We start from the raw sequence: 57,483 nt of genomic DNA on the forward strand, positions 1-57,483 counted from the left end.
ACCCCGCGGCTTTTGAGAGGATGTGGCACAGGACGGTCACGCAGGAGCAACGGGGGCGGATGCTGCGCCTCCCGGAGGGATGCCCTCCGGGAACCCCCGGCAGACACCCCAGGGGGTTCCAGGTCCGTGAAACGCATCGGAGTGACCGGTCACCGCAGCATTCCGCAGGAAGTCCACGCCCATGTGCTGGCGTCGATGCGAGCGGCGTTCCGCGGATGCGACGGCGCGGTGGAGGCGCTGTCCAGCCTGGCCGTCGGCGCCGACCAGCTCTTCGCCGACCTCGCACTCGCCCACGGCGCCGAGCTGACCGTGGTCATCCCCAGCGGCGACTACGAGGCGTGCTTCGCCGACGGGACCGAACTCGCCCGCTACCGGGCGCTCAAGGCACGCGCCGTGCGTGAGGTCAGGCTGGACTTCCCGCACTCCACCGACGAGGCGTACTACGCCGCCGGCGCGTACATCGCCGACCACTGCGACCGGCTGATCGCCGTGTGGGACGGCCGCCCCGCCCGCGGCCTCGGAGGCACGGGGGACATCGTCAGGTACGCACGCGGGCTCGGCCGGCCGGTGACGGTGATCTGGCGTGAGGGGGTCGAACGGAGCTGACGGGCCGTCGCCGGTCCCGGCACGCCGTGCGCCCCCTCACATCTGGTGCCGGGCGAGCCAGTCGGTGTGCTGGGGCGAGACGATGCGCTCGGTCTCGAACACCGCCCGCGGCCACTGGCGCTCGTTCAGGGTGGTCTCCATCGCTATCTGCATCGACTCCAGGTCCTTCTCCACCAGGGAGTGGGCCGATATCAGCGGATGGTGGCGGCGCATCTCGGCCCAGGCGAGACAGGCGGCGGCCGCTGCGGAGAGCACTCCGGTGAGCGCGAAGGACTGGCCGACCGAGAAGGACCTGAGCACGGCGAGGAGCAGGGCGAGCGCCGTCAGCGCGGCGATGGTGGTCGACCAGACCAGGGTGGCCCGCCGGGACACCTCCTGGCGCCTGCGGTACCAGCTGCGCTGCTCGATCAGCCGGTCCCGCACATAGGTCTCCTTGCGTACGGTGAATGCCTTGTCCCGTAATGCGCGCATGGAATCGGTGATCAGTCCGCCGGAATCGGCCGTCCGGTCCCGGGGGTCGGTCCAGCCCACCTTGCGGAGCTCCTGAAGGCCCTCTTCGAGCCGGTTGGCGAACACCGCTTCGGGGTGCTGCGTGCCGGTGTCGAAAGGTGAGCCGTGCACCGAGTAACGCCAGCACATCGATTTGATGAACTCTGCCGCGGACCGATTGAGTTGCCAATGCGACTTTGCTTTCCGCCGGGAGGTGAGGTAGGTGGTGACCAGGACGCCGAGGTAGGCCAACACGGCCGCGCAATCGGTGAGTTGCAGCGAGCCCGCGAGCTCCGCGCGCCAGGGCAGCGCGGCCGGTACGGTGCCCGCGACCAGCAGGATGAGCTGCCACCGGGTCGTATTCACCGCCTCCCGCTGGCGGGCGACCGCAATGGCGTCCGTGTGGTGAAAGAGCTCCGGCAGATCAGCGTTCCTGAAGACCATGCTCTGCAGTGGTCCGGGAATCGCCGTCATGTTCACTCCCGTCTGCGGTTATGTGGTCACCCGGATGGCGGAATCTTTCGTTCCGCTCGAACCGGGCCGGTCCCGTGTGACGCTCGTGTTCCAAGTGGGCGTCCTCAGTTGCCAACCGAGGCCATGAGAGTAAAGTCGTGCCGCCGGACACTGCAATGGTGCAGGTACCAACGCTGGTTTCCTGTCCGGAACCATTCCATCGGAACGAATCCCCTAAAGGACGGCCGTGAAGACCACTGAATCCTCCCTCTCCTTCGCCGTTGCGAAGAAGAGCCGTGTGCCCCTCGCGGCGATCGACGCGCGTGGCGGCGAAGCAGCCAGGAAGCTCGGTCGAGTGCATGTCGCCTCCGCCGGTCGCCCCACCCAGGCATCCACCTTCAACTCGTCCCTCTGACCCCCTTTCACGGATCACTCCTCCGGGGCGGCCGGTCTGCCGGATCACCCTTCCGGGCTGGCTAGACTGGTGGAATGACAGGACCCCTGGTCCCATTCCGTGAAGTAGTCCTCAAGGTTCACAGCAGGTGTGATCTTGCCTGTGACCATTGCTATGTCTACGAACATGCCGATCAGAGCTGGCGAACCCGTCCGAAAACAATCTCTGACGAAGTCATTTTCCGGACTGCTCAGCGCCTGGCTGAGCATGCCAAGACACACGCACTGCCCTCCGTGTCAGTAATCCTGCACGGAGGGGAGCCTCTGCTGGCCGGCCCCGCCCGGCTGCGGCGCATCTGCGAAGAGCTGACCTCCGCCTTCGACGGCATCGCCGCCCTCGATCTCCGGATCCACACCAACGGTCTGCAGCTCAGCCCGCGCTATCTCGACCTCTTCAGCGAGTACGACGTCAAGGTGGGCATCTCCCTCGACGGCGATCGCGCGGCCAACGACCGGCACCGCCGCTTCGCCGACGGGCGCAGCAGTCACCCCCTCGTACTCAAGGCCGTCGAGCTGCTCCGGCAGGAGCGCTACCGCCATCTCAACCTCGGCCTCCTGTGCACCATCGACATCGAGAACGACCCCGTCGCGGTCCTCGACGCGCTCACGGAGCTCGAACCGCCGCTCATCGACTTCCTGCTTCCCCACGCCACGTGGGACGACCCGCCGCCGCGGCCGGACGGATCGCCCACCGCCTACGCCGACTGGCTCCTCGCGGTCTTCGACCGCTGGCAGGAGCAGGGGCGCCCGGTGCCCGTGCGGATCTTCTCCTCGGTGGCCTCCACGCTGGGCGGCGGTCCCAGCCTCACCGAGTCGCTCGGCCTCGCGCCGACCGACCTCGTCGTCGTCGAGACCGACGGACGGCTGGAGCAGGTCGATTCGCTGAAGAGCGCCTACGAGGGTGCGGCGGACACCGGATTCGACGTCTTCGCGCACACCTTCGACGAAGTCGCGGCGCATCCGGGCGTACGGGCCAGACAGCTCGGCCTGGACGGCGTCAGCGAGACGTGCCGCCGCTGCCCCGTCGTACGTTCGTGCGGGGGAGGTCTGTACACCCACCGCTACCGCTCCTCGCCCGACGGCGAGGGGTTCGACAACCCGTCCGTGTACTGCCACGACCTCGCCGCCCTGGTGCACGGCATCGAGGCCCGGACGCCCGCGGACACCGTGGCGCCCGCGGTGGCCGGCCCGGCCGAACTGCTCGCGGCCCAGGAGGACCTCACCCGCACCCTGCTGGCGCGGCTGCACGCGGACCTGGACGGCGGGGGCGGTGAGCGGTGGGCGCGGGCGTGGGAGCTGGCGGCCGTCCTGGAGGGATCGGAGGAAGGGGCCCGGGGGCTGGACGGCGTACTCGCCCATCCGTACACGCGCACCTGGCTGCTCGACGCGCTGGCCGCCCTGCACGAGGACCGCCCGCAGGCGGCTTCCCTGGCCGCGGACGGGCTGCAGACCCTGCTCGCCGCGGCCGCCGTGCGGGCCGGCCTCGACCTGCGTGTGCCGGCGCCCTACCGGGACGGCGGGCTCGTCCTTCCGACGCTGGGCCGCCTGACGGTCGCCGGGCCGGGGGAACGCGGCACCGTGCTAGTGCGCGCGGCCGGGGAGGGATTCCTGGCGGGGCCCGCCGGCGGGGCCGAGCGGAAGATCCGGCGGTCCGCCGCGGCCGAGCCCGGCTGGCTGCCGGTGCGCGCCTTCCCGCTGCCGGGCAGCCCGTTCCCGGGCCACGGCTTCGTGATCGACGACCTCGACCCGCACCGGGACTGCTTCGCCGCGCCCGCCGCGGCCACGCTCGCCCCGGCGGCCGCCGGCCGTCTGGGCGACGCGCTCACCGAGGCCTGGGCGCTGATCGGGGAGCGGGCTCCCGCCCACGGCGCGGAGTCCCTGGACGGCCCGCTCACCTTCACCCCGCTCACCGGCGGGGCGCCGGGCGAGCCGTGGGTGGGGCGGCACGGCTACGGCGCGCTCGGCATCGGGGCGGACCAGGACGCCGGCACGCTGGCGCTCACGCTGTTGCGCGGCGTGCGGCGGGCGAGATTCAGGGCACTCGTGGACGTCACGGATCTTTACGCGGCGGACGGCGCCTGGGAACATCGAATGCCCTGGAAGGAAGAATTGGTTCCGTTTTCCCGGCTGCTGGAAGCTGCCTATGAACGGCTGGCGCTCGCGGCATTCGATCCCCGGTACCGGGATGGTCTGCCACAGGCGCTCGACACGCTGGAAGGGGCCGCCGAACTCACCATCGGCGGGAAACGTCTTCTGACCCGGATGCGAAAAGAATTCTGAATACCGGATTCCGGTTCGACGGACGGGGCGCGGGGCCCGGGACAACCGGGGAGGAACACCCGCAGACCGCATGCGCGCAGGAGTGTGATCGACGGGGCCTGGGAACAGATGACTGAAAAGCGGCGTTGATTGACCGAACGTCATGGGGGTGGAGCAAGGTCCGCTCCGGAATGATGAATTCGCTCGCATTCTCTTCACTCATCGAGTGCGGGTGCTCACACAGGACGGGGGTCGTGTGCACGCGACGACGCAGCAGCGAGCGGCGGACCATCGGCCGTACTTCTTCTTGAGTTACGCCCACACACCGGGGTACGGCGGTGGCACGGACCCCGACATGTGGGTCGAGCGGCTCTTCCAGGATCTCTGCGGCCACGTGATGGCCATGACCGATCTCCCCGCGGGCGCGCCCGCCGGGTTCATCGACCGCGAGATACGTTCCGGCGAGGGCTGGTCGGAACGGCTCGGTGAAGTGCTCGCCACCTGCCGGGTGTTCGTACCGCTGTTCTCGCCGCGTTACTTCGCCAGCGAGATGTGCGGGAAGGAGTGGTACGCCTTCGCCCAGCGGGCCATCCACCACCGGGCCCGCTCCAACCAGCCGGCCGAGGCGATCGTCCCGGCCCTCTGGGTGCCGGTCCCACCCAGCCAACTACCCGGACCGGCCGAGCGATTACAGTTCAACCACCGTGATTTCGGGGACCGTTACGTCAGTGACGGCCTGTACGGACTGATCAAGCTCAAACTCTTCAACGAGGAGTACGAGCGTGCGGTGTACGAACTCGCCAAACGCATCGTCAGCGTCGCCGACACCGTACGGATCGGCACCGGACGCCCCGTCGACTACCGGCTGGCCCCCAGCGCCTTCGGCTCGGCGGGCAGCGGAACGGGCGGCCCCCGCCCCATGCAGGTGACCATCGCCGCCGCCACCCGCCACGACCTGCCCGAAGGGCGCAACGCCGACTACTACGGCGACAACCCGCAGGACTGGAACCCCTACCACCCCGACGCCGCACGGCCCCTGGCCTATGTCGCCGAGGACCTGGTGCGCTCCCTCAACTACCAGGCCACCATCGCCTCCTTCGACGAGGACGCGGGTCTACCCGCCGGCAAACAGGGCCCGACCACGCCGGAGATCCTGCTCGTCGACCGCTGGGCGCTCCGGGACGAGGACCGGTGCCGGCGGCTCGCCGCCTTCGACGCGGAGAACCGCCCCTGGGTGACCCTGGTCGTGCCGTGGAACCGGGACGACCACGAGAGCAGAGCCGCGGAGGCCGAACTGACCGCCAAGCTGGAGCGGACCATGCCGACCAAGATGCGCCAGGGCCGCGCCTACTGCCGCGCCGCCGCCAAGGGCGTGCCCAGCATGGAGGCCTTCGGGCAGATCCTGCCCCAGGTGGTCGAGGTGGCCGCCCAGCAGTACCTGAGACACGCGGCCGTCTATCTGCCCGCCACCGGCGGCGGAGGACCCGGCGAACGGACTCGCCTGATGGGACCGATGGCGCAGACCCAGTACATCCCCGAGACACATGACGCTGCGACGGATGCGGAGGACACGGATGACGGCCAGTCGTGACGGGCGCATCGTCACCTTCTACTCGTACAAGGGCGGTACCGGGCGCACCATGGCCCTGGCCAACACCGCCTGGATTCTCGCCGCCAACGGCAAACGGGTACTGGCCGTCGACTGGGACCTGGAGGCCCCCGGACTGCACCGGTTCTTCCATCCGTTCCTCGACCCCTCGACGCTCGGCGCCACCACCGGTGTCATCGACCTGATCACCGAGTACGCCTGGGCCGCGACCAGTCCGGTGCAGCGGGCCGACGACTGGCACCGGGACTACGCGCGGATCCAGCCGCACGCCGTCTCGCTCACGCCCGAGGCCCTCGGCTGGGAGTTCCCGCACGGCGGAACGCTCGACTTCGTCTCCGCCGGCCGGCAGAACCGCGAATACTCCGCGACCGTCTCGACCTTCGACTGGGACAACTTCTACGACCGGCTCGGCGGCGGCCACTTCTTCGACGCGCTGCGCGACGACATGAAGGCCAACTACGACTACGTCCTCATCGACAGCCGTACCGGCCTCAGCGACATCGCCGACATCTGCACGGTCCACCTGCCCGACGTGCTCGTCGACTGCTTCACCCTCAGCGACCAGTCCATCGACGGCGCCGCCTCGGTCGCCCGGCAGATCTCCGAGCGCTACACCGGCCGTCCCATCTCCATCTTCCCCGTCCCGATGCGGATCGACGAGGGCGAGAAGGAGAAGGCGGACGCCGGACGGGCGCTGGCCCGGCTGAAGTTCGACCGGCTGCCCCGCGACCTGTCGGGGGACGAACTCACCGCCTACTGGGGTGCGGTGGAGATCCCGTACCGCCCCTACTACGCGTACGAGGAGACGCTGGCCACCTTCGGCGACGAGGCGGGGCTCACCAACTCCCTCCTCTCCGCCTTCGAACGGCTCACCTCCGTCATCACCGACCAGCAGATCACCTCGATGCCACCCGTCGGGGAAGAGGTGCGGCTGCGCATCCGGGACGCGTTCACGCGGCGCAGGCCCGCGCTGCCCGCGGATCTCTTCCTCAGTTATGTGGCGGAGAACCGGATGTGGGCCGACTGGATCGAGTCCGTGCTCACCCGGGCAGGCTTCCGCGTCGTGCCCCGCGACGTGTCCGCTGAGCGCGGGCCCCAGGACGCCGCGCCCGGCACTTCCGAGAACGCGGTCCGGACCGTGGTCCTGCTCTCCAGCGCGTACCTCAAGTCGCAGCGCGCGGTGAACCTCTGGGACCGGGCCGTCGCCGAGGACCCGGGCGGCGGGCGGCGCCATCTGCTGCCGCTCAGGGTCGGTGACGTACGGCTGTCCGCGGCCTTCATCGACCGCAACCCCGTCGACCTGTTCCGGCTCGACGAGGTGCACGCCACCGCCGCCCTGTTACGCGCCCTGGACCGGCCCGTGCAGCTCACCGACGCCGTCTCGCCCGGCCCGCGCTTCCCCGGCACCGTCCCCCGGATCTGGAACGCGCCGCCCCGCAACCCCGGCTTCACCGGCCGCTCCCTCGTCCTGGAGCGGATGCGCGACCAGCTCGGCGGCGGCATGGCCGTCGTCCTGCCGCAGCCGCAGACCCTGTACGGCCTCGGCGGCGTGGGCAAGACACAGGTCGCCCTCGAGTACGTGCACCGGTTCATGGCCGACTACGACCTGGTCTGGTGGATATCGTCCGAGCAGACCGACGACGTGGTCGCGGGGCTCGCCGAACTCGCCGTCCGGCTCGGCGCCCAGGGCGGCGACGACATGGCCGCCGCCTCACAGGAGGCCGTCGACCTGCTGCGCCGCGGTGTGCCGTCGGACCGCTGGCTGCTGGTCTTCGACAACGCCGACGACCCCGAACGGCTCCGGCGCTACTTCCCGCAGGGGGGCTCCGGCCACATCCTGGTCACCTCCCGCAACCAGGCATGGTCCCAGCACGGCGACGCGCTGCCCGTCGACGTCTTCCTGCGCGAGGAGTCCATCGAGCACCTCCAGCGCCGCGCGCCGGGGCTGAGCGACGAGGACGCCGCCCAGGTGGCCACCGCGGTCGGCGACCTGCCGCTCGCCGTCGAACAGGCGGCGGCCTGGATCGCGGAGACCGCCACCCCGATCGACACCTACCTGGAACAACTGGCCCAGCAGGCCCCGGAGGTCCTGGCCCTCAACCAGCCGGCCGGCTATCCGGAACCGGTCGCCGCCACCTGGAACATCTCCATCCAGCGGCTCAAGGAGCGCTCGCCCGCCGCGGTGCGCCTCCTCCAGCTCTGCGCCTTCTTCGCCCCCGAGCCGATCTCGGGGAACCTGCTGTACAGCAAGGAGATGATCGAGGCGCTGAAGCCGTACGACGCCTCGCTCCAGGAGAAGCTCGTGCTGGGCCGCGTCATCCGGGAGATCGGCCGGTTCGCCCTCGCCAAGGTCGACCAGGTCTCCAACTCCATCCAGGTGCACCGGCTCGTCCAGGCGGTCATCCGCGCCCAGCTCACCGAGGAGGAGCAGCGGGACGCCCGGCACGCCGTCCACCGCATCCTGGCGGGCGCCCGGCCCGATGACGACGAGCCGATCGACAACCCGGCCAACTGGGCCCAGTTCGCCACGATATGGCCGCACCTGGGCCCGTCCGACGCCCGCAACTGCAAGGAGCCCGAGGCCCGCAGGCTCCTGATCGACCGGGTCCGCTACCTCTGGAAGCGCGGTGACTTCAGGACGGCCACGACGCTCTGCGAGGAGCTGCGCGAGATCTGGCGCGAGACGCTGGGGGAGCGGGACATCCAGTACCTCTACCTCTGCTTCCACCTGTCCAACATCTACCGCTCGCGCGGCCGGTACGTGGAGGCGAAGGACCTCGACGAGATCACCCTGGCCACCCAGCGGGAGGTGCTGGGCCCGGAGCACCCGCACACGTACATGAGCACCAGCAGCCTGGCCACGGACCTGGGCACGCTCGGGGAGTACACCAGGGCGATCGAGCTGGCGACCGAGGCCACCGACGGGTTCAACCAGATCTTCCACGACTCGCACCCCAGGGCCCTGGCCGCGGCCAACAACCTGGCGTTCACCCTGCGGTCCATCGGCCAGTACGCCAAGGCCCGCGAGATCGACCAGGACGTCTTCGACCGGCGCCGCGAGGTGCTCGGCGAGGAACACCCGTACAGCCTCTCCTCCGCCATGAACCTCGCCCGCGACCTGCGGGACGTCGGGCGGTACGAGGACTCGGTCGGCATCCTCAGCCGTACGTACGACAGCTACAAGGCCACGCTCGGCCGGTCCTTCCCCGGCACGCTCAGCGCGGCCAAGAGCCTCGCGGTCTCGCTGCGCCGGGCGGGCAGGCTGGAGGACGCCCGCCGGCTCACGGTGGCGACCCGGGCCCGGTACCGGGCCAAGTACACCTCCGCCAACCCGGAGTCGCTGGCCTGCGACCTCAACATGGCGGCCGACCTGTTCGCGGCAGGCGAGGCGGCGGAGGCCCGGAGCACCGCGCAGGAAGTGGTCGACCAGTACATGAAGGTGCCGGGCGAGAAACACCCGTACACGCTGGCGGCGCTGAACAACCTGGGCGTCTACCTCTGGGGGACCGGCGCGTCCGAGGAGGCGGAGCAGGTGCTGACGAGGGTGGTCGCCTCGATGCGCGAGGTGTACGGGCGGGAGCACCCCAACACGCTGTTCAGCGTGATGAACCTGGCCAACGCCACGGCGGAGCGGGGTGATCTCGATCTGGTGCTGAAGACCGAGCGGACCCTGGCGGTGCAGTTCCGGGAGGTCCTGGGCGCCCACCATCCGGAGACGCTGGCCATGAAGTCGAACATGGCGGTCACCCTCGGAGCGATGGGGCGCGACAGCGAGGCGCTCCAGGTCAGGGCGGAGACGGTCGACGAGCTGTCGCGGCAGCTCGGTGAGGAGCATCCGCTCACCCGGATCGCCCGGGACGACCGCCGGTTCCAGCGAGAACTGGAGCCCCAGGCGGTGTGAGGCGCGCGGGAGAGGCGGGAGCGGCCGGTGGCCGGACGCTCCCGCCGCTCCCGCGGTTCAGTCGCCCCTCCCGCGGTTCAGTCTTCGGACGTGTCCAGCAGCCAGTTGAGGATGCGGGGGAGTGCGTGCAACGCGTCGAAGTGCGCGGCCGCAGGCTCCACCACCACGGTGGCGCCGGGGATGCGGCTGGCCAGCCAGCGGGTGTGCCCGACCGGTGAGAACACGTCCTTCTCGCCGTGCCACAGCAGGACCGGACCGGTGATGGCGGCCGGGTCGAACCCCCACGGCCGGCTGAAGGCAAGGGCGTCGTCGATCCAGCCGTACGCCGAAGTGCGCAGCCCTTCACGGTAGTTGCGCAGCAGCATGGTCCGGACGCCGACGTCGTTGACCACCATCCGGTCGGAGTCGGTCAGCTCGCGGCGCAGATCGTCGATCAGCCGCACCGGATTCTTCCGGATCACCGCGGACCGCGAGATGAACGACTCCGCCAGCCCGTCCGGGTCGGACCGCGCCGCGGTGTAGGCCAGCACATTGGAGGGGGCCATCCCCTCGAACCAGTCGAGACCGTCGGCGTCCCGGGGGGCCAGCCCGACCAGGGCGGCGGTCCGGGTGACCCGCTCGGGCATCAGCGCGGCGCAGGCCAGGGCGTGCGACGCGCCACCGGAGCGGCCCACCACGGCGAACCGTTCGAGCCCGATGTGGTCCGCGATGGCCCGGACGTCCTGGACCGCGTCGGCGACGGATCTGCCCGGCAGCCGGTCGGAGTCGCCGTATCCCGGCCGGTCGTAGGTGATGAGCTGTGTCTTGCGCTGGTACAGCACCATGCCGCGCGGAGCCGGCCCGAGCCTGCTGCCGGGCATCCCGTGCAGCAGGAAGACCGGTCTGCCGCGAGGATCCCCCAGACGCTCCACCACCAGCTGCCGCCCGTCGGCCGCGCGCACCCGACTGCGCACTCCGTGCCTCCTCGCGATCCCTGCGGACACGACGTGCCCGGCTTTCCCCGCACCCTCCGATGATGACCCATCAGAGGCGATCCCGGCATGGCGCGTGGGGAGAATCTGGGCGGCGGGCGCGGGGGCGCGGAGCCGGGGGACGTCAGCAATCGGATGTGCGGAGGTGAATACCGGACAGGACTAGTCCTCACCCTGTGCCGACGGGGCGGTTGCGCCAGGTGTTCGCAGATGGAATCGAGGAGCTCTGACCTCGGGCGGTGAACAAGGCGCGCGCGAAACGGTGGTGTCGTGTGTGCGTCCTGAAGTCGGCCTTGTGTGCGATCGGGTCGGTCGGAATAGTGGGCGCCCCATCCTCCGCGTACGGGCGACCCCACATCATTCGTGCGCGGCCCCACAGGAGGTCGAAGAGTTGAAGCATCGACGCATATCCAGGAAGCGCGCGGCGCTGGCCGGGTCGGCCGTGGTCGCCCTGGTCGCAGCGGGAGTGACGTTCCAGAGTGCGAACGCCAGTGACGACGTACCGCAGTTCACGGCCCGGACGCTCGACGCGGTGGCGGCCGGAAAGCTGGCCACCGGCCTGCGCGACGACCTGGGCGCGGACGCGGCGGGCGCGTACTACGACGCCACGTCGAAGAACCTGGTGATGAACGTGGTCGACGAGGCCGCCGCCGAGCAGGTGCGGCAGGCGGGCGGCAGGGCGAGAATCGTGCAGAACTCGCTCGCCGAGCTGAAGTCGGCCCGGCAGACCCTGGCCGGCCAGGCCACGATCCCCGGCACCTCGTGGGCCGTGGACCCGGTCAGCAACAAGGTGGTCGTCACAGCCGACCGCACGGTCAAGGGCGATGCCTGGCAGAAGCTCGACTCGGTGGTCGAGGGGCTGGGCGGCAAGGCGGAACTCAAGCGGTCCGCCGGGGAGTTCAAGCCGTTCATCGCGGGCGGCGACGCGATCTGGGGCAACGGCGGGCGCTGCTCGCTCGGCTTCAACGTGGTCAAGGACGGCGAACCGTACTTCCTGACCGCCGGGCACTGCACCGAGGCGATCTCCAGCTGGTCGGACTCCCAGGGCGGCCCGGAGATCGGTGCGAACGCGGGCTCGTCGTTCCCCGGCAACGACTACGGCCTGGTGAAGTACACCTCCGACACGGCGCACCCCAGCGAGGTCGACCTCTACAACGGCTCCGCCCAGCCGATCACCAGGGCGGGCGAGGCGACCGTCGGAATGACGGTGACGCGCAGCGGCTCCACGACCCAGGTGCACGACGGCGAGGTGACCGGGCTGGACGCCACGGTCAACTACGGCAACGGAGACATCGTCAACGGGCTCATCCAGACGACGGTCTGCGCCGAGCCCGGCGACAGCGGCGGCTCGCTCTTCGCCGGTGACACCGCGATCGGCCTGACCTCGGGCGGCAGCGGCGACTGCTCCTCGGGCGGCGAGACGTTCTTCCAGCCGGTGCCGGAGGCGCTGGCGGCGTTCGGGGCGGAGATCGGCTGACCGTTTCGGCGCGGTTACGCATGGCCCCCGGCTGCCCTCGGCGCCGGGGGCCATGCGTCTGTCGACCGGCCCCTTCGCGAGCCGTCTCCGCAGGGTCGCGGTGGCGGTGGCCGCGGCGACCGCTGCGGGACGGACTCGGGGGCGCGCGGACCCGTCAGGCGGCCCGGGACAGGCTGCCGGTGTCCGCCTTCGCCGGTGCGACGCCGAAGATGTCCACCGCGTGGTAATACGTCCAGGCCGTGGCGTTGCACGAGGTCAGGGTCGCGCCGGAGTAGGCGGCGCAGACGCGCTTGAGGTCCGCGTAGAGGGCGGAGTCGAGGCGGGCCTTGTTGGCGGAGAACGTGCCGGCGGCCTTGTAGTTGCGGTAGCCGAAGTCATGGCGGGCGCAGGCCGTCTGGAAGGGGAAGCCGAACGGGTTGTCGGGGGAGGTGCTGCAGTAGTCCGTCGTCCAGTCGAAGCCGTACGCGGACCATGCCCCCTTGTTGTTGCGGGCGGTGTTCCAGGCGTTGTAACTGGAGGCGCTCGTCTGGGTCCAGGAGCTGAGGACCTGGGGCTTGTCCGCGGGGGCGGCCGAGGCGGAGGCGGCGGGCAGCAGGGCGAGCGGGAGGGAGAGGACGACGGTGCTGAGCAGTGTGGCGACGTGGCGGCGCATGGCGTTCTCCGTGGGGTGGGGAGGGGGCTGAGTGGCGGTGCACCCCGCGGGGTTCACGAGGTCGCCCCAGCATGCCGTCATGTACCTGTCATGCCTAGTCATCGCGCCGACTGGACGCCGGGAATTGAGGTGTTCGTCGGGCGATGGTCATGAGGACGCCGCTGCCGCCTCCGCTCGTGGCGGAGGCGGCGGCGAAGAGTGCGGAGGGTGACGGTGGAGGGCCCGCTCCCCCTTAGACCGGTGTCGACCCCCCGGTCGCCGTTCCCGCGGGCGGGGCGTCCGTGGCGTCCGCCGCCTCCGGCTTCCTCCGCATCGCCATCAGCAGGGTGATGACCGTGCCCACCACCGCCCACGCGGACAGCACCAGCAGAGGCCCGGTCACCGCGTTGCCCCTGAAGTACGCGATCGAGCGTGCCGTCCAGGTGGAGGCGCCCGGCGGCAGGGCGGGGCCGATCGCCCGCCAGAAGTCCGGGAGCATCGGGAGGGGGAAGGCGCCGCCCGCGCTCGGGTTGCCGGCGATCACCACGATCAGGACGGCCAGGCCGATGCCGACGATGCCGGTGAGCGCCTGCAGGGCGAGCGTGGTCATGCCGACCGCGAAGACGGTCAGCGCGCCCAGGCCCGACAGTGCCCAGAAGCTTCCGGGCAGGGCGTCGAGGACCGGGCCGACGATGATCGCGCCGCCGATTCCGCCCGCGATCGAGTACAGCGCCATGGCGGCGGTCCGGATCGCCGCGCGCTGACGGTTGGCCGGGCGGCTGCCCGCGCTGATCGCCAGGATCGAGGCGCAGAGGTATCCGCCCACGCACCAGCCCACGGCCAGGTAGAAGGAGGAGAGCCCGTCGAAGTCCTGTTTCGAGGCCGGGGCCACGTCCACGGCGCGTGCGGTGCGGTGCTGGGTGGACTCGACCTCCTTGATGATCTCCGTCAGGGAGGTGGCCAGGACGGTGCCGCCGCCGGAGGCGACCAGGACGGCGTCGGTCGTGCCCCGGGGATTGACGATCAGGGCGCCGTCGATCTCGCGGTCGAGGATCTGCCGGCGGGCGGTGGCCGCGTCGGTGACCGTGCGGGGGTCCAGGGGGCCGCCGGGGAGGTTCTCCAGTTCGGTGACGAGCCGGGCGGATACCTGCTGGGGTGCGACGACACCGAAGGGGACGTCCGTGGGCTTCGGGTTGTGGAGCGCTCCGATGTAGGACGCGATGAACAGGAGTTGCAGCGCCAGTACGCCGATGACGAGCAGTGCGGCCCGTGGAGTGACGGCGTTCTTCACCTCGTCAGCGAAAGTCATGCCCCCACGGTCCGGGCTGCCCGGCGTCCACGCAGTCGGGGCCGGGCCGAATGGCGGAACGGCGGAGCCGGGCTACGGGGGGGGGATGGCTCACACCCCGAGTATCGTACGAATGTTCGAAACATGGTCTATCGTGGAGAGCGAGGGGGTGGTGAGTGCGGATCGGTTCAGGAGGTGCGGGTGCCCGGGTTCACGCATCTGCATACCGTTTCCGGGTTCTCCCTGCGGTACGGGGCCTCGCACCCGGAGCGGCTGGCGGAGCGCGCCGAGGAGCGGGGGATGGACGCCCTCGCACTGACCGACCGCGACACCCTGGCGGGTACGGTCCGGTTCGCCAAGGCCTGTGAGCGGGCCGGAGTGCGGCCGGTCTTCGGGGTGGAACTCGCTGTCGCCCCCGCACGCGCCGGGCGCGTGGAGGGTGACGGGCGTACGCACCGGTTGCGGACTCCGGTCCGCGGGGGTGCCTTTGTCGATGAATCCGCCCCCCGTGTCACCTTCCTCGCCCGCGACGGCGCGCAGGGCTGGGCCGAACTGTGCCGCCTCGTCACCGCCGCCCACGCGGCCGTGCCCGACGGCGGCCGGCCCCTGGTCGACCGCTCCGCGCTGCCCGCCCAAGGGCTCACCGTCCTGCTCGGCCCCGCCTCCGAGGTGGGCAGGGCGCTGGCCGCCGGCCGCCCCGACCGGGCCGCCGCCCTGCTCGCACCCTGGCGGGAGGTGTACGGCGACGACCTGCGGCTCGAAGCCGTCCACCACGGCCGCGACGGCACCGGTCCCGGTTCGCTGCGGCTCGCCGCCCGTACCGTCGGATTCGCCGCCGAGCAGGGGGTGCGGGCCGTGCTGACCAACGCCGTCCGGTACGCCGATCCGGGGCAGGGCCCGGTCGCCGACGTGCTCGACTCCGCCCGCGGGCTCGTCCCCGTCGATCCGCGCCGCGCCCCGCTCGACAGCGGCGAGCGCTGGCTCAAGGACGCTCGCGCCATGGCGGAGACCGCCGAGCGGATCACCTCCGCCGCCGGACTCGGCCCCGGCGCCGGGGCGCGGCTGCTCGCGGAGACCCGGCGCACCGCCGACGCCTGCGTGGTCGACCCCCGGGACGACCTCGGCCTCGGCTCCGTCCACTTCCCCGAACCGCACCTCGTCGGCGCGGACCGGCGCACCGCCCAGCGGGTGCTGGCCTCCCGCGCCGCCGCGGGCATGGTGCTGCGCGGCTACGACCGCAGGCGCGAGTACTGGGACCGGATGCACCACGAACTGGACATCATCGCCCACCACGGCTTCGCCTCCTACTTCCTCACGGTCGCCCAAGTCGTGGACGACGTCCGGGAGATGAAGGTGCGGGTGGCCGCGCGCGGCTCCGGGGCCGGCTCCCTGGTCAACCACCTCCTCGGCATCGCCCACGCCGACCCGGTCGAGCACGGACTGCTCATGGAGCGCTTCCTGTCCAAGCGCCGCTTCGTGCTGCCCGACATCGACATCGACGTCGAGTCGGCCCGCCGCCTCGACGTCTACCGCGCGATCATCGGCCGCTTCGGCGCCGAACGGGTCGCCACCGTCGCCATGCCCGAGACCTACCGGGTGCGCCACGCCATCCGCGACGTCGGCGCCGCCCTCTCCATGAACCCGGCCGAGACCGACCGGCTCGCCAAGGCCTTCCCGCACATCCGGGCCCGCGACGCCCGCGCCGCGATGGAGGAACTGCCCGAACTGCGCGAAGTGGCGAGGGCGAAGGAGAAGTACGGGCGGCTGTGGGAGCTGGTGGAGGCGCTGGACGGGCTGCCGCGCGGCATCGCCATGCACCCGTGCGGGGTCCTCCTCTCCGACGCCTCGCTGCTGCGCCGCACCCCCGTCATGCCCACCAGCGGCGAGGGCTTCCCGATGGCCCAGTTCGACAAGGAGGACGTGGAGGACCTCGGACTGCTCAAGCTCGACGTGCTCGGTGTGCGGATGCAGTCCGCGATGGCGCACGCGGTCGCGGAGGTGAAGCGGGCCTCCGGGCAGGAGGTGGACCTGGACGCCGTGGAGCCGGACGACCCGGAGACGTACCGGCTGATCAAGGCCGCCGAGACGCTCGGCTGCTTCCAGATCGAGTCACCCGGCCAGCGCGATCTGGTCGGCAGGCTCCAGCCCGCCACCTTCCATGATCTGGTGGTCGACATCTCGCTGTTCCGGCCCGGCCCGGTCGCCGCCGACATGGTGCGCCCGTTCATCGAGGCCCGGCACGGGCGGGCGCCGGTCCGCTATCCCCACGCCGACCTGGAGGAACCGCTGCGCGAGACGTACGGCGTGGTGGTCTTCCACGAGCAGATCATCGAAATGGTCGACCGCATGACCGGCTGCGGCCGGGACGAGGCCGACCGGGTCCGGCGCGGGCTCTCCGCCCCCGATTCGCAGGCTCTGATCAGGCTCTGGTTCGCCCAGCACGCGGCGGCGCGCGGGTACGACGCGGACGTGATCGCCCGCGCCTGGGAGATCATCGAGGCGTTCGGCAGCTACGGCTTCTGCAAGGCGCACGCGGTGGCCTTCGCCGTGCCGACGTACCAGTCGGCCTGGCTGAAGGTGCATCACCCGGCGGCCTTCTACGCGGGGCTGCTCACCCATGACCCGGGGATGTACCCGAAGCGGTTGCTGCTCGCGGACGCGCGGCGGCGCGGGGTGCCGGTGCTGCCGCTGGATGTGAACCGCTCCGCGGCCACTCATAGAATCGAACTGGTGTCTGATCGGGAGGGGGAGGGGGAGTCCTGGGGGCTGCGGCTCGCGCTCTCGGACGTCCATGGGATCAGCGCGGCCGAGGTCGCCCGGATCGAGGCCGGACAGCCCTACACCTCGCTGCTGGACTTCTGGCAGCGGGCCCGGCCGGGCAAGCCCGCCGCCGAACGGCTGGCCCAGGTCGGCGCGCTGGACGCGTTCGGCGCCAACCGGCGTGACCTGCTGCTGCACCTGTCCGAACTCCACCGCGCCCAGCGCGGCACGGGCTCCGGCGCGCAGCTTCCGCTCGGCGGCGGCCACCGTACCGGCTCCATCGGCCTGCCCGACCTCAACGAGGCGGAACGGCTCAGCGCGGAACTGGGCGTGCTGAGCATGGATGTCTCCCGCCATCTGATGAGCGATCACCACGCCTTCCTGGAGGAGCTCGGCGCGGTGTCGGCCAAACGACTGCGCGAGGCCCGCCACGGGGAGACCGTGCTGGTCGCGGGCGCCAAGGCGGCCACCCAGACCCCGCCCGTCCGCTCCGGGCGCCGGGTCGTCTTCACCACCCTGGACGACGGCACGGGCCTGGTCGACCTGGCCTTCTTCGACGACAGCCACGCCGCCTGCGCGCACACCGTCTTCCACTCCTGGCTGCTGCTGGTACGCGGGGTGGTGCAGCGGCGCGGGCCGCGGAGCCTGAGCGTGGTCGGCGCGGCCGCCTGGAATCTGGCGGAGCTGGCCGAGCTGCGGGGCACCGGCGGACTCGACGCGGTCGCGGCCCGGCTGGCGCAGGCGCCCGCCGGGGCGGCCGCGCCGGAGCAGGAAGCGGCTGCCCGGGGCGAGGAGGCGCCCGCCGGCGACGGCCGCCGGATCCGGATGCTCACCGGCTACGAGATGAACCCCTGGTCCGACCTCCAGCCGGCCGGCGAGGGCGTACCGACCGGAAGAAAGCTGTGGCACCAGAGCCCGGGGAGCGCGGGATGAGTGAGGTGAGTGAGGTGAGAGGGGTGAACGGGATGAGTGAGCAGCCCGGAATCCTCTGCCTGCGGTTCCGCAGGGTCGGCGGGGGCCTCCCCGACGGTGCCGGTTACCCGGGGCTGCTCGCCCTGCTCGGTTCGTTCACCCCGGTCGTCGAGGCCGCGCCCCCCGACGGGGCGCTCGCCGACGTCCGGGGCGCGCTGCGCTACTTCCGGCAGGACGTGACGGGGCTGGCCTCGGTGATCCGGGTCCGCGCGCTGGCCCTGCACGGTGCGGACTGCGCGATCGGGGCGGCCGAGAACCCGATGCTGGCCCGGATGGCGGCGCGGCAGGCCGCGCCCGGGACGACCTTCGTGGTGCCCGTCGGCGGGGCGGCCGCCTTCCTCGCGGACCGGCCGGTCGCCGCGCTGGACGGCGTGGGGGCGGCGACGGCCCGCGCCCTGTGCGGATACGGGCTCGACTCCGTCGGCCGGATCGCGGCCGCCCCGCTCGGCACCCTGCAACGGATCACCGGGGCGCGGACCGGGCGCGACCTGTGGGAGCGGGCGCACGGTATCGACCGCACCGCGGTCGTGCCCAACGCCGCCGCCCGCTCGGTCGCCGCCGAACGGACCTTCCCGCGCGACGAGCTGGACCGGGAGCGGCAGCGGCGTGCGCTCATGTCGCTCACCGAGGAACTGGGGGCGAGGATGCGCGGCGAGGGGCAGGTGTGCCGTTCTCTCGCGGTCTCCGTGCGCTATGCCGACCGGACCGGCTACTCGACGCTGACTCGCAGCCGTACGCTCCGCGAGCCCACCGCGCACTCCGCGGAACTCACCGCGCTCGCCTACCGCATCCATGACTCGTTCGCCCTGCAGCGGGCCCGGGTGCGGGGGATCGCGCTGCGCGCCGAGGGGCTCGGCGACGCCGGGCGGGCCGCGCACCAGCTGACCTTCGACCCGGTCGACGAACGAGCGCGGCGGATCGAGGCGGTCGCGGACCGGCTGCGGGACCGGTTCGGGCCACGGGCCGTGATGCCGGGGCGGCTCGCGGCCTGAGCCGCCCGCCGGGAACTGTCCTGAAGCCGCGGTTACCGCCGGGTCAGTTTTTACCGACGCGTAACTTCCCACTCCACCCTACTCATGCGTAATTTGGCATGAGCACGTAGAACGCCGTCAGAACTTGTGGTCCGGGCCGCAGGGTGCACAGACATCGCAACTCCCTTGAGCCGCAAGGAGACCCCACGATGCTGCCCTGGACCCGTGCGCCGCGCACCCCCCGTGCGCGCACCACGCTCGCCGCACTCCTCCTCGCCGTCGCCGCAGTCGCCACCCCCACGGCCACTGCCGCCGCAGCCGCCCCCACCGCCGCCACGGTCACCTCCCGCGGCTGGAACGACTACTCCTGCAAGCCCTCCGCCGCCCACCCCCGTCCCGTCGTGCTGGTCCACGGAACCTTCGGGAACTCGGTCGACAACTGGCTCGTCCTCGCCCCCTTCCTGGTCAACCGGGGCTACTGCGTCTACTCCCTCGACTACGGACAGCTCCCCGGGGTGCCCCTCTTCAACGGCCTCGGCCCGATCGACAAGTCCGCCGGACAGCTCGCCGCGTTCGTCGACAAGGTGCTCGCCTCCACGGGAGCGCCCAAGGCCGACCTCGTCGGCCACTCGCAGGGCGGCATGATGCCGAACTACTACCTGAAGTTCCTCGGCGGAGGAGCCAAGGTGAACGCCCTGGTCGGCCTCGCGCCCGACAACCACGGCACCACCCTCCTCGGCCTGACGAAGCTGCTGCCGTACTTCCCCGGCGCCGAGGACCTGCTCAACGCCGGCACGCCCGGACTCGCCGACCAGGTGGCCGGATCGCCCTTCGTCACCAAGCTCAACTCGCTGCCCGACACGGTGCCGGGCGTGCACTACACCGTCATCGCGACCCGGTACGACGAGGTCGTGACCCCGTACCGGACGCAGTTCCTGGACGGGCCGGACGTACGCAACGTCCTGCTCCAGGACCTCTGCCCGGTCGACCTGTCCGAGCACGTGGCGATCGGAACCATCGACCGGATCGCCTACCACGAGGTGGCGAACGCCCTGGACCCGGCGCACGCCACCCCGACCACCTGCGCCTCGGTCATCGGGTAGGGGGCCGGGTCCCCCGGCCGGACCTTCCGTCAGCGTCCGTGCCGGCCCGCCGAGGCGGCCCGGCGACGGACCGAGACCAGCAGCGCGGCCGCGCCCAGGGCGATCGCGGCCGCGCCGCCGATGGCCATCCGGCTGGTGGCGGCGCTGCCGCCTGTCTCGGCGAGGTGGTCGGCCCCCACGACGGGGGCGTCCCCCGGCGCGTGGTCCGGCTCCGGGGCATTGGCCGGAGCGGTCGTCGCGCCCGTGGCCTCGGTGACGGCCGCACCCGTACCGGCGTCGTCGTCCCCGTGGCCGCCGTGCTCCACCGAGGACTTCTCCGCACCCTCGGTGATGTCCTGCTCCGAGGGCGCGGAAGCGGACGGCGCGGGCACGGCGGCGACCGAACCGCTGCCGCTCGAACCGCTTTCGCCCGCACCGCTCGTACCGCTCGCCCCCTCGAAGACCACGTCGGAGCACGCGTAGAACGCCTCGGGGGAGTCCGACCGCTGCCAGACGGTGTAGATCAGCTGGCGCCCCGAGCGCCCGGGAACAGTGCCGTCGAAGACATACGATCCGTCCACCAGCTTCGGGTCGGTGGCCTCGGCGAACGGCTTCTCCTCCAGGTCCGACCACTTCAGGGGCTTCGACGGGTCGTAGCCGGCGGTGGTGAGATACAGCGCGAAGGAACCCTTGTGCGGGGCGGTGGCCCGGAAGCGGAAGGTGTGGGGGCCCGCCTTCACGGCGGTGGCCGGCCAGTCCGCGCGCGGCAGGTCGAGCCCCTTGAACTTGTCGTTGCCCGCACTGCACAGCTTGCCGTCCGGAATCAACTGCCGGTGCTTCCCGGCGGCGTTGGCGATGTTGACGCCGTTCCAGTCGTACAGCGCCTGCGTGCCGCCGGCCGCGACCGCCGCCACGCACGCGGCGGACCGCGGGTGTTCGGGCCCCTCGGCGAAGCAGGCCGAGACCCGGCTGACGGGATCCGTCAGCGAGCCGTGCGCCGAGGCCGGGACAGCGGTCAGAACGGCGAGTACGAGCGGCGTCGCACCGAGCGCGGCGACGGCGGCGGTCCTGCGACGGGCGGTGGTGAGGGCGGGCATGGCGGCGTTACTCCTTCAGCGGTCCACAGCGAGGGGCGGGGCGTCCCGGGAACAGCAAGCTAGCCCGCGCCCGGCCCCTCGGAAGCCGGGAGAACGGTCTGCCGGCGATCGTTATGACGCGCTTAAGGGGCCACTCACGGACGCTTAAGAACGCTCAAGGGCCACCGGCCGCCCACCGCTCCACGTCCGCAGGACAGCGGCTGCGCGGGAGCCGGCCCCGTTGTCAGCGGCAGCTGGCACGATCGGTCCATGACGACGATCGACTGGGATTCAGCCGCCGGTTCCTTCGACGACGAGCCGGACCACGGCCTGCTGGATCCCGTGGTCCGGCACGCTTGGGCGCAGCGGCTGGAGAGCTGGCTGCCCCGGGGCCGTTCCGAGGTGCTCGATCTGGGGTGCGGCACCGGAAGTCTGGCGCTGCTCGTCGCCGGGCAGGGCCACCGGGTCACCGCCGTGGACCGCTCGCCCCGGATGGTCGAGCAGGCGCGCGCCAAACTGGCCGGTACGGGCACCGAGGTGCTGACCGGGGACGCGGCCTCACCCCCGGTCGGCAAGCAGCGGTTCGACGTGATCCTGGCCCGGCACGTGGTGTGGCTGCTCCCCGATCCGGCCCGGGTGCTGCGCCACTGGTTCGGGCTGCTGAGGCCCGGCGGCCGGTTGGTGCTGGTCGAAGGCGTGTGGAACGGGGTCGGACTGTCGGCCGTGCAACTCACCGGGCTGCTCGGCCCCTTCACCGAGCGCATCCATCACGAGCCGCTCTCCGGCGACCGGGACCTCTGGGGCAAGGAGGTCGACGACGAGCGCTACGCGCTGGTCGCGCGTGCCGAGCCCCCGCGCCGGCACACCGAGGTCGTCGACGTGCACCTGATCCTCCGCCGGGGCTCCGATGTCCTGCTCGCCCGGCGGGCAGGCACGGGCTACGCGGACGGGCTGCTGCACGCCCCGTCCGGGCACGTGGAGGACGGCGAGGACGTCCGCGCGGCGGTGATCCGCGAGGCGGCCGAGGAGATCGGGGTGGAGCTCCGGCCGGAGGAGCTGCGGACGGCCCTGGTCATGCAGCACCGGGGGCCGGGGGGCAATCCAAGGACGGGCTGGTTCTTCGAGGCCGCCTACGACCCCGGCCGGCCGCCGTACAACCGGGAACCGGACAAGTGCTCCGAGCTGGAGTGGTTCCCGCTGGACGCCCTGCCCGACGACATGGTCGCGTACTGCCGTGCCGGCCTCGACGGCTACCGGAGCGGGGAGCACTTCCTGATCCACTGGCACGAGGACGGCGACACCGTCGCGTTCGAACCAGGGGGCGCCCGGCGGGCCGTCCCCCTGCCGGCCGCCGGGGCCCGCACCGGGCGGCTCCACCACATCGAGTTGTGGGTGCCCGATCTGGCGGCCGCCGCTTCCGGCTGGGGCTGGCTCCTGGGCGAGCTGGGCCATGCCCCGTACCAGCGATGGGCGCACGGGCGCAGCTGGCGGCGGGGCGACAGCTACGTGGTGATCGAACAGTCGCCCGACCTGGCCCCGGGAGCGCACGAACGACGCCGGCCCGGGCTCAACCACCTCGCCTTCCACGTCGAGGACCGGGCCACCCTCGACGCCCTGGTGGCCCGGGCCCCGGAGCACGGCTGGCGGCTGCTCTTCGGCGACCGTCATCCGCATGCGGGCGGGGACGGGCACGTAGCCGCGTACCTGGAGGACGCCGCGGGGTACGAGGTGGAGCTGGTGGCGGGCTGAGGTCTCCGAGCCGCCGGGGGCGGTGGCTCAGCCCGGCGGGCCGAGCCCGGGCGCGGCTCGCCCCAGCCGGCCGGGTCGGGCGCGGTTGCCCAGCGGGCCGGGTCCGGAGGCGCGGCTCGGTTCGGCGGACCGGGTCGGGCGCGGTCAGCCCAGCAGGCCGGTGAAGCCCTGCTCCGTGCGGGCGAGCCGTTCCAGCTCGTCCAGGGCGGCGACGGCCGCCCCGGCCGCCTCCGGGTCGCGGCCCGCCAGTCCGCTCTCCTCGAACTCGTCCTCGTCGAGCCGGAGTACGGTGCTGCGGTCCGCCGACACCCACAGATCGAGATCCAGGTCCTCGACGAGCAGCTCGCCGTCCCGCAGCACGGCCGGACGGGTCACATCGCAGTACCAGCCCTTGAGTTCGCCCGTGCTCGCGCGGACCTCCTTCACCGCGAACCAGGCATCGCGCCAGTAGTGCTCGGTGAAGACGTCGCCCGGCTCGAAGCGGACGAAGCCGAAGTCGCGTACACCCGGGGCGGCCCAGGGGGCCCGTACCGTCACCCGGGTGCCGTCGTCGGCGACCAGGGCGGCGGGGTAGCGGATCTTGGTCTTCCCGGCCTTGACCAGGACGACGGTCAGCTCGGCGTCAGACGATCCTGCGGACATGGCGTACCTCCGTGGCACAGATCTCGTAGCCGAACCAGCGGTTGATTGCCAGCATCGGCCCGTTGTCGGCGTCATTGCCCGTGTAGGCGTCGGTGTACCCGGCGGCGCGCGCCCGGTGCAGCGAGTCGTTCTTCGCGAGCTTCGCCAGCCCGCGGTTGCGGAACGCCCGGCGGGTGCCGGTCATCCCCGACCAGTAGCGGTCCACTCCGTCGGTCTGCGCCGCGCTGAACGCCGCCACCCGGCCGTCGGCCACCACGACGGAGGTGAGGTGGTGGTCGAGGCCGGGAGAGGCCCAGGTCTCGCCGAGCCACTCCTCGTAGTCCGTCAGCCGGGCCGGGGTGTCGCTGGGCTCGTCCGCGGTGGTCTCGGCATCCGCCTCGAAGAGGGGGCGCGGATCGTCGGCGAAGTCGGCTGCGGTACGCAGCTCGACACCGGCCGGGAGATCCTGACGGGCCGGCAGGGCGCCGCCCGCCAGATCCAGATGCAGGAAGTGCGCCGGCCGGCTCGGCTCGTAGCCGTGCTTCCCGGCGAACGCCCGGTTGCCGGCGGTGTCCAGGACCCAGGTGTAGACCGAGGTCGCGCCGGCCAGGGCCAGATACTCCTCGGCCGTGCGCAGCAGCAGCGTGCCCGCGCCCCGGCCGGTCCGCTCGGGGTGGGTGTACGGATTGCAGAACGCCTGGCCCGGCTCGGGGCTCTCGTACGCCAGCCCCACCTGGGCCGTCCCGATGATCTCGCCGTCCTCCTCCGCGACCAGCAGCCGGTAGCGCTTGTCCGGATGGGCGGTGGCCAGGTCGAAGACGACCTGCTCCGGCGTGGTGACCATGTAGGGCAGGGCCGCGCGCCGCACCCGCACCCAGTCCTCGGCGTCGGCGGGCCGGAAATCGCGCACGATGACAGTCATGCGCCGGACGCTACCCGCGGGCCCGGCCCGGCCGCCCTCTATTTTCCGGCGGTGGGGCAGAATCGGCCCGTGACTCTGAAGATCGCCGTTGACCCGGATGCCGGCACCGCTCCCTATGAGCAGCTGCGCACGCAGATCTCCGAACTGGCCCGCTCGGGGGCGCTGCCGGTCGGCTACAGGCTTCCCACCGTCCGCGGCTTCGCCGAGGAGCTCGGCCTCGCCGCCAACACCGTCGCCAAGGCCTACCGCGCGCTGGAGGCGGACGGGGTGATCGAGACGCGGGGGCGCAACGGCACGTTCGTCGCCGCGGCGGGCGACGCGGCCGACCGCCATGCCGGTGCCGCGGCGCGGGAGTACGCGGAGCACGCCCGGCGGCTGGGGATGTCCCGGGCGCGGGCGTTGGAGCTGGCCGAGGACGCGGTGCGGGCGGTCTACGCCGGGTGAGCCGAGGCGACGCGCGGCCGCGCGTCGCGTCGCACGGGGCCCGTCCGTGTGGCGGCTCAGATGTGCGGGCCCGCCGGGTGCGCGGGTGCCTCGCAGTGGCCCGTCCGGGTGGCGGCGCGGAAGTGCCGGCGCGCGGACGCGTCGCGTGGGAGGGGTCCGTCCGCGTGGCGGCTCAGAGGTACAGGCCCGCGTCCGCCCCGGAGTCCTGCCTGGGCACCGACGCGGGGCCGGTGCCGCGGCGCAGCGCGTACAGCTCCGCCAGGGTCGTTCCCTCGCGGGTCGCGTCCCGGCCCAGGCCCTCCTCCGTGCCGAGCCAGGCCACCGACTCCTTGCGGGTCAGCGGGCCCACCTCGATCCGGGCCAGGCAGCGGCCGGGCCTGACGACCGCCGGGTGCAGCCGTTCCAGGTCCTCGTTGGTCGTCACCCCGACCAGCACGTTGCGGCCCTGGCCCAGCAGACCGTCCGTGAGGTTCAGCAGGCGCGACAGCGCCTGGCCGGCCGTGTGCTTGGCCTCGCCGCGGATCAGCTCGTCGCAGTCCTCCAGGAGCAGCAGGCGCCAGCGGCCCTTCGCGCTGCCGTCGTCCTCGCCGATCGCGATGTCCATCAGATAGCCGACGTCGTTGAAGAGCCGTTCGGGGTCGAGCACGCAGTCGACCTGGCACCAGTCGCGCCAGGAACGCGCCAGCGTGCGCAGGGCGGACGTCTTGCCCGTTCCGGGAGGACCGTGCAGCAGGAGCAGCCGGCCCGCGATGTCGTCCGGGGTGACCTTCATCAGCCGGTCCATCGCATCGGCCACGGGAGCGGTGTAGTTGGCCCGGACCTCGTCCCAGGTGCCGGCCGCGATCTGACGGGTCGTGCGGTACGGGCCCCGGCGCGGCGAGACGTACCAGAACCCCATCGTCACGTTGTCCGGCTGCGGCTCCGGCTCGTCCTGGGCGCCTTCCGTCGCCTCTTCGAGCACCGTGTGGGCCAGTTCCGCGCTGGTCGCGGTGACCGTGACGTCGGCACCCCGGTTCCACCGCGAGATCAGCAGGGTCCAGCCGTCGCCCTCGGCCAGAGTGGCGCTGCGGTCGTCGTCGCGGGCGGCGCGCAGCACCTTCGCCCCCTCGGGCAGCAGCGTGGCGTTCTTCCTGACCCGGTCGAGCGAGGAGCTGTGCGAGTACGGCTGCTCGCCCGTCGCGAAGCGGCCGAGGAACAGCGCGTCGACGACGTCGGACGGGGAGTCGCTGTCGTCGACGTTGAGCCGGATCGGCAGAGCGGACTCGGGGGTGGCAGACATGCGGGCCATGATCCGGCACGGAGGCACCCGGCGCACCCAGGTTTCGTCACCTGCTTCCCGGCGGTGCGATCTCGGTGCGGTGCACCACGCGGTCTCACCGGGAGACCGATATGACACCGAATCAGAAGGGTGCCGTCCCAAGCTCGTCCGATGAACTTGGCATGGACACTTCCGGAATACGCCTTGCTGCTGCTACCACTGAGTAGGCAGAGATCCTGCTGGTCGGTCCCATGGAGGCTCCATGAAAATCTCCAGACTCGTGGCCCTGTCGTCCTCGCTCCTGTTCGGTGCCGTCATCGCCCTGACCGGGGCGGCCACCGCGAACGCCGCAACGTCCGTCGACTACGTCGCCCTGGGTGACTCCTACTCCTCGGGGGTCGGCTCCGGCAGCTACATCGGCTCCAGCGGCGACTGCAAGCGCAGCACCCTCGCGTATCCCTCGCTCTGGGCGGCCGCCCACTCGCCCGCCTCGTTCGCCTTCACCGCCTGCTCGGGCGCCCGCACCAACGATGTGACCGCGAGCCAGCTCGGACCGCTCAGCTCCTCGACCGACCTCGTCTCGATCTCCATCGGCGGCAACGACGCCGGATTCGCCGATGTCATGACGACCTGTGTCCTCCAGTCGGAGGCGACCTGCCTCAACCGGATCGCCACGGCCCGTGCCTACGTGGACTCCACGCTGCCCGGCCGGCTCGACTCGGTGTACTCGGCGATCAGCGCCAAGGCCCCGTCCGCCCACGTCGTCGTGCTCGGCTACCCGCGCTTCTACAAGATCGGCGGCAGTTGCGTCGTCGGCCTGAGCGACAAGGTCCGCACCGCCATCAACGGCGCCGCCGACTACCTCAACGCGGCCACCGCCAAGCGGGCCGCCGACCACGGTTTCACCTTCGGTGATGTCGCCGGGCCGTTCACCGGGCACGAGATCTGCTCCGGGAGTGCCTGGCTGCACAGTCTCAACTGGCTCAACATCGGCGAGTCGTACCATCCCTTCGCCGCCGGGCAGTCCGGTGGATACCTGCCCGTTCTCAACTCGCTCGACTGACCGGCGCGAACGCTCGTTCGCGCCTGGTGCGGCACGCCGTCGGTCCGCCTGCCGGGAAGCCCTGCAGGTCAGGGCCCTCTCCGGTGGGCGGTCCCGACGCGCCTGCGCCGCCCGGAGGTTGACGAACTGTCCAACTCGCCCTGGAATCGCGCGAATTCACGGACTGGTCGTCAACATCCGTATGTGTGTGCCCAATCCCGTGCCCGGGATACACGCGTGTCGCCGAGGGGCGATAGGGTTAACCTGCCCGGGCCGGGTGCCCTCGTACGGGTGGGGAGTGACATGGAACAGATAGCGATGCGCAGCAGGCCGCGTGTGCCTGCCATCACATGCGGGAGCGGTGCGACCAGTTCGCGCCTCGACCGCCATCTCGCAGTGCTGGGCGGCCCCGCCGTCCCGCAGCGTGAGTCCGCGGAGGCGACACTGCTGATGCTCGAACTCACCTCGCGCGACGCCGCGCACACCCGCCGGAGCAGGAGCGCGAGGGTTTCGCTCTTCGCCCCGCTGCGGCGACTGCGGCGCTCGCTCTTCGGCAGTCGCCGCTGACCCGACGCCCCGGTCCCGGCTCGCGCTGCTGCCCGCTCTTCCGTCATCCCCGGAGCCGGCAGTGGCGCGTCGCCATGTCCGCGCGCCTCCCGCTTGTGGGTGAGTGGGTGCCGAGGTAATTCGGTGCCGAAGTACTTCTAGACTGTCCGCATGCCCGAGAAGCGAGCCGCGCGCCTGAGCCCCGATGAGCGAAGGGCGCAGTTGGTCGCTATTGGCGTGGACATGCTCTCCGATCGTTCGCTGGACGAGCTCTCCACCGACGATGTGGCGCGCCGGGCCGGGATCTCCCGAGGGCTGCTCTTCCACTACTTCGACTCCAAGCGCGACTTCTACCGCTCCCTGGTGCAGCGGGAGTGCGACGGTTTCACCGCAGCCATGGAGCCGGACTCCGCGCTGGAGCCGGTCGCCTGGCTGCGGTCGTTCATCGCCGGGTTCGCGGCGTACGTCACGGAGCACCGCAGGGTCTATCTCGCCCTGGTCCGGGGCGCCGCCGGCAGCCATCCCGCCGTGGAGGACATCGTCGAGTCCACCCGCACCGCCGTGGCCCGGCGGCTGGAGGAGGGGCACCGACGGCTCGGGATGCCGGATTCGCCCCGGCTGCCCGTCGCCGCCCGGGCCTGGATGGCCTTCGCCGAGGAGGCCGTCACCAACTGGCCGCTCGACGAGCCGGACGCCCTCGACGACCTCGGCGCCTTCCTGGAGTCGGGCTTCGTCGCTCTGCTCGGCGCCCTGGACCGGCCGGCCGCGCTGACCGGCTGACCGGCCTGGTTCGCGCCTTCACTCGCCGCCGCGCGCGTAACGGCGCACGGACAGCGGCACGGCGACCGCGAGCAGTACCGCCGACCAGAGCAGCGTTCCGGCCACCGGGTGGGCGACCGGCCAGGCGGCGTCGGCGGCCGGTGCGGCGTTGCCGAAGAGGTCGCGGGCGGCCGCCGCGACGGCGCTGATCGGGTTCCACTCCGCGAGCGTGCGCAGCCACCCCGGCAGATCGCCGGTGGGGATGTACGCGTTGGAGAGCAGCGGCAGGATGAACGTGGACGCGCCCACCTGCCCGGCGGCCTCCTCGTTCCGGATCACGAGTCCCAGCCAGCAGCCCACCCACGACGTCGCGAACCGGAACAGCAGCAGCAGTCCGAACGCTCCCAGCGCGGCGGCCGGGCCGCCCTCGACCCGCCAGCCCACGGCGAGTCCGACCAGGATCAGGGGGGCCAGGCCGACGGCCGTCGTCAGCGCGTCGGCCGCGGTCTGCCCGAACGGCACGGCGGTCCGGCTCATGGGCAGGGTGCGCAGCCGGTCCATCACGCCCCGGTCGCAGTCCTGGGCGGCCTGGAACATCCCGGTCATGAGGCCGTTCGCCGCGGTCGCCGCCAGCAGGCCCGGCACCAGGAAGGCGCGGTACTCCTGGCCGGGGACGGCCAGGGCGCTGCCGAAGACGTACCCGAAGAACAGCAGCATCGTGATCGGCATGGTCTGGGTCAGGATCAGTACGCCCGGGGCCGCCTTGATCCGTTGGAGATGGCGGCCGAGCACGGCCAGGCCGTCCGATACCGGGGTGTGCGTGCTCCCGTCGTTCCGTGCCGTGGGCCGTGCCGTCACGCGTGCGTCGGTGCTCATGCTGCCGTCTCCTTGATGGGGGTGCCGCGGCCGGTCAGGCGCAGGAAGACCTCGTCGAGGGTGGGCGGGCGCAGGCTCGCGTCGATCACCGCCGCGCCCGCCGCGTCGAGCTCGCGGACGATCCGGGGCAGGGTGAGCGAGGGGTCGGTGGTGACCGCGCCCACCGTGCGGCGTTCGGGGTCCAGCACCGGCTCGGTGCCCGTCAGGTGGTCCAGAACGGCGGCCGCCGCCCCGAGCGCGGAGGCGTGGGCGACGACGACCTCGGCGTAACTGCCGATCCCGGCCTTCAGTTCGGCGGGGCTGCCGGTGTGGGCGGCCCGCCCGCTGTCGATGAGCACGATCTCGTCGGCCAGCTGGTCCGCCTCCTCCAGGTACTGCGTGGTGAGGAGGACGGTGGTGCCCCGGCCGGCCAGCTCCCGTACGGCCGCCCAGATCTGATTGCGGCTGTGCGGGTCGAGCCCGGTGGTCGGCTCGTCCAGGAACAGCACCCGCGGGCGGGCCAGCAGGCTGGCGGCGAGATCCAGGCGGCGGCGCATCCCGCCCGAGTAGGTGCGGGCCGGGCGGTCGGCCGCGTCGGTCAGCTCGAAGCGTTCGAGCAGCTCGTCGGCACGGGTGCGCGCGGCCTCGCCCCGGTACGTGAGCAGCCTGGCGAAGAGCCGCAGGTTCTGCCGGCCGGACAGCTCGCCGTCGACGGAGGCGCTCTGGCCCGTGACGCCGATCGCCGCCCGTACGGCCCCGGCCTCGCGCACCACGTCGTGGCCCGCGACCCGGGCGCTGCCGCCGTCGGGTGCGGTCAGCGTGGTGAGGACGCGGACGGCCGTGGTCTTGCCGGCGCCGTTGGGCCCCAGCACTCCGCAGACGGCGCCTTCGGCGACGGCCAGATCGAGGCCGCGCAGCGCATGGACGTCGCCATAGCGCTTCTCCAGACCTTCACTAAGTACAGCGTACGTAGTTGTCATGCCGTCACCGTACCGCACTACGTACGGTGTACGTAACTACCATGGTGATCGAGGTGATGACCGATGGTGGGGCGACCCGCTGTACCCGAAGTGATCTGGGCGCGCCCCGAGCGTGCGGGGCGGGGTCCCAAACCCGCCTTCAGCCGTGCGGACGTCGCGGCGGCCGCTGTGCGGATCGCGGACGCGGAGGGGCTCGACGCGGTGTCGATGCGCAAGGTGGCGGCCGAGCTCGGCTGCGGCACCATGTCGCTGTACAACTACGTGCCCCGCAAGGAGGACCTGCACGAGCTGATGCTCGACGCGGTCAGCGCCGGCTACGACTACCCCGAGCCCTCCGGCGACTGGCGCGCCGACCTGCTCGCCCTCGCCCGTCAGACCCGGGACATGATGCGCCGCCACACCTGGGTGCCCCGGCTGATGTCACCGGTGTACGGATTCAGCCCGAACGCCCTGCGCTACCTGGAGTACGCCCTGAGCTGCCTGGACGGGGTCGACGCACGGTTCGGCGAGAAGATGGAACTCATCGCCATGGTCAACGGTGTGGTGACCACCTACACCGCCAACGAGATCGCCACGGCGGAGCGCAGCCGGTCGCTGCCCTGGTCCGAGGAACAGGAGCAGGCCGCCCGTACCGGGTACCTGATCAGCCAGATCATGACCGGGAAGTACCCGCGGATGGCCGCCGGGTTCGCCGAGGACTCCGGGCCGATCGACCTGGAGGGGGTGTTCGACCGGGCGCTCAACCGGGTGCTGGACTCGTTCGGCCGCGCCTGACCTCCGTGGACAGCCCTCAGGGCCGTTCGGCGGCCCGGCGAAGTCACAGCAGGGCGAACTGGCCGTCCGGGCCCTCCTCCCGGTGGTCGAGCACCGATGCGGGCCGCCGGGCCCCCGGGGCCACCGGCAGCACGCCCGCCGCCCGCAGTTCGCGCACGCCGATCTCCGGGCCCCGGGCCAGCTCCTCCTGGCGGGGCCGGAGTTCCGCGAGAAGCGCGAGCTGCGTGATCAGTTCCAGCAGCTCCGACGTCCACTCCTGCGGCCAGACGCGGGGGCGCAGGGCCGCCAGGCCCTCCGTGCCCGCCGGCCCGGACACCGCGCTCCGGCGCCCGAACCACAGCTCCAGCGTCCGTACGCCGCCCACCCGGAATTCCCACGCACCGGCGGGCACCGGCGCGATGCGGCCCGTACCGAGGCACAGCACCCGTTCCTCGGAGTCGTAGGACAGCTCCGCCGGGGCGGGCGGCACGGCGGCCCGCACATAGGGGCGGCGGCCGCCCGGCAGCCGGGGGCGCTCGCCGCCCCGCGCCCCGCGCAGCTGGATCCGCACCAGTTCGCGTCCGAGCTCCACCCCCGCCGACCAGCGCGCGGTGTCCGCGGGCAGCGGCACCACGCAGCCGGCCGGGCTCTGCCGGGCCGCAGCGAGGATCCAGGCCAGCACCGACTCGGCCGTGACCGCGTCCCCGTGGCGGGCGCGGAGCAGGCCGAGCAGGCCGGGGGCCAGATTGGGTTCGGCGCCGCCGGGGCGCCGGAACAACGGGCGGATCCGGCCCGGCCTCCCCGCGGGGGAGTGGCCGTCGGGGAGCAGTGCGGTCACCGAGAGGGCGGGCCCCGTGTTCTGGGGCACCCGGCCGTGCTCGACGACGAAGAGCTGGTGACCGTCGGCGACCCGCCACAGCTCGGGACGGGCCATGTCGATCAGGCGGTGGTCGGGGAGCAGCCACTGTTCGTCGAACGGTCCGTGCAGGATCCGTACCGGATCGGGGCACGGACCCGGTTCACGGGCGAAGGGGCCGGTCGCGGTGGACTGACCGGGCAGGGCCGCCACCGCGGTCCGCGGCGTACGCGCCCGGGTGGGCCCGAACAGCTGCTCACGCTCGGCGCCCGGGGCGCGTACGAGCCGCTCCCAGCGGGCGCGCAGTGAGGCCGGGTCGGGGGCGGTCACCCAGGGCCGCCCCGTCCTGAGCGGCCGTACGGACCAGGGCATGAGGTCGTCGAGGAGCGGGCTGCGCGGGCCCTCGCCGGAGCCGGCCGCTGCCGGTGCTGCCACCGTGTCGTCCTCCCCGTCGCCACGTCCGCCGCCTTCCCGGGCATCGTAACGGCGGGGCCGCGGGCGCCGGCAGGGTGCCTGGCGTGACCCGCGGCCCCGCCGTCAGTGCGCCTCCACCGTGACCGAGAAGGAGAACCGGTCGCCCCGGTAGCGGATCTGCGCCACGTCCACCACCCGGCCGCTCTCGTCGTACGTCACGCCCGTGTAGTACAGGATCGGGCTGAGCAGCGGGACCCGGAGCAGTTCGGCGGTGGCGGGGTCGGCGAGCCGGGCCTCGACCGTGTCGGTGATCCGGGCGATCGGGACGCCGACGCGGTCGCGCAGCACCTTGGTCATCGGCCAGCGTTCGAGGTCGGCGGGGTCGAGCCCGGCCGCGGCCTCCGGATGGACCCAGTTCTGCGCCCAGTTGGTCGGCTCCCCGGTGTCCTCCTCGCACCGCAGGCGCCGGTAGCCGGTGACTTCCGGGCAGCCGGGGAAGTACTCCGCGACATCGCCCGGCACGGGTGACGGGCCGTGGTCGAGGACGGTGGTCCGCTCGCCCGACTGCTGGGCGACGATCGCGTCGATCGAACCGAGCAGCCGCACCGGCGACACCCGGCGTGCGCGCGGCTCGATGAAGGTGCCGCGCCGCCGGTGCCGGCTGATCAGCCCCTCCGTCTCCAGCTCCTTCAGCGCCTGGCGCATGGTGAGGACGCTGACCCCGTAGTGCGCGGCGAGCTGTTCCTCGGTCGGCAGCCGCAGGGTGGCGTCCGCGGTGCGGCCCAGTATCGAGGCCCGCAACGACTGCGAGACCTGATACCAGAGCGGGAGCTTGCGGTTCAGGACCAGGGAGTCGGGCGCGAAGGCGGCCCCCTGGGCCATGGGGGACTTCGGAGGGGGCGTCGGCACCTGGGTCACCTGCGTTCGTCGTCGCTGCGCACGGGGGCCGTTACGGCCTGAAGTTGCGGCTCAGACCCTGCCACACGTCGTCGTAGCCGTGCTGGAGATGGCCGGCCGCCGCCGCCTGTCCGGTCGCCGTGACGGGCCAGCGGGTCTCGAACATGAAGGCCAGGCCGTCGTCGATCTTCTGCGGCTTCAGCTCCGCCGCGCTCGCCCGCTCGAAGGTCTCCCGGTCCGGGCCGTGCGCCGACATCATGTTGTGCAGGGAGCCGCCGCCGGGCACGAAGCCCCCCTTGCCGGCCGTCTTCGCGTCGTACGCGCCCTCGATCAGGCCCATGTACTCGCTCATGACGTTGCGGTGGAAGTACGGCGGCCGGAAGGTGTCCTCGCCGACCAGCCAGCGCGGCGCGAACACCACGAAGTCGACCCCGGCGAGACCAGGGGTGTCCGTGGGCGAGGTCAGCACCGTGAAGATCGACGGGTCCGGGTGGTCGTAGCTGATCGAGCCCATGACGTTGAACCGGCGCAGGTCGTAGACGTAGGGGGTGTGGTTGCCGTGCCACGCGACCACATCGAGCGGCGAGTGGTCGTACGTCGCCGACCAGAGGTTGCCGCAGTACTTGTTGACCACCTCGACCGGGCCCTCCACGTCCTCGTACGCCGCGACCGGGGCGAGGAAGTCCCGCGCGTTCGCGAGGCCGTTGGCGCCGATCGGACCGAGGTCGGGGAGGACGAACGGCTGGCCGTAGTTCTCGCAGACGTAGCCGCGGGCGGTCGCGTCGAGCAGTTCGACCCGGAAGCGGACCCCGCGCGGGATCAGGGCGACGTGGCCGGGTTCCGCGCGCAGCAGGCCCAGTTCGGTACGGAGCAGCAGTCCGCCGAGCTCGGGGACGATGAGGAGTTCGCCGTCGCTGTCACTGAACACCCGGTCCGTCATGGCGGCGTCGGCCGCGTAGAGGTGGATGGCCATGCCGGTGCGCTGGGCGGCGTCGCCGTTTCCTCCCAGCGTCCACAGGCCGGACAGGAAGTCCGTGCCGGGCGCGGGCTCCGGAAGCGGGTCCCAGCGCAGCCGGTTGGGGTCGGGGACGGTCTCGGTGAAGGGGGCGGTGCGCAGGGTCCCGTTGTCGATCCGGACGAACGGCGGATGGGCCGCGGAGGGGCGGATCCGGTAGAGCCAGGAGCGGCGGTTGTGGACGCGCGGCTCGGTGAAGGCCGAACCGCTCAGCTGCTCGGCGTAGAGCCCCAGAGGTGCGCGCTGCGGTGAGTTGCGGCCGTGCGGCAGCGCCCCCGGCACCGCTTCCGAGCTGTGCTGATTGCCGAATCCGGCGGAGTGTGCGAGCCCTTCCGCCGTCTTCCGCGCCTGCTCGATGCCGCTCATGTGTGCTCCCGGTGCATGAGGAATGCTGGAATCCTATGGTCAACCGTAGGAATCGGAACGGGGAGAGTCAACGGCATTCGCGCGGCACAGGGGGGTTTCAAAAGATGAACAATGCTCTACTCTCCCGCACATGTCGTGGACACGAAGACTTTTGGCTGTTCTGGCGGCGCTCGCGGCCGTCCTTCTCGCGGCCCCGGCCGCCCAGGCGCACGAGGAGCGGCCGGTCACCCTGCCCGACGGCACCGGCCGTGTCCCCGTGTACCGGGCGGGGGAGCCCGATCTCCTGGTCTGCAAGAGCGACCGGGCCGACTTCGAGCGCCGGATCTCCGGATTCCCGGACGCCCTGCGGACCAGGAACCTGGCGCTCTTCGACCGGTGCCAGAAGTCCGGCTACCGACATCTCCAGCAGGCCGTCGACGCGGTCACCGGGCCCGGGAAGAACATCGCGATCCTGCCCGGCCTCTACGAGGAGGAGCCCTCGCTGCCCGCTCCCGAGGGGGAGTGCGCCGGGCTGAAAGCCCCCAGGTCCCAGCTCGGCTACCAGATCCTGAGCTACGCCCAGCAGGCGAAGTGCCCGCACAACCAGAACCTGGTGGCGATCCTCGGCAAGAAGGACCTCCAGATCGAGGGCACCGGCGCCGCGCGCACGGACGTCGTCATCGACGCCAAGTACCAGAAGCTCAACGCGGTCCGCGCGGACGGCTCCGACGGCGTCTACTTCAAGAACTTCACCGCGCAGCGCACCACGTTCAACTCGCTCTACATCCTGGCGCAGGACGGGTTCGTCATCGACGACGTCCTGACCCGGTGGAACGACGAGTACGGCTTCCTGACCTTCGCCAGCGACCACGGCCTGTACAAGAACTGCGAGTCGTACGGCAACGGCGACTCCGGCATCTACCCGGGCAGCGCGTCGGACATCAACGACGCGCACGGCTACGAGGTGCCGCGCTACTCGATCGAGATCACCGGCTGCCGCAGCCACCACAACATGGTCGGCTACTCCGGCACCGCGGGTGACTCCGTCCACGTCCACGACAACGAGTTCGACCACAACATGGGCGGCGCCTCGATGGACAGCGCCTTCCCCGGCCACCCCGGCCTGCCGCAGAACCACGCCCGTTTCGAGCGCAACCTGATCCACGACAACAACGCCGACTACTACCCGTACGTCGCCGACGGCACCTGCGCCAAGCCGCCCGTCGAGCGCGGTTACGAGGACGGGGTGGTCTGCCCGCAGATCTCCATGCCCCCGGGCACCGGCATCATCACCGCGGGCGGCAACTGGAACCTCTACGAGGACAACTGGGTCTACGGGCAGAAGCGCGCCGCCTTCTTCCTGAGCGCGGTCCCCGCCTTCATCCGCGGCGAGGACGCCCTCGGCAAGCAGACCGACACCTCGCACCACAACCGGTACGCGAACAACCACCTCGGCACCGACAAGCAGGGCAGGCCGCGTCCCAACGGCACCGACGTGTGGTGGGACGGCCAGGGGGCGGGCAACTGCTGGCAGTCGGACACGGGCGCCTCCACTCCGCGCTCCCTGCCCGTGTGCGGGTCCGGGCGGGGATCCGTCTCCGGCAGCACCGACCGGCTGGTGGGGGAACCCGTCAAGCTCGCCCAGCTGCTGGTCTGCGCCGACTACAACGTGCAGGCGCGCCGGCTGCCGGCCGGCTGCGACTGGTACGGGGCGCGCGGCATCGAACGCGTCGAGGTGCAGGCGGCCCTGGGTACCGCGGTGGTGCTCGCGCTGGTCGGCGGAGTGCTGTGGTGGCGCCGGCTGCGGTCCAGCCGGCTCGCGACGGCCGCCACCCTCCTGGGTCTGCTGGGCCTCGGCCTGGACGTGGCCGGCTCGACCATGGGCCTCGCCTCCACCTATGTGCCCGCCCTCGCGCTGCTGCTGACCGGGCTCTGGTGGACCGGCATCGGGCTGGTGCTGCGGCGGGGGCGGCCGGGGCTGGGCTGGGTCACGGTGGCGCTGGGCGGTCTCACGCTGCTCGACGCGGTGGACAAGGGCGTGTTCATGATCCCGTGGATTCCGCTGAGCCCGGCCTGGGTGCGGGGGTTGCTCGGCCTGGTCTGGGTGGTGTGGGCCGTCGTGGCCGCCGCCCGCCACGGAGCGCCCGCGACGGGGACGCCGGATGTGGAGGCGGTGCCGCACGGGGAAGGGGCGCCGGACGCGACGAGGGCGCCGGACGTGGAGGGGACGCCGGACGCGACGGGGGCGCCGGACCTGGAGCGGGTTGCGGGAGGCGGCGAGGGGTCCGGTACGGGACCGGCCACCGGATCTGACGGCGGGCCGGCTCCCCGGCGCGGCCCGGCGCGACCCGGGCGCTCCGCCGCTTCCACCGCTCCTCCCACCGCCCCGCCCGCCGGACCGGACGGAGAACCGTCGTGAACCGCCGTCCGAACCGGACCTGGGCGCCGCCCCGCGCACAACGGTCCGCCGCCGCCCTGCTCGTCGCCGCCCTCCTGCTCGGCGCGGCCGCCTGCGGGGGGCGCGCCACCACCCACCACAAGCCGGGCACCAGCCATGAGCAGGCCACCGGCAGCACCGGCCGGCTCCTGACCGCGGAGGACGGTTCGGGCCACCGGCTGCGCCAGGTCGACGCCGAGGGCGCGCCCGAGGTGGCCATGGCCGTCCGGCCGGACTCGGAGGACGGCTGGAACGTCCATCTCACGGTGGGGAACTTCCGGTTCACCCCGGACAGCGTCGGCGGCGCCGCGCTCCTGGGGCGCGGCCACGCCCGGCTCTTCCTCGACGGCCACCCCCTCGCCCGTGTCTACGGCGCCTGGTTCCACCTCCCGGAGTCACTGCTGCGCGCCGCCGGGGGCGGCACCCGGCTGACGGCTCGCCTCTACGCCGACGACCACACCGCCTGGGCGGTCGACGCCGCCCCGGTCCAGGCCACCGCCACGCTCGGCGGGGCGGCTTCGCCACCCACCGTCCCTCCCGCTCCCCGCCCCGGCACCACCCTGGACATCTCGGTCCGCGACGGCAAGGTCAGCCCCGCTCCCGGACGCACCGAGGTCAAGAAGGGCCGGACCGTGCGCCTCGTGGTCCGCAGCGACCGCGACGACACCCTTCACGTCCACGGCTACGACAAGGAGGCGCGGCTGCCCGCCGGCCGGACCGTCACCCTCACCTTCACCGCCGACCGCACCGGGCTCTTCGAGGTCGAGACGCACGAGTCCGACCTGCTCCTGACCCAGCTCGTCGTACGGTGACGGTCCTCGACGCTCCCGGAGCCGGCACCGGCTCCGGGAGCGTGAGCGTCCTCGCCCACGGCATCGGCGCCCAGCACGATCTGCCCCTCTCGCCGTTCTACGCCTTCGCGGGAGCCTTCGCCGCGCTGTTCGTCTCCTTTCTCGCCCTCGGCCTGCTCTGGCCCGCCTCCCGCTTCCGGGGCGACCGGGCGGGCCGCCCGCTGCCGGCCGCCGTCCAGCGCGCCGCCGACGCCCGCCCCACCCGCATCGCGGCCCGTACGCTCGGCCTGGCCGCCGCGCTCCTGGTCGTCCTCCACCTCCTCCTCGGCCCGGCCGACCCGGACCGCAACCCCGCCCCGGGCGCCGCCTACGTACTCCTCTGGGTCGGGCTCGTCCCGGCCTCGCTGCTGCTGGGGCCCGTCTGGCGGCTGCTCAACCCGCTGCGCACCCTGCACCTCCTCGGCTGCCGCGTGCTCGGACGCGACCCGGCCGCCGGGCGCCCCCTGCCCCCGCGCCTCGGGATGTGGCCCGCCGCGGCCGGGCTCCTCGCCTTCACCTGGCTCGAACTCGTCGCCCCCGACCCCGCCTCACCCACCGCACTCCTCCTCTTCCTCGCCCTGTACTCCAGCGCGCAGCTCGCGGGCGCCTCCCTCCACGGAGCCCGGTGGTTCGACCACGCCGACGCCTTCGAGGCCTATTCGGGCCTCCTCGCCCGGCTCTCGCCGCTCGGCCGCCGCCCCGGCGACCACCGCCTCGTCCTGCGCTCCCCCTTCAACGGACTCGACGCCACGCCCCGACTGCCCGGGCTCGTGGCCACGGTCTGCGTGCTGCTCGGCTCCACCGCGTACGACGGCTTCTCCGACGCCCCCTCCTGGATCACCACCGTCCAGACCTCTGCCCTGGGCCGTACGACCACCGCCACCCTCGGTCTGCTGGCGGCCGTCGCCCTCGTCGCCGCCCTCTACTCCCTCTGCGCCGGCGCCGTCCGGCTCCTCTCCGGTCAACTGCCGCACCCCTTGACCGCCTTCGCGCACTCCCTCGTCCCGATCGCCCTCGGCTATCTCGTGGCCCACTACTTCACACTCTTCGTCACCGAAGGGCCACACACCGTCATGGTGGCACTCGGCACTGACAATCCCGTTCCGCCCCAGCCGTTCCTCGGCCCGGGCGCCCTCGCCACGCTCCAGGTGGTCGCGATCGTGCTCGGGCATGTCCTCGGCGTCGTCGCCGCCCACGACCGCTCCGTCCGGCTCTTCCCGCCCGGCCGCGCCGTCGCGGGCCAGCTTCCGCTCCTGGTCCTGATGGTGGCGTACACGACCGGAGGGCTGGCCCTGCTCATCGCCTGAGGAGCGCCGGGGAGCGGGCCTCCGCCAGGAATCCGAGCCCCGGCACCGAGCCCGCCTCCGTCAGGGATCCGAACCCCGGCACCGAGCCCGCCTCCGTCAGGGATCCGAACCCCGGCACCGAGCCCGCCTCCGTCAGGGATCCGAACCCCGGCACCGAGCCCGACCCGCGCCTGCGCCCCGGGAGTCCCACGGCATCATGGAACCCGTGCCCCATGCGAACACGAACCTCCGCCGCGCCCCCGTGCAGCAGCGCAGCGCCGAGCGCCTCGCCCGGATACTCGACGCCTGTGCCGAACTCCTCGACGAGACCGGCTACGAGCAGCTCTCCACCAGGGCCGTGGCCGTACGCGCGGGGGTTCCCATCGGTTCCGTCTACCGCTTCTTCTCCAACAAGCGGGCCCTCGCCGACGCCCTGGCCCGCCGCAACCTGGACAGCTACGCCGAGCGGATCACCGCCCGGCTGGTCACCATCCCGGCCGGTGACTGGCGGCCCGCCATCGACGCCGTGCTCGACGAGTACCTGGCGATGAAGACCTCCGTCCCCGGCTTCTCCCTCATCGACTTCGGCGCCCCCGCGCCGGTCGACGACCCGGCCGACGACGCCAATCTGCGCGTGGCCGGCCGACTCGTGGAGCTGCTCGCCGGCCATCTGGGGCGCGAGTCCGACGACGCCCTCCTGCGCTCCATCCTGGTCTGCGTGGAGGCGGCCGACGCCCTGCTCCAGCTCGCCTTCCGCACCGACCCGTCCGGCGACCCGGCGATCGTCGCCGAGACGCGCGTGCTGCTTCAGGCCTACCTCGCGCGGGTGCTGGACTGAGCTCGGCCGGCCCTCGGGGGGCGGGGGAAGGGGCGGCCCTGCCCGCCACCTTCTTCTCCGCACACCTCCCCAGCATGCGTACCGGTCGGTATGCTCGGCCGTGCTCACGCATGTCCGCGCGCCACCGCTGCCGCCGCCCCGGGAGGGCCCCATGCCGCACGACCCCAGCAGCTCCCGTACCGCCCTGCGCATCTGCCCGCTCTGCGAAGCGACCTGCGGGCTCACCCTCACCATCGAGGGGACCAGGGTCACCGGTGCCCGCGGCGACCGCGAGGACGTGTTCAGCAAGGGGTTCATCTGCCCCAAGGGCGCATCGATCGGCGGGCTCGACGAGGATCCCGACCGGCTGCGCACCCCCCTCGTCCGCAAGGGCGGCGTCCTGACGGAGGCGAGCTGGAGCGAGGCGTTCGACGCGATCGCCCACGCCCTGCCGGCCGTCTCCCGGGACCACGGGCCACAGTCCGTCGGCGTCGTCCTCGGCAACCCCAACGTGCACACCATGGCCGGCGCCCTCTACCCGCCCGCCCTGCTCGGCGCCCTGCGGACCCGGGCCCTGTTCACCGCGAGCACCCTCGACCAGATGCCCAAGCACGTCTCCAGCGGGCTGCTCTTCGGCGACCCGAACGCCATCCCCGTGCCGGACCTCGACCGCACCGACCACCTGCTGATGCTGGGCGCCAACCCCCTCGAATCCAACGGCAGCCTGTGCACCGCCCCCGACTTCCCGGGCAAGCTCAAGGCGTTGCGCCGCCGGGGCGGCACCCTCACCGTCGTCGACCCGCGCCGTACCCGGACCGCCCGCCTCGCCGACCGGCACGTGGCCATCCGGCCCGGCACCGACGCCCTCCTGCTCGCGGCCATGGCGCACGTGCTGTTCGAGGAGAAGCTGACCGACCCGGGCGCGCTCGCGGACCACGTCGAAGGGCTCGGCGAAGTCGCCGAAGCCGTAAGCGACTTCACGCCGGAGGCCGTCGCCGAGGCCTGCGACGTGGACGCCGGCGCCATCCGCGCCCTCGCCCGGGAGCTCGCGGCCGCCCGCACCGCCGCCGTATACGGCCGCATCGGCAGCTGCACCGTCGAACACGGCACCCTCGCCAGCTGGCTCGTCGACGTCCTCAACGTCCTCACCGGCAACCTCGACCGCCCCGGCGGCGCCCTCTTCCCGCTCTCCGCGACCGCGCGCGCCCCGCGCCCCGCCGCCCCCGGCAAGGGCTTCGCCCTGGGCCGCTGGGCGAGCCGGGTCTCCGGCCACCCCGAGGCGAAGGGCGAACTGCCCCTCTCCGCACTGGCCGAGGAGATCACGACGCCCGGCGAGGGGCGGATCCGCGCCCTGATCGTCCTGGCCGCCAACCCCGTCCTCTCCGCGCCCGACGGCGACCGGCTCGACGCCGCACTGGCCGACGGTCTCGACTTCATGGTGAGCGTCGACCCCTATCTCAACGAGACGTCCCGCCACGCGGATGTCGTGCTGCCCCCGCCGCCGCCCTCGCAGAGCGCCCACTTCGACTTCGCGTTCAACGCCCTGGCCGTGCGCAACCAGGTCCGCTACACCCGACCCGCCCTGCCCCTGGGCGCCGGCCGCATGGACGAGGCGGAGATCCTCGCCCGGCTCGTCCTCGCGGTCTCCGGGATGCACGGCGCGGAGCCGGACGCCGTGGACACCATGATCATCGACCGGGCCCTCGGCAAGGCGGTCGCCGATCCGCTCTCACCGGTATACGGCCGGGACCCCGCCGGCATCGCCGCCGCGCTCACCGGCCGCACCGGGGCCGAGCGGCGCCTCGACCTGATGCTCCGTCTCGGCCCCTACGGCGAGGGCTTCGGCGCCGACCCCGACGGGCTCAGCCTGGAGCGGCTGCTCGCCCACCCGCACGGCATCGACCTCGGCCCCCTCGTGCCCCGTGTCCCCGAGATCCTCACCACCCGCAGCGGGCGCGTCGAGCTGTTCCCCGCCCCGATCGCCGCCGACCTGCCCAGACTGCGCCGGGCCCTCGACGGCCGCGCCGACCCCGAAGCGCTCGTCCTCATCGGCCGCCGCCATCTGCGGTCCAACAACAGCTGGCTGCACAACGTCGCCGCGCTCCGGGGCGGCTCCAACGTCTGCACCCTCCAGATCCACCCCGAGGACGCGGCACGCCTCGGACTGACCGACGGGGCGCCCGCCAAGGTCACCGGGGACGGCGGGGAGCTGACCGTCCCGGTCGAGGTCACCGACGGGGTGCGCACCGGCGTGGTGAGCCTTCCGCACGGCTGGGGGCACGACCGCCCCGGCACCAGGATGTCCGTCGCCGCCGAGCAGCCCGGCGTCAACGTCAACCAGCTCCTCGACGGCAGCCGCCTCGACCCGCTCTCCGGCACCGCCGTGCTCAACGGCATTCCGGTCACGGTCACGCCCTCGCGTTGACCTGGGGTTTTGCTCGTATTGCTCACATGTCAACGTCTTGTTAACGCCGTGGGGCGCCCCCTAACGTCATCCGCACCGCCGGCTCCGGTGGGAGTTCAAGGGTGAACGATAGGTATCCATATGCTGACAATCCTCGGCTTTGCCATGATCGCGACCTTCCTGGTCCTGATCATGATGAAGAAGATGTCGCCGATCGCGGCGCTCGTCCTGATCCCCGCGCTGTTCTGCGTGGCCGTGGGGAAGGGCGCGAAACTCGGTGACTACGTCATCGAGGGCGTCGGCAATCTGGCCCCGACCGCCGCCATGCTGATGTTCGCGATCGTCTACTTCGGGGTGATGATCGACGTCGGACTCTTCGACCCGATCGTCCGGGGCATCCTGCGCTTCTGCAAGGCCGACCCGATGCGGATCGTCGTGGGTACGGCGGTGCTCGCCGCGATCGTCTCGCTGGACGGCGACGGCTCCACCACCTTCATGATCACCGTCTCGGCCATGTATCCGCTCTACAAGCGCCTGAAGATGAGCCTGGTCGTGATGACCGGCGTCGCCGCCACGGCGAACGGCGTCATGAACACCCTGCCCTGGGGCGGCCCCACGGCCCGCGCCGCCACCGCCCTGAAGCTGGACGCCGGGGACATCTTCGTGCCCATGATCCCGGCGCTCGGCGTCGGACTGCTCGCGGTGATCCTGCTGGCCGTCGTCCTCGGCCGGCGCGAGCGCAAGCGGCTCGGCACGCTCAGCATCGACGACGCGCTGACGGCCCCCGCGGTCACGGAGACCGAGACGGTCCTCGTCGCCGCCGGCGGCGGCGACCGGCTGCACAAGAGCACCGGCGGAGCCGGATCGGGCGGTACGGAGTCCGAGGCGCCCGAGGAGGCCGGCGACGGCTTCAAGGGCCTGGACCCCCACCGCGCCACCCTGCGGCCGAAGCTCTACTGGTTCAACGCGGCCCTCACCGTCACCCTGCTCACCGCGATGATCATGGAACTGATGCCGATCCCGGTGCTCTTCCTCCTCGGCGCGGCCCTCGCCCTCACGGTGAACTTCCCGCACATGCCCGACCAGCGGGCCCGCATCGCCGCCCACGCCGACAACGTCCTCAACGTCTCCGGCATGGTCTTCGCCGCCGCCGTCTTCACCGGCGTCCTCACCGGCACCGGCATGGTCGACCACATGGCCAACTGGCTGGTCGGCGCGATCCCGGAGGGCATGGGGCCGCACATGGCCCTCGTGACCGGCGTGCTGAGCATCCCCCTCACGTACTTCATGTCCAACGACGGCTTCTACTTCGGAGTCGTGCCCGTGCTCGCCGAGGCCGGAGCCGCGCACGGCGTCTCGCCCCTGGAGATCGCCCGCGCCTCCCTGATCGGCCAGCCCCTGCACATGTCGTCCCCGCTGGTGCCCGCCGTCTACGTCCTCGTCGGCATGGCCAAGGTCGAGTTCGGCGACCACACCCGCTTCACCGTCAAGTGGGCCGCGCTCACCTCCCTGGTGGTCCTCGGCGCCGGACTCCTGTTCGGGATCATCTGATCCATGACCGAGACCCCCGGGCCCGGCCGGAGCTGGCTGCTGCGCCTCGTCATCGCCTTCGCCTTCGCGCAGGGGGCGGTGTCGATGGCGCGGCCCGCCGTCTCCTACCGGGCCCTGGCACTCGGTGCGGACGAGCGGGCGATCGGCGTCATCACCGGCGTGTACGCGCTCCTGCCGCTCTTCGCCGCCGTGCCCCTGGGGCGGCGGACGGACCACGGCCGGTGCGCACCCCTGCTGCCGCTGGGAGTCGCCCTGATCGCCGGTGGCTGCGCCCTCAGCGGCCGGGCGGGCTCGCTCACCGCGATGGCGGCCTGGAGCGGGGTCATGGGGCTCGGGCACCTCTGTTTCGTGATCGGGGCCCAGTCGATCGTCGCCCGCCAGTCCGCCCCGGCCGAACAGGACCGCAACTTCGGCCACTTCACCATCGGCGCCTCCCTCGGCCAGCTCATCGGCCCGATCGCCGCCGGCTGCCTGATCTCCGAGCGCGACGGCGCCATGGGACGTACCAGCGCACTCGCCCTGGTCGTCTCGGCCGCGGTCGCCCTCGTCTCCCTCGGATCCCTCTGGCGCATCGAGCACCGGACCGCCCCCGCACGCCGCGACGCGGCGCCGGCCGCCAAGGTGCCCGTCAGCGGCATCCTGCGCGCCCGGGGCGTTCCCGCCGGGATCTTCATCAGCCTCGCCGTACTCTCCGCGACCGACGTCCTCACCGCGTACCTCCCGGTCGTCGGGGAACACCGCGGCATCGCCCCCGCCACCGTCGGGCTGCTGCTGAGCCTGCGGGCCGCCGCGACCATCGCCTGCCGGCTGGTGATGACACCCCTGCTCAGGGTGCTGGGCCGGGCGGCCCTGCTCGCGTCCACCTGCCTGCTGGCCGGTCTCCTCTGCGCCGGCATCGCGCTCCCCGTCCCCGTCCCGGCACTGGCCGTGATGCTCGCCGTCCTCGGATTCTGCCTCGGGGCCGGCCAGCCCCTGTCGATGACCACCGTCGTCCAGGCGGCCCCCGCGGCGGCCCGCTCGACCGCTCTCGCCCTGCGGCTGACCGGCAACCGGCTGGGCCAGGTGGCGACACCCGCCGCCGCGGGACTCGTCGCGGGAGTGGCGGGCACCGCGGCCCCGTTCGTCATGCTCGGCGCGCTGCTGATCGCGGCGGCCGGCCTCGGCTCACGCGGCAGGGACGGGGGCCCGCCGCACAGGGATCACGCGCCGGAACAGGATCCGGCCGTCCCCGGGAGCGGCCCGGTGCGTGCCGGTCGCAACCGGAATCCCATCTGACACTTGCGGCTCTGCCCCACCGGTACGCCGCAACATTGGTGCGAGTCATTCCCTCACCCTCCGCAGTGGGCTAATTTCAGGCCACTGCTGCCGCTCCCCACCGCACCATCTTCATCCTCCCGGGCGGAACCACATGACTCGCGCCATCACTCTGAACAATGTCAGCAAGACCTACGGGCGTTCCTCGCGCGCCGTCGACAGCCTCTCGCTGTCCATCGACCCGGGCGAGTTCGTCGTCCTGCTGGGCCCCTCGGGGTGCGGCAAGTCGACCGTGCTCCGCATGATCGCCGGGCTCGAGGACGTCACCGAGGGGGAGATCCTGCTCGACGGCGAGCCGGCCGATGAACTGACCCCCCGCGAACGCGGCATGGCCATGGTCTTCCAGAACTTCGCGCTCTATCCGACCATGACCAACCGGGCCAACATCGGTTTCCCGCTGAAGCTGGAGAACCCGCGCCAGGACCACAACGAGCGCATCGAGAACACGGCCAGGATGCTGGGCATCGAGAGCGTCCTGGACCGTTTCCCCGGCCAGCTCTCCGGCGGCGAGCGCCAGCGCGTCGCGATGGGCCGGGCGATCTCCCGCCAGCCCTCGGCCTTCCTCATGGACGAGCCGCTCTCCAACCTCGACGCGAAACTCCGCAACCACCTGAGGGCCGAGATATCCCAGCTCACCAGGGAACTCGGCGTCACCACGGTGTATGTGACGCACGACCAGGCGGAGGCGATGTCGCTCGGCCATCGGGTAGCGGTGATGCGCGGGGGAGTGCTTCAGCAGGTGAGCCCGCCGCGCGAGGTGTACTCGCTGCCGGAGAACGTGTTCGTCGCCGCGTTCATCGGCACCCCGCGGATCAACCTGCTGCAGGCCGTCGTGCACGCGCCCCTGGAGGGGCGGATGTCGATCGACCTCGGCCGTCAGCGCCTTCCCCTGCCCGAACCCCTCAGCCCCGACCACCAGTTGCTGCGCATCCAGCAGGGCCGGCGCATCATCGTGGGGCTGCGCTCCGAGGCGGTCCGCATCGCGCCGCCCAGCCAGGCCCGCCCCGGCGAGGTCGCCCTCAGCGGCATCGTCGAGCACGTGGAGTACCAGGGGCACGAGGCGCTGGTCCACCTCAACACCGGCTCGCAGCCCGCCGTGGTGCCGGACCTGGAATCGGCCCGCCCGGACCGCGGTTCGGTGCGCAGGCGCCGGGGCGGCCATGGCGGGGTCGGTGTCCTGGAACGCCTCAAGGAACGGGCCACGGGACACGCCGGCGGATCCGTCGCCGTCCTCGACGAACCCGGGACCGGGCCGCTCCCGCCGGGCGTCCACAGTCCCGACCGCCCCGCGGTGACCTCCAGCGACCTCGTCGTCCGCACCGGTCCGGACATGCGGCTGCGCACCGGCGGCCAGGTTCCGCTCCTGGTCGACCTGGCCCATCTGTACGTATTCGACCACCAGGGCCGCCGGATCTGCCCCCTTCCGAAGGTGGTCCCCGGTCTGGAGGTGTGAAGCGGCACCCCCGGGCCCCGTCCGCCGCCCGCCTGCCCGACGGCCTCACTGGGGCCGTCGGCGGCGGACGGGGCCGGCACGTGACCGACGTCTCTGGCGCCCGAAAACTAACGGCGCTAGTTTAGGTGGCGGACGACCTCGTCCGTCACCGCGTCCGGGAGGAACAGCCATGAAGGCCCATGACGGTATGTACATCGGCGGCGCATGGCGGCCCGCCGCCGGAACGGACACCATCGCGGTGGTGAACCCCGCGGACGAACAGGTCATCGCGCACGTCCCGGCGGGCACCGCCGAGGACGTCGACGCCGCGGTACGCGCCGCGCGCGCCGCGTTCCCCGGCTGGGCCGCGACCCCGCCCGCCGAGCGGGCCGCCCGGATCGGCGCGCTGCGCGATGCGCTCGCCGCCCGCAAGGACGAGATCGCCGAGACGGTCACCGCGGAACTGGGCTCCCCGCTGCCGCTGTCGCAGATGGTGCACGCGGGCGTTCCGGTGCTCGTCGCCGGTTCGTACGCCGAGCTGGCCGCCACGTACGCCTTCGAGGAGCGGCACGGGAACTCCACCGTGTTCCTCGAACCCGTCGGCGTGGTCGGCGCGATCACCCCGTGGAACTACCCGCTGCACCAGATCGTGGCGAAGGTGGCCCCCGCTCTCGCCGCCGGCTGCACGGTCGTCCTCAAGCCCGCCGAGGACACCCCGCTCACCGCTCAGCTCTTCGCCGAGGCCACCGAGGAGGCCGGTCTGCCCGCCGGCGTCTTCAACCTGGTCACCGGCCTGGGCCCGGTCGCCGGACAGGCGCTCGCCGAGCACGAGGACGTCGACCTGGTCTCCTTCACCGGCTCCACCGCGGTCGGCAGGCAGATCGGCGCGACGGCCGGCGGCGCCGTCAAGCGCGTCGCGCTGGAGCTCGGGGGCAAGTCCGCCAACGTCATCCTGCCCTCGGCCGATCTGGCCAAGGCGGTCAACGTCGGCATCGCCAACGTGATGTCCAACTCCGGCCAGACGTGCAGTGCCTGGACCCGGATGCTCGTGGACGCCGAGCGCTACGAGGAGGCCGTCGCCCTCGCGGCGAAGGCCGTCGCCAAGTACGTGCCGGGGGAGCGGGTCGGGCCGGTCGTCAACGCCAAGCAGCAGGCGCGCGTGCGCGGTTACATCGAGAAGGGCATCGAGGAGGGCGCGCGCGTCGTCGCAGGGGGGCCCGAGGCGCCGCTCGCCACCGGGTACTACGTCAGCCCCACCGTGTTCGCCGACGTCACCCCGGAGATGACCATCGCCCAGGAGGAGATCTTCGGCCCGGTCGTCTCGATCCTGAAGTACGAGGACGAGGCGGACGCGCTCCGCATCGCCAACGGCACCGTGTACGGGCTGGCGGGCGCCGTCTGGGCCGCCGACGACGAGGAGGCCGTCGCCTTCGCCCGCCGGATGGACACCGGCCAGGTCGACATCAACGGCGGCCGTTTCAACCCGCTCGCCCCCTTCGGCGGTTACAAGCAGTCGGGCGTCGGCCGCGAGCTCGGTGCGCACGGTCTCGCCGAGTACCTCCAGACCAAGTCCCTCCAGTTCTGAACGGCCCCCTGAGTCCGCAGAGTCCGCCGAGTCCGCGTCCCCGATCAGCAAGGAGCCAGTCCGTGGTCCGCGCCGCCGTACTGTCCGCCGTCGGAGCTCCCCTGGAGATCACCGACATCACCCTGCCCGAGCCCGGCCCCGGCCAGGTCCGCGTCCGGCTCGCCGCCGCCGGCGTCTGCCACTCCGACCTCTCCCTGTCCAACGGCACCATGCGGCTGCCCGTCCCGGCCGTCCTCGGTCACGAGGGCGCGGGCACCGTCGTCTCGGTCGGTGAGGGAGTCGGCCACCTGGCCCCGGGCGACGGCGTGGTCCTCAACTGGGCGCCGTCCTGCGGCAGCTGCCACCACTGCGGCATCGGCGAGGTCTGGCTCTGCGTCAACGCCCTGGCCGGCGCGGCGAACGTCCACGCCCGTGCCGCGGACGGCACCGAACTCCACCCCGGACTGAACGTCGCCGCCTTCGCGCAGGAGACCGTGGTCGCCGCGAACTGCGTCCTGCCCGCGCCCGACGGCATCCCGCTCACCGACGCGGCCCTGCTCGGCTGCGCGGTGCTGACCGGGTACGGCGCGGTCCACCACAGCGCCCGGGTCCGCACCGGCGAGTCCGTCGTCGTGTTCGGCATCGGCGGGGTCGGTCTCGCCGTGCTCCAGGCCGCCCGGATCGCCGGCGCCTCGAAGATCATCGCGGTGGACGTCTCCCCGGAGAAGGAGGACCTCGCCCGCCGGGCCGGGGCCACGGACTACGTGATCGCCTCCGACACGACCCCCCGCGAGATCCGCAAGCTCACCGGGGGCCAGGGCGCGGACGTGGCCGTCGAGTGCGTCGGCCGGGCCGCCACCATCCGCGCAGCCTGGGAAGCCACCCGCCGAGGAGGGCGCACCACGGTCGTCGGCATCGGCGGCAAGGACCAGCAGGTGACGTTCAACGCCCTGGAGATCTTCCACTGGGGCAGGTCCCTGACCGGCTGTGTGTACGGCAACAGCGACCCGGCCCGCGACCTGCCGGTGCTGGCCGACCACATCCGGGCGGGCCGCTTCGACCTGTCGATGATGGTCACCGACCGGATCGCGCTGGACGGCATCCCGGCGGCCTTCGACCACATGGTCGCCGGCAAGGGCGGACGGGCCCTGGTCGTCTTCTAGGGCCTCTCGTTCGGATCACGCCGGGCTCGCGGGGTCCGGCCTGATCCAAACGAAAGTCCCTGGCCGTCATCCGGGGGCCCGGCTCTTCCCGCTCCGCCGTGAGCAGCCGGGCCCCCGGCCCTGCCGGCGCTCGGTTCCCTACGGCCGGTCCGCCGCCCCGCACTCCGCCTCACGAGGCGGTCCCTCCGGTGCGGCGGCCGGACCCTTCAGCGCCGCGGCCGCTCCCGGACGCGTCCGGGAGACGGCCACCCCGGCCAGGCAGAGCAGGCCCCCGGCCACGGTGAGCAGCGCCGGCACCTCGTCCAGCAGCAGCCACGACATCAGCACCACGAGCGCGGGCACCGCGTACGTGGTGGCGCCCATCCGCCCGGCCGTGGTGCGGGCGAGCGCGTAGGCCCACGTGGTGAAGGCCAGTGCGGTCGGGAAGATCCCCAGATAGACCATGTTCAGGGTGGCCGACAGGGGTGCGTCGGCCGCGTCCGATACCAGCGCGCCGGCGAACGGCAGACATGCCACGGTGCCCACCAGGCAGCCGAACGTGGTGATCTGCAGCGCCGAGCCGTGCCGCAGCGCCGGCTTCTGGCCGACGACTCCGCCCGCGTACGCCACCGCGGCCAGCAGGCAGAGCAGCACTCCCAGCACCGAGGAACTCCCGTGGCCCGACATGGAGAGCCCCACCACCGCGGCGCCCGCGAAGGACACGGCCATGCCCAGCAGCAGCCGGCGCGGCAGCCCCTCGCCGAGCAGCCGGGCGCCGAGCAGGGCGATCAGCAGCGGCCCGATGTTCACGACCATCGCCGCGGTGCCCGCGTCCACCTGCTGCTCACCCCAGTTGAGCACCACCATGTACAGGCCGAACCACAGCAGCCCGGACCAGAGAATCCCCGGCCAGGCGGCCCGCGAGGGCAGTCCCTCCCGCCGGACGAGCAGGAGCGCGCCGAGGGCCAGGGAGCCGGCCAGCAGCCGCCCGAGGGCCAGCGCGCCGGGGGAGTAGGCCTCGCCCGCACTGCGGATGGAGACGAAGGCGGAGGCCCACAGCACCACGGTGGTGCAGGCGGCGGCGGTCGCCCGCCAGGCACGGTGGTCCGGGGGCGCGGCTGAGGAGGAGGGCGTCGTCATGGACCTGACGGTAAGGCCAGGACGTTTCGGTGCCCACCGAATAGTCGGGGTCCCGGTGGGCGCGGCCGGGCGCGGGCGCTAACGCGGCCGCTGTGCCGGCGGGGTGTACTGGAGGGCGAGCCCGTCGATCAGCGCCCGCAGCCCCGTCTCGAACGCCCCCTCGTCGACCTGCTGACGCCGTTCCGCCAGGAGGTGCGCCTGGCCGAGGTGGGGATAGTCGGCCGGGTCGTACGCCGTCTCGTCGTCCACGAAACCGCGGGCGAACGAGCCCAGGGCCGAGCCGGTGATGAAGTAGCGCATCAGGGCGCCGATGGAGGTGGCCTGGGCGGGCGGCCAGCCCGCGCGGACCATCGCGCCGAACACCGCGTCGGCGACCCGCAGACCGGCCGGGCGGCGGCCGGGGCCCTGGGCGAGCACCGGGACGATGTGCGGGTGCGCGGCGAGCGCCGCGCGGTAGGAGACCGCCCAGTCGTGCAGTGCGGCCCGCCAGTCGCGGGTGTCGGACTCGTCGAACATCGACAGATCGACCTGTGCGGAGACGGAGTCGGCGACCGCGTCCAGGATCTCGTCCTTGTTGCGGAAGTGGTTGTAGAGCGACGGCCCGCTGACCCCGAGCTCGGCCGCGAGGCGGCGGGTGGAGACCGCGTCCAGCCCCTCGGCGTCCACGAGTGCGCTCGCCGTCTCGACGATGCGGTCTCTGCTGAGGAGGGGCTTGCGCGGGCGGGCCATGCGGCACATAGTAGGCCCTGCACCCCTAAAACTAGCAGTGCTAATTAAGACCCACCGGCAATTGGGGGGCGGCGTCGCGGGGCTGGGTGCGCACATCTGCGGCGTTGTCGTCCCTCACCATGGCTCCGCCATGGCTCGATCCTCCGCCTTGCGGCTGCACGCACCCAGCCCCGCTCCTTCACCCACCCCCCAATTGCCGGTCGGTCCAACGCGACATGGAGAGTCAAGGATGAACCTGGAGCTCAGTGAGGAGCAGGAAGCCGTCCGGCGGCTCGCCAAGGACTTCGTGGCCCGGGACATCGCCCCGCACGTCGTCGAGTGGGACCGGGCCGAGAGCGTCGACAAGTCGATCGTGAAGAAGCTGGGCTCCCTCGGCTTCCTCGGACTGACGGTCCCCGAGGAGTACGGCGGATCGGGGGGTGACCACCTCGCGTACTGCCTGGTCACCGAGGAACTGGGCCGCGGGGACTCCTCGGTCCGCGGCATCGTCTCCGTCTCGCTGGGGCTGGTCGCCAAGACCGTCGCCGCGTGGGGCGACGAGGACCAGAAGCGGCAGTGGCTGCCGCGGCTGACCTCCGGTGACGCGGTCGGCTGCTTCGGCCTCACCGAACCGGGCACGGGGTCGGACGCCGGGAACCTGACGACGAGGGCCGTCCGGGACGGCGGTGACTACGTCATCAACGGCAGCAAGATGTTCATCACCAACGGCACCTGGGCCGATGTGGTGCTGCTCTTCGCCCGCACCAACGACACCCCCGGCCACAAGGGCGTGTCCGCCTTCCTGGTGCCCACGGACCTCCCCGGCCTCACCCGGCGCACCATCCACGGCAAGCTCGGCCTGCGCGGCCAGGCGACCGCCGAGCTGGTCCTCGAGGACGTCCGCGTCCCCGCCGCCGCCCTCATGGGCCCGGAGGGCAAGGGCTTCTCCCTCGCCATGTCCGCGCTGGCCAAGGGGCGGATGTCGGTCGCCGCCGGCTGCGTCGGCATCGCCCAGGCGGCCCTGGACGCGGCCGTGGGATACGCGGGCGAGCGCGAGCAGTTCGGCAAGTCCATCGCGAGCTACCAGCTCGTCCAGGAACTCATCAGCGACATCTCCGTGGACGTCGACGCCGCCCGCCTGCTGACCTGGCGGGTGGCCGACCTGATCGACCGGGGCGAAGCCTTCGCCACCGCCGCCTCCCAGGCGAAGCTCTTCGCCTCCGAGGCCGCCGTCCGCGCCGCGAACAACGCCGTCCAGGTCTTCGGCGGGTACGGCTACATCGACGAGTACCCGGTCGGCAAGCTGCTGCGGGACGCCCGGGTGATGACGCTCTACGAGGGCACCAGCCAGATCCAGAAGCTGATCATCGGCCGCGCCCTGACGGGGGTCTCCGCCTTCTGAGTCCCGGGGACCCGGACGGGCGCATGAGTAGCTGTCTGAGTAGCCGGACGGATGTGCCGTGCGCCACATCGCCCGATGCTGGGCGGCATGAGTGAGACGACATCGGTCAAGCAGCAGAACACCGCCGCCTTCTACGGCCAGGCCGTCGCGTCCTTCGGGATCGCGTCGGGGGCGGTGGCCCTCGGGATCTACTCCCTCGACGCCGACGGCTGGGTGCGCGGGTTCCTGGCCATCGGCGTCCTCTACCTCGTCACCTCCGCCTTCACCCTGGCCAAGGTGATCCGCGACCGGCAGGAGGCGGGCCAGATCGTCAGCCGGGTCGATCAGGCCCGCCTGGAGAAGATCCTCGCCGAGCACGACCCCTACCAGAAGCTCTGACGATCTCACTCCCCGGACCCCTAAGCGCTTGCTCAGGATCGGGGTATGGTGTTCGTCCTGCTGACTGAGAGGGGCGACCGAGGATGAGCACGGCGGAGGAGACCGACGGCGAGAACACGCCGTGGGCCGAAGTGACGCCCGAGGCCGCCCGGCGGCTCCTCGTCGCGGCCGTCGACGCCTTCGCCGAGCGCGGGTACCACGCGACCACCACCCGGGACATCGCGGGCCGCGCCGGTATGAGCCCCGCCGCGCTCTACATCCACTACAAGACGAAGGAAGAGCTGCTCCACCGGATCAGCAGGATCGGCCACGACCGCGCCCTGACCCTGCTGGAGTCGGCGGCCGACGGCGAGGGCACGGCCACCGAGCGGCTCGCCGGGGCCGTGCGGGCCTTCGTGCGCTGGCACGCCGAGCGGCACACGACCGCGCGCGTGGTCCAGTACGAGCTCGACGCGCTCGCCGAGGACCACCGCACCGAGATCGTCGAGCTGCGCCGCAGGAGCGACGCGGCGGTGCGCCGGATCATCGGCGAGGGTGTGGCGGCCGGGGAGTTCGACGTATCCGACGTGCCCGGCACCGCGCTCGCCGTGCTCTCGCTCTGCATCGACGTGGCGCGCTGGTTCAACGCGCAGGGCAGCCGCACCCCGGACGAGGTGGGCGAGCTGTACGCCGGTCTCGTCCTGCGGATGGTCGCGGCCGAGCGCTGACGCGGGGCGCGGCCGGCGCGGGACGTCGGCCCGGTCCCGTCGTGCGCGCCGCCGACTGCCGCGGGCCGGACCCCCGCGAGGGCCCGGCCCGTGCCGTGGCCCGGCTCAGAAGTAGAAGCGCGACACCGACTCGGCCACGCACGCCGGCTTCTCGCCGCCCTCGCGCTCGACCGTGACGACGGCCGTGACCTGTACGCCGCCGCCCGCCTCCTCGACGCTCTTCAGGACGGCCGTCGCCCGCAGCCGCGAGCCCACGGGCACGGTGGACGGGAAACGGACCTTGTTCGTCCCGTAGTTGATGCCCATCTTCGTGTTCTCGACCCGCATGACCTGCGGTACGAGCGCCGGCAGCAGCGAGAGCGTGAGGTAGCCGTGCGCGATCGTCGTGCCGAAGGGCCCCGCCGCCGCGCGCTCGGGGTCCACATGGATCCACTGGTGGTCGCCGGTGGCCTCGGCGAAGAGGTCGATCCTCTTCTGGTCGACCTCCAGCCAGTCACTGTGCCCCAGCTGCTCGCCCACGCCGTCGCGCAGCTCCTGCGCGGACGTGAAGATCCTCGGCTCTGCCATGTCCCTGGTCCCTGCCTTCCCGCTCTCGAACTCCCGTACCGACGCTGTCTAAGCGCTTGCTCAGCATGGTGGGCGGGTGCTTTCCTGTCAACGACGGACCGCCCGGGAACCGGGCACGTAGGGTTCGATGAGTGCCCCAGATCCCACAGACACTCCATGAACTCACGGTCGGCCAGCTCTCGGCGCGCAGCGGCGCCGCCGTCTCGGCCCTGCACTTCTACGAGGCCAAGGGCCTGATAAGCAGCCGTCGCACCAGCGGCAACCAGCGCCGCTACACGAGGGACGCCCTGCGGCGGGTCGCCTTCGTCCGTGCGGCGCAGCGGGTCGGCATCCCGCTGGCCACCATCCGCGACGCCCTGGCCGAGCTGCCGGAGGAGCGCACCCCGAACCGGGACGACTGGGCCCGGCTCTCCGCGGCCTGGCGCTCGGAACTGGACGAGCGGATCCAGCAGCTGGCCAGGCTCCGCGACCATCTCACCGACTGCATCGGCTGCGGCTGCCTGTCGCTGGAGACCTGTGTGCTCTCCAACCCGGACGACGTCTCCGGCGAGCGGATGAGCGGCTCGCGGCTGATGCCCGAGGGCCGGGGCGCGAACGGCTCCCCGGGAGGGCGCTGAGCGCCGGGGGCGCGAGGGTGCCCGTCCGGGCGCCCGAAGGCGCCGAACGGGCCGCTCCGTTCCTCCGGCGGTCGTCGTGAGCCGTCAGGCGATCGTCGCGAGGGGCCCGAGCCGGGCCCGCCGGGCCTTCGCCAGCGCGTCCGGGGTCAGCACGGGCTGCGGAACCACGATGCCGCACCCCGTGCACACCGGGCCGGACCACGGCTCGCTGTCCAGGTCCTGCCGCCACACGATGCGAGCCTGTGCGCACACCGGGCAGCCGTTGCCCGGCTCCGACTCCAGGGCCGAGATCAGCCGGCCCAGTACGTCCGCGAGCGGCGCCGCCGGGTGGAGGGCCGGGTCCTCGCACCGTGCGACGCCGTTCCCGCCCCAGGTGCACCGGTGCCAGTCGTCGAACGCGGCCGGCCTGCGCAGCCCTTCGTGCTTCTCCCGCCTGCGGCGCTCGGCGAACCCCGCCTCGTAACCCAGCCAGACCGCCCGGGCCTTCTCCAGTTCCTCCAGCGCGCGCATCAGGCGCGCCGGGTCGGGCGCCCGGTCCTCGGGGCCCATCCCGTGCCGGGCACACAGGTGGGCCCAGGTCGCCCGGTGACCGTACGGTGCGAAGCGCTCCAGGCATTTGCGCAGCGAATACCGCCGCAGTGCCAGATCGCTCCGCGGATCGCGGACCTGTCTCGCAAGACTCCGGAAACCGGCCATGGCGCCGCCACCTCCGTCGCTCGAACTCCGTCGCCCGTACTTCGGCGTCAGTGAGTGGACGTACGAGTGCCCGGATCGGCTCCATCCAATGACGAGTCGGTCCAATTGGCGAGATGACGGCTCGTCATGTGACGGCGTGTGGCGATTCGGAGAAGGTGACCGATGTTCACCTTACGGAGGGGTCATACCGGCGGTAACCTCCGGCGCACCGGCCTCTCCGAGGAGCACGCATGCCCCCACGCACCCGCATGTCCGTACGCACCGGCAGGACACGAGCCGCCACCGTCGCGGCCGTTCTCGCCCTCGGCACGTCCCTGCTGGCCTCCGCACCGGGGGCGGGCGCCGCCGAACCGGACCCCGTACCCGTCGTCGACTACTGCCAGGGGCAGTGCGACGACATCCTGCCGCCCGGCGAGAACGGCAACGCCACCCTCGTCGAGATCCTCGGCAACAAGGCGTTCGGCACCCATCCCGCGCACAGCGACGACCAGCTCGACCGGTACGACGGCCTGGTGGCCGGACACACAACCCTCACCGACCAGAAGCTGAACGACTTCTTCAACGACGCCTCCTTCGGCGTCGCGAAGGACCAGGTCGAGTCCGTCACCTCGCCCCGCGCCGACGTCACGATCACCCGCGACAAGGTGTCGGGCGTCCCGCACATCAAGGGCGCCACCCGCTACGGAACCGAGTTCGGCGCCGGCTTCGCGGCCGGTCAGGACCGGCTCTGGCTGATGGACCTCTTCCGCCACATCGGACGCGGGGAACTGACCTCGTTCGCCGGCGGCGCGCTCGCCAACCAGGGCCTGGAGCAGCAGTTCTGGCCGCAGGCCCCGTACACCGAGGCCGATCTGGAGGCACAGGTCGACTACATCAGGACGCACGAGGGGGCCCGCGGCGAACAGGCCATGGCGGACGCCCAGGCCTACGTGGACGGCATCAACTCCTACCGGGAGAAGTCGAAGAAGGGCCGCTACTTCCCCGGCGAGTACGTCCTCACCGGCAAGATCGACTCCCTCACGAACGCAGGCGAGATCCAGCCGTTCAAACTGACCGACCTGATCTCGATCGCCTCGGTCGTCGGCGGTCAGTTCGGCGGCGGGGGCGGCGGCGAGGTGCAGGCGGCGCTGTCCCTGCTCTCCGCCCAGCAGAAGTACGGCGTCGAGGAGGGCACGAAGGTCTGGGAGTCCTTCCGGCAGCGCAACGACCCCGAGGCCGTGCTGACCGTGCACGACGGGACCGCTTTCCCGTACGCGAACAAGCCTGCCAAGGCGGTGGGTACGGCGCTCCCGGACCCCGGCTCCGTCACCGCCGAACCGCTGATCCACGACCGCACCGGCTCGGCGGGCACCAACGCCAAGACGCCCGTCAAGGCCCCCGCCGCGCTCAGGAGCGCCCAGGGCATCTATGACGACGGGGTCATCCCCGAGGGCTCGCTCCCCGGCTCCGGCCCGGGCGCCCAGAAGCGCGGCATGTCCAACGCCCTGCTGGTGTCCGGCGCGCACACGGCCAGCGGCAATCCGGTCGCCGTGTTCGGCCCGCAGACCGGCTACTTCGCCCCGCAGCTGATGATGCTCCAGGAGATCCAGGGCCCCGGCATCAGCGCCCGCGGCGTCTCCTTCGCCGGCGTCGGCATGTACATCCAGATGGGTCGGGGCCAGGACTACGCCTGGAGCGCCACATCGGCGGGCCAGGACATCACCGACACGTACGCCGTCGAGCTCTGCGAACCCGACGGCTCCCCGCCCGCCAAGGAGTCCACGCACTACCTCTACCGGGGCGCCTGTACGGCCATGGAGAAGATGGAGCGCACCAATTCCTGGAAGCCCACGGTCGCCGACTCCACGGCGCAGGGCTCCTACCGGATGCAGGTCTGGCGCACCGGCTACGGCATCGTCACGCACCGTGCCACGGTGGGCGGCAAGCCCGTCGCGTACACGACGCTGCGCACCACCTACCGGCACGAGGCCGACTCGATCATCGGCTTCCAGATGCTCAACGACCCGTCCTACGTCACCGACGCCGCGTCCTTCCAGC

47 protein-coding genes (1 of these 47 cut by a window edge) are annotated in these 57,483 nt (G+C 72.3%); 30 read left to right on the forward strand and 17 right to left on the reverse strand.

Annotated features, from left to right (window positions below):
- The first annotated feature begins 126 nt into the window (after nt 1-126).
- Entirely contained in the window at nt 127-606 is a 480-nt protein-coding gene (locus E6R60_RS21010) for a hypothetical protein (RefSeq protein WP_136328157.1), read from the forward strand.
- A 36-nt stretch (nt 607-642) separates the two neighbouring features.
- On the opposite strand, the gene E6R60_RS21015 is transcribed toward E6R60_RS21010, so the two are convergent.
- Nucleotides 643-1,569 carry a DUF4231 domain-containing protein gene (locus E6R60_RS21015; protein WP_240802638.1) on the reverse strand — a complete coding sequence of 309 codons (927 nt, stop codon included), beginning with the start codon at nt 1,567-1,569 and terminating at the stop codon, nt 643-645.
- A 226-nt stretch (nt 1,570-1,795) separates the two neighbouring features.
- Here E6R60_RS21015 and fxsA point away from each other — a divergent pair, with 226 nt between their 5' ends.
- The 4 genes from fxsA (at nt 1,796) to fxsT (ending at nt 9,770) form a co-directional block, all read left to right on the forward strand.
- A complete protein-coding gene (gene fxsA, locus E6R60_RS21020) occupies nt 1,796-1,963 on the forward strand; it encodes an FxSxx-COOH cyclophane-containing RiPP peptide (RefSeq protein ID WP_206309473.1) in 168 nt (55 codons plus the stop codon).
- A 74-nt stretch (nt 1,964-2,037) separates the two neighbouring features.
- Entirely contained in the window at nt 2,038-4,281 is a 2,244-nt protein-coding gene (fxsB, locus tag E6R60_RS21025) for a radical SAM/SPASM protein FxsB, inactivated metallohydrolase extension form (protein WP_206309474.1), read from the forward strand.
- Nucleotides 4,282-4,492: 211 nt separating this feature from the next.
- Nucleotides 4,493-5,851: an FxsC protein gene (gene fsxC, locus E6R60_RS21030; protein WP_240802642.1), complete on the forward strand. Its 1,359-nt coding sequence runs from the start codon at nt 4,493-4,495 to the stop codon at nt 5,849-5,851.
- Complete coding sequence (gene fxsT, locus E6R60_RS21035; protein ID WP_136328158.1) at nt 5,835-9,770, forward strand: FxSxx-COOH system tetratricopeptide repeat protein; 3,936 nt, start codon at nt 5,835-5,837, stop codon at nt 9,768-9,770. Before fsxC ends, fxsT begins: the two co-directional genes overlap by 17 nt.
- Nucleotides 9,771-9,847: 77 nt before the next feature.
- Here fxsT and E6R60_RS21040 read toward each other — a convergent pair whose 3' ends face one another.
- A complete protein-coding gene (locus tag E6R60_RS21040; RefSeq protein ID WP_136328159.1) occupies nt 9,848-10,723 on the reverse strand; it encodes an alpha/beta hydrolase in 876 nt (291 codons plus the stop codon).
- 409 nt (nt 10,724-11,132) lie between these two features.
- On the opposite strand from E6R60_RS21040, the gene E6R60_RS21045 reads away from it, so the two are divergent.
- Nucleotides 11,133-12,218, forward strand: coding sequence for a S1 family peptidase (locus tag E6R60_RS21045; RefSeq protein ID WP_136328160.1), 1,086 nt, complete (start codon nt 11,133-11,135; stop codon nt 12,216-12,218).
- Between the two features lie 154 nt (nt 12,219-12,372).
- On the opposite strand, the gene E6R60_RS21050 is transcribed toward E6R60_RS21045, so the two are convergent.
- Nucleotides 12,373-12,870, reverse strand: a complete 498-nt coding sequence (locus E6R60_RS21050; RefSeq protein WP_136328161.1) for a phospholipase — start codon at nt 12,868-12,870, stop codon at nt 12,373-12,375.
- Nucleotides 12,871-13,102: 232 nt separating this feature from the next.
- On the reverse strand, nt 13,103-14,158 hold the full coding sequence (locus E6R60_RS21055; RefSeq protein ID WP_136328162.1) for a DUF3533 domain-containing protein: 1,056 nt from the start codon (nt 14,156-14,158) through the stop codon (nt 13,103-13,105).
- Nucleotides 14,159-14,338: 180 nt separating this feature from the next.
- Here E6R60_RS21055 and E6R60_RS21060 point away from each other — a divergent pair, with 180 nt between their 5' ends.
- The 3 genes from E6R60_RS21060 (at nt 14,339) to E6R60_RS21070 (ending at nt 19,943) form a co-directional block, all read left to right on the forward strand.
- Nucleotides 14,339-17,830, forward strand: coding sequence for a DNA polymerase III subunit alpha (locus tag E6R60_RS21060; protein ID WP_136328163.1), 3,492 nt, complete (start codon nt 14,339-14,341; stop codon nt 17,828-17,830).
- A 32-nt stretch (nt 17,831-17,862) separates the two neighbouring features.
- Nucleotides 17,863-18,861 (forward strand): hypothetical protein, encoded by a 999-nt coding sequence (locus E6R60_RS21065; RefSeq protein WP_136328164.1) that lies wholly within the window; start codon nt 17,863-17,865, stop codon nt 18,859-18,861.
- Between the two features lie 188 nt (nt 18,862-19,049).
- Nucleotides 19,050-19,943, forward strand: coding sequence for an alpha/beta fold hydrolase (locus E6R60_RS21070; RefSeq protein ID WP_136328165.1), 894 nt, complete (start codon nt 19,050-19,052; stop codon nt 19,941-19,943).
- Between the two features lie 29 nt (nt 19,944-19,972).
- On the opposite strand, the gene E6R60_RS21075 is transcribed toward E6R60_RS21070, so the two are convergent.
- On the reverse strand, nt 19,973-21,019 hold the full coding sequence (locus E6R60_RS21075; protein ID WP_136328166.1) for a lytic polysaccharide monooxygenase: 1,047 nt from the start codon (nt 21,017-21,019) through the stop codon (nt 19,973-19,975).
- Between the two features lie 249 nt (nt 21,020-21,268).
- Here E6R60_RS21075 and E6R60_RS21080 point away from each other — a divergent pair, with 249 nt between their 5' ends.
- Nucleotides 21,269-22,747: a trifunctional class I SAM-dependent methyltransferase/NUDIX hydrolase/VOC family protein gene (locus E6R60_RS21080; protein WP_136328167.1), complete on the forward strand. Its 1,479-nt coding sequence runs from the start codon at nt 21,269-21,271 to the stop codon at nt 22,745-22,747.
- A 144-nt stretch (nt 22,748-22,891) separates the two neighbouring features.
- Here the strand turns inward: E6R60_RS21080 and E6R60_RS21085 are convergent, their stop codons facing one another.
- Together E6R60_RS21085 and E6R60_RS21090 are read right to left on the reverse strand one after the other, a co-directional pair.
- The gene (locus tag E6R60_RS21085) at nt 22,892-23,389 is read right to left on the reverse strand and encodes a DUF402 domain-containing protein (protein ID WP_136328168.1); all 498 of its coding nucleotides are present in this window, start codon (nt 23,387-23,389) and stop codon (nt 22,892-22,894) included.
- Entirely contained in the window at nt 23,370-24,290 is a 921-nt protein-coding gene (locus E6R60_RS21090) for a GNAT family N-acetyltransferase (protein WP_136328169.1), read from the reverse strand. Before E6R60_RS21090 ends, E6R60_RS21085 begins: the two co-directional genes overlap by 20 nt.
- A 69-nt stretch (nt 24,291-24,359) precedes the next feature.
- Between E6R60_RS21090 and E6R60_RS21095 the strand changes: the two genes are divergently transcribed.
- On the forward strand, nt 24,360-24,734 hold the full coding sequence (locus E6R60_RS21095) for a GntR family transcriptional regulator (RefSeq protein WP_136328170.1): 375 nt from the start codon (nt 24,360-24,362) through the stop codon (nt 24,732-24,734).
- 172 nt (nt 24,735-24,906) lie between these two features.
- Here E6R60_RS21095 and E6R60_RS21100 read toward each other — a convergent pair whose 3' ends face one another.
- Complete coding sequence (locus tag E6R60_RS21100; protein WP_206309475.1) at nt 24,907-26,022, reverse strand: DUF5925 domain-containing protein; 1,116 nt, start codon at nt 26,020-26,022, stop codon at nt 24,907-24,909.
- Between the two features lie 232 nt (nt 26,023-26,254).
- Between E6R60_RS21100 and E6R60_RS21105 the strand changes: the two genes are divergently transcribed.
- The 3 genes from E6R60_RS21105 to E6R60_RS21115 all read left to right on the forward strand — a co-directional run bounded on the left by E6R60_RS21105 (nt 26,255) and on the right by E6R60_RS21115 (nt 28,360).
- On the forward strand, nt 26,255-27,055 hold the full coding sequence (locus E6R60_RS21105) for an SGNH/GDSL hydrolase family protein (protein ID WP_136328172.1): 801 nt from the start codon (nt 26,255-26,257) through the stop codon (nt 27,053-27,055).
- 282 nt (nt 27,056-27,337) lie between these two features.
- On the forward strand, nt 27,338-27,601 hold the full coding sequence (locus tag E6R60_RS21110) for a hypothetical protein (protein WP_136328173.1): 264 nt from the start codon (nt 27,338-27,340) through the stop codon (nt 27,599-27,601).
- 150 nt (nt 27,602-27,751) lie between these two features.
- Nucleotides 27,752-28,360 (forward strand): TetR/AcrR family transcriptional regulator, encoded by a 609-nt coding sequence (locus tag E6R60_RS21115; protein WP_136328174.1) that lies wholly within the window; start codon nt 27,752-27,754, stop codon nt 28,358-28,360.
- Between the two features lie 18 nt (nt 28,361-28,378).
- Here the strand turns inward: E6R60_RS21115 and E6R60_RS21120 are convergent, their stop codons facing one another.
- Nucleotides 28,379-29,215, reverse strand: coding sequence for an ABC transporter permease (locus E6R60_RS21120; protein ID WP_136328175.1), 837 nt, complete (start codon nt 29,213-29,215; stop codon nt 28,379-28,381).
- Entirely contained in the window at nt 29,212-30,174 is a 963-nt protein-coding gene (locus E6R60_RS21125; protein ID WP_136328176.1) for an ATP-binding cassette domain-containing protein, read from the reverse strand. Before E6R60_RS21125 ends, E6R60_RS21120 begins: the two co-directional genes overlap by 4 nt.
- 63 nt (nt 30,175-30,237) lie before the next feature.
- Here E6R60_RS21125 and E6R60_RS21130 point away from each other — a divergent pair, with 63 nt between their 5' ends.
- Nucleotides 30,238-30,948 (forward strand): TetR/AcrR family transcriptional regulator C-terminal domain-containing protein, encoded by a 711-nt coding sequence (locus E6R60_RS21130; RefSeq protein WP_136328177.1) that lies wholly within the window; start codon nt 30,238-30,240, stop codon nt 30,946-30,948.
- Between the two features lie 43 nt (nt 30,949-30,991).
- Here the strand turns inward: E6R60_RS21130 and E6R60_RS21135 are convergent, their stop codons facing one another.
- The 3 genes from E6R60_RS21135 to hmgA form a co-directional block, all read right to left on the reverse strand.
- The gene (locus E6R60_RS21135) at nt 30,992-32,218 is read right to left on the reverse strand and encodes a type ISP restriction/modification enzyme (protein ID WP_136328178.1); all 1,227 of its coding nucleotides are present in this window, start codon (nt 32,216-32,218) and stop codon (nt 30,992-30,994) included.
- Between the two features lie 102 nt (nt 32,219-32,320).
- Nucleotides 32,321-33,079, reverse strand: a complete 759-nt coding sequence (locus E6R60_RS21140; RefSeq protein WP_136328260.1) for a GntR family transcriptional regulator — start codon at nt 33,077-33,079, stop codon at nt 32,321-32,323.
- A gap of 67 nt (nt 33,080-33,146) precedes the next feature.
- Complete coding sequence (gene hmgA, locus E6R60_RS21145) at nt 33,147-34,475, reverse strand: homogentisate 1,2-dioxygenase (protein WP_136328179.1); 1,329 nt, start codon at nt 34,473-34,475, stop codon at nt 33,147-33,149.
- A gap of 130 nt (nt 34,476-34,605) precedes the next feature.
- Between hmgA and E6R60_RS21150 the strand changes: the two genes are divergently transcribed.
- The 10 genes from E6R60_RS21150 to E6R60_RS21195 all read left to right on the forward strand — a co-directional run bounded on the left by E6R60_RS21150 (nt 34,606) and on the right by E6R60_RS21195 (nt 49,252).
- On the forward strand, nt 34,606-36,873 hold the full coding sequence (locus E6R60_RS21150) for a right-handed parallel beta-helix repeat-containing protein (RefSeq protein ID WP_240802639.1): 2,268 nt from the start codon (nt 34,606-34,608) through the stop codon (nt 36,871-36,873).
- A complete protein-coding gene (locus E6R60_RS21155) occupies nt 36,870-37,703 on the forward strand; it encodes a hypothetical protein (RefSeq protein WP_136328180.1) in 834 nt (277 codons plus the stop codon). Before E6R60_RS21150 ends, E6R60_RS21155 begins: the two co-directional genes overlap by 4 nt.
- 41 nt (nt 37,704-37,744) lie before the next feature.
- The gene (locus E6R60_RS21160) at nt 37,745-39,028 is read left to right on the forward strand and encodes a hypothetical protein (protein ID WP_136328261.1); all 1,284 of its coding nucleotides are present in this window, start codon (nt 37,745-37,747) and stop codon (nt 39,026-39,028) included.
- A gap of 196 nt (nt 39,029-39,224) precedes the next feature.
- On the forward strand, nt 39,225-39,845 hold the full coding sequence (locus E6R60_RS21165) for a TetR/AcrR family transcriptional regulator (RefSeq protein ID WP_136328181.1): 621 nt from the start codon (nt 39,225-39,227) through the stop codon (nt 39,843-39,845).
- 151 nt (nt 39,846-39,996) lie between these two features.
- Nucleotides 39,997-42,249 carry a molybdopterin oxidoreductase family protein gene (locus E6R60_RS21170; protein ID WP_136328182.1) on the forward strand — a complete coding sequence of 751 codons (2,253 nt, stop codon included), beginning with the start codon at nt 39,997-39,999 and terminating at the stop codon, nt 42,247-42,249.
- 120 nt (nt 42,250-42,369) lie between these two features.
- Nucleotides 42,370-43,779, forward strand: a complete 1,410-nt coding sequence (locus E6R60_RS21175) for a citrate:proton symporter (protein ID WP_136328183.1) — start codon at nt 42,370-42,372, stop codon at nt 43,777-43,779.
- Nucleotides 43,780-43,782: 3 nt separating this feature from the next.
- Nucleotides 43,783-45,054, forward strand: coding sequence for an MFS transporter (locus E6R60_RS21180; protein WP_136328184.1), 1,272 nt, complete (start codon nt 43,783-43,785; stop codon nt 45,052-45,054).
- A 133-nt stretch (nt 45,055-45,187) separates the two neighbouring features.
- Nucleotides 45,188-46,546 (forward strand): ABC transporter ATP-binding protein, encoded by a 1,359-nt coding sequence (locus tag E6R60_RS21185; protein WP_136328185.1) that lies wholly within the window; start codon nt 45,188-45,190, stop codon nt 46,544-46,546.
- A 169-nt stretch (nt 46,547-46,715) separates the two neighbouring features.
- Complete coding sequence (locus tag E6R60_RS21190; protein ID WP_136328186.1) at nt 46,716-48,110, forward strand: aldehyde dehydrogenase family protein; 1,395 nt, start codon at nt 46,716-46,718, stop codon at nt 48,108-48,110.
- A gap of 62 nt (nt 48,111-48,172) precedes the next feature.
- On the forward strand, nt 48,173-49,252 hold the full coding sequence (locus E6R60_RS21195; protein WP_136328187.1) for a Zn-dependent alcohol dehydrogenase: 1,080 nt from the start codon (nt 48,173-48,175) through the stop codon (nt 49,250-49,252).
- Nucleotides 49,253-49,390: 138 nt separating this feature from the next.
- Here E6R60_RS21195 and E6R60_RS21200 read toward each other — a convergent pair whose 3' ends face one another.
- Together E6R60_RS21200 and E6R60_RS21205 are read right to left on the reverse strand one after the other, a co-directional pair.
- Complete coding sequence (locus E6R60_RS21200; RefSeq protein WP_240802640.1) at nt 49,391-50,371, reverse strand: DMT family transporter; 981 nt, start codon at nt 50,369-50,371, stop codon at nt 49,391-49,393.
- Between the two features lie 78 nt (nt 50,372-50,449).
- Entirely contained in the window at nt 50,450-51,100 is a 651-nt protein-coding gene (locus tag E6R60_RS21205) for a TetR/AcrR family transcriptional regulator (RefSeq protein ID WP_136328188.1), read from the reverse strand.
- A gap of 229 nt (nt 51,101-51,329) precedes the next feature.
- Here E6R60_RS21205 and E6R60_RS21210 point away from each other — a divergent pair, with 229 nt between their 5' ends.
- The 3 genes from E6R60_RS21210 to E6R60_RS21220 all read left to right on the forward strand — a co-directional run bounded on the left by E6R60_RS21210 (nt 51,330) and on the right by E6R60_RS21220 (nt 53,566).
- Nucleotides 51,330-52,481, forward strand: a complete 1,152-nt coding sequence (locus tag E6R60_RS21210; protein ID WP_136328189.1) for an acyl-CoA dehydrogenase family protein — start codon at nt 51,330-51,332, stop codon at nt 52,479-52,481.
- An 87-nt stretch (nt 52,482-52,568) separates the two neighbouring features.
- The gene (locus E6R60_RS21215; RefSeq protein WP_136328190.1) at nt 52,569-52,859 is read left to right on the forward strand and encodes a YiaA/YiaB family inner membrane protein; all 291 of its coding nucleotides are present in this window, start codon (nt 52,569-52,571) and stop codon (nt 52,857-52,859) included.
- 83 nt (nt 52,860-52,942) lie between these two features.
- The gene (locus E6R60_RS21220) at nt 52,943-53,566 is read left to right on the forward strand and encodes a TetR/AcrR family transcriptional regulator (protein ID WP_136328191.1); all 624 of its coding nucleotides are present in this window, start codon (nt 52,943-52,945) and stop codon (nt 53,564-53,566) included.
- Between the two features lie 105 nt (nt 53,567-53,671).
- Here E6R60_RS21220 and E6R60_RS21225 read toward each other — a convergent pair whose 3' ends face one another.
- Entirely contained in the window at nt 53,672-54,133 is a 462-nt protein-coding gene (locus E6R60_RS21225; RefSeq protein ID WP_136328192.1) for a MaoC family dehydratase, read from the reverse strand.
- A gap of 131 nt (nt 54,134-54,264) precedes the next feature.
- On the opposite strand from E6R60_RS21225, the gene soxR reads away from it, so the two are divergent.
- Entirely contained in the window at nt 54,265-54,750 is a 486-nt protein-coding gene (gene soxR, locus E6R60_RS21230) for a redox-sensitive transcriptional activator SoxR (RefSeq protein WP_136328193.1), read from the forward strand.
- Between the two features lie 84 nt (nt 54,751-54,834).
- On the opposite strand, the gene E6R60_RS21235 is transcribed toward soxR, so the two are convergent.
- Nucleotides 54,835-55,446, reverse strand: coding sequence for a hypothetical protein (locus E6R60_RS21235; RefSeq protein WP_136328194.1), 612 nt, complete (start codon nt 55,444-55,446; stop codon nt 54,835-54,837).
- A gap of 230 nt (nt 55,447-55,676) precedes the next feature.
- Between E6R60_RS21235 and E6R60_RS21240 the strand changes: the two genes are divergently transcribed.
- On the forward strand, nt 55,677-57,483 hold the 5' portion of the coding sequence (locus tag E6R60_RS21240; RefSeq protein ID WP_136328195.1) for a penicillin acylase family protein. 1,040 nt of this gene lie beyond the right edge of the window; only the first 1,807 of its 2,847 coding nucleotides appear in the window; it begins with the start codon at nt 55,677-55,679; the stop codon falls past the right edge of the window.

Origin of the sequence: Streptomyces sp. A0642 (assembly GCF_004795105.1) — a bacterium.
Classification (GTDB): domain Bacteria; phylum Actinomycetota; class Actinomycetes; order Streptomycetales; family Streptomycetaceae; genus Streptomyces.

What these genes read in the sequence shown, in the direction of transcription:
- E6R60_RS21015 (WP_240802638.1), bottom strand. Translation starts at nt 1,569, where the DNA reads ATGACGGCGATTCCCGGACCACTGCAGAGCATGGTCTTCAGGAACGCT.
- fxsB (WP_206309474.1), top strand. Translation starts at nt 2,038, where the DNA reads ATGACAGGACCCCTGGTCCCATTCCGTGAAGTAGTCCTCAAGGTTCAC.
- fxsT (WP_136328158.1), top strand. Translation starts at nt 5,835, where the DNA reads ATGACGGCCAGTCGTGACGGGCGCATCGTCACCTTCTACTCGTACAAG.
- E6R60_RS21050 (WP_136328161.1), bottom strand. Translation starts at nt 12,870, where the DNA reads ATGCGCCGCCACGTCGCCACACTGCTCAGCACCGTCGTCCTCTCCCTC.
- E6R60_RS21055 (WP_136328162.1), bottom strand. Translation starts at nt 14,158, where the DNA reads ATGACTTTCGCTGACGAGGTGAAGAACGCCGTCACTCCACGGGCCGCA.
- E6R60_RS21065 (WP_136328164.1), top strand. Translation starts at nt 17,863, where the DNA reads ATGAGTGAGCAGCCCGGAATCCTCTGCCTGCGGTTCCGCAGGGTCGGC.
- E6R60_RS21070 (WP_136328165.1), top strand. Translation starts at nt 19,050, where the DNA reads ATGCTGCCCTGGACCCGTGCGCCGCGCACCCCCCGTGCGCGCACCACG.
- E6R60_RS21075 (WP_136328166.1), bottom strand. Translation starts at nt 21,019, where the DNA reads ATGCCCGCCCTCACCACCGCCCGTCGCAGGACCGCCGCCGTCGCCGCG.
- E6R60_RS21080 (WP_136328167.1), top strand. Translation starts at nt 21,269, where the DNA reads ATGACGACGATCGACTGGGATTCAGCCGCCGGTTCCTTCGACGACGAG.
- E6R60_RS21085 (WP_136328168.1), bottom strand. Translation starts at nt 23,389, where the DNA reads ATGTCCGCAGGATCGTCTGACGCCGAGCTGACCGTCGTCCTGGTCAAG.
- E6R60_RS21090 (WP_136328169.1), bottom strand. Translation starts at nt 24,290, where the DNA reads ATGACTGTCATCGTGCGCGATTTCCGGCCCGCCGACGCCGAGGACTGG.
- E6R60_RS21100 (WP_206309475.1), bottom strand. Translation starts at nt 26,022, where the DNA reads ATGGCCCGCATGTCTGCCACCCCCGAGTCCGCTCTGCCGATCCGGCTC.
- E6R60_RS21105 (WP_136328172.1), top strand. Translation starts at nt 26,255, where the DNA reads ATGAAAATCTCCAGACTCGTGGCCCTGTCGTCCTCGCTCCTGTTCGGT.
- E6R60_RS21110 (WP_136328173.1), top strand. Translation starts at nt 27,338, where the DNA reads ATGGAACAGATAGCGATGCGCAGCAGGCCGCGTGTGCCTGCCATCACA.
- E6R60_RS21115 (WP_136328174.1), top strand. Translation starts at nt 27,752, where the DNA reads ATGCCCGAGAAGCGAGCCGCGCGCCTGAGCCCCGATGAGCGAAGGGCG.
- E6R60_RS21120 (WP_136328175.1), bottom strand. Translation starts at nt 29,215, where the DNA reads ATGAGCACCGACGCACGCGTGACGGCACGGCCCACGGCACGGAACGAC.
- E6R60_RS21125 (WP_136328176.1), bottom strand. Translation starts at nt 30,174, where the DNA reads ATGACAACTACGTACGCTGTACTTAGTGAAGGTCTGGAGAAGCGCTAT.
- E6R60_RS21130 (WP_136328177.1), top strand. Translation starts at nt 30,238, where the DNA reads ATGGTGGGGCGACCCGCTGTACCCGAAGTGATCTGGGCGCGCCCCGAG.
- E6R60_RS21140 (WP_136328260.1), bottom strand. Translation starts at nt 33,079, where the DNA reads ATGGCCCAGGGGGCCGCCTTCGCGCCCGACTCCCTGGTCCTGAACCGC.
- hmgA (WP_136328179.1), bottom strand. Translation starts at nt 34,475, where the DNA reads ATGAGCGGCATCGAGCAGGCGCGGAAGACGGCGGAAGGGCTCGCACAC.
- E6R60_RS21150 (WP_240802639.1), top strand. Translation starts at nt 34,606, where the DNA reads ATGTCGTGGACACGAAGACTTTTGGCTGTTCTGGCGGCGCTCGCGGCC.
- E6R60_RS21165 (WP_136328181.1), top strand. Translation starts at nt 39,225, where the DNA reads ATGGAACCCGTGCCCCATGCGAACACGAACCTCCGCCGCGCCCCCGTG.
- E6R60_RS21170 (WP_136328182.1), top strand. Translation starts at nt 39,997, where the DNA reads ATGCCGCACGACCCCAGCAGCTCCCGTACCGCCCTGCGCATCTGCCCG.
- E6R60_RS21175 (WP_136328183.1), top strand. Translation starts at nt 42,370, where the DNA reads ATGCTGACAATCCTCGGCTTTGCCATGATCGCGACCTTCCTGGTCCTG.
- E6R60_RS21180 (WP_136328184.1), top strand. Translation starts at nt 43,783, where the DNA reads ATGACCGAGACCCCCGGGCCCGGCCGGAGCTGGCTGCTGCGCCTCGTC.
- E6R60_RS21185 (WP_136328185.1), top strand. Translation starts at nt 45,188, where the DNA reads ATGACTCGCGCCATCACTCTGAACAATGTCAGCAAGACCTACGGGCGT.
- E6R60_RS21190 (WP_136328186.1), top strand. Translation starts at nt 46,716, where the DNA reads ATGAAGGCCCATGACGGTATGTACATCGGCGGCGCATGGCGGCCCGCC.
- E6R60_RS21200 (WP_240802640.1), bottom strand. Translation starts at nt 50,371, where the DNA reads ATGACGACGCCCTCCTCCTCAGCCGCGCCCCCGGACCACCGTGCCTGG.
- E6R60_RS21205 (WP_136328188.1), bottom strand. Translation starts at nt 51,100, where the DNA reads ATGGCCCGCCCGCGCAAGCCCCTCCTCAGCAGAGACCGCATCGTCGAG.
- E6R60_RS21210 (WP_136328189.1), top strand. Translation starts at nt 51,330, where the DNA reads ATGAACCTGGAGCTCAGTGAGGAGCAGGAAGCCGTCCGGCGGCTCGCC.
- E6R60_RS21215 (WP_136328190.1), top strand. Translation starts at nt 52,569, where the DNA reads ATGAGTGAGACGACATCGGTCAAGCAGCAGAACACCGCCGCCTTCTAC.
- E6R60_RS21220 (WP_136328191.1), top strand. Translation starts at nt 52,943, where the DNA reads ATGAGCACGGCGGAGGAGACCGACGGCGAGAACACGCCGTGGGCCGAA.
- E6R60_RS21225 (WP_136328192.1), bottom strand. Translation starts at nt 54,133, where the DNA reads ATGGCAGAGCCGAGGATCTTCACGTCCGCGCAGGAGCTGCGCGACGGC.
- E6R60_RS21235 (WP_136328194.1), bottom strand. Translation starts at nt 55,446, where the DNA reads ATGGCCGGTTTCCGGAGTCTTGCGAGACAGGTCCGCGATCCGCGGAGC.